Raw genomic sequence first — 57,671 nt, forward strand, 5'->3', positions numbered from 1 at the left:
GAAGCGAATTGTGCTCTTGATCTTGATCTACTGCCCCGTTAACCAGAAGGGCCGAGCGGAGGCGTTGCGAAGGGGTGAGTGCGCAGCACCTTCGGCGTAGCCGAAGTCGCGAAGCGTAGAGTTGCTTGCAACTCGTAGCTCGCGATACCCCGTAGCGACGCCGCAGCGAGGGGACCCGAAGCGCAGCGTAGGGCCCCTGGTGGGGCAAGCCCTTTGTGTTCCTTTGGGGCGTTTGCCAAAGGGACCCGCCGTAAGGGCGGAAAGGTGATTAAGCGCCGCCATCGCCAATGGATATGCCCCCAACCATCAAAGCCCAAAAAGCCTCAACGCTGCTGAACCCCATGCTGAACCCGCCAGGTAGCCGGCGGCACCCCGAACTGCGCAATGAACCAGCGAGTAAAAGAGCTAGGCATCGAATACCCCAACATATCCGCAATCCGCCCCAGCGAATAACTGGGATTCTCCAGATAGCGGATCACCAGATCCCGCCGCACCCCGTTGATCAAATCACTGAACGTCACCCCGCATTCCTCCAGCCGCCGCTGCAAGGTCCGCACATTCATCCCCTGGGTCTGCGCCACTTGCTCGATAGTGGCCCGCCCCATGGGCAGCAACAAATAAATGGTCTTGCGCATTTCCAGCTCCAGCGACAGCTTGCCCCCGGCCTGCAGCGTATCCAGATAACGCTGGGCCAGGCGCGCCATCGCCTCATTGGCCAGCGGATTGGCCGCATCCAGATCGGCCGCAGGGCAGACAATGCCGTTGAACTCACTGCCAAACACCAGCTTGCAACCAAATATCCGCCGGTGAATGGCAAGGTCAGCGGGAGGATTGTGGGTGAAGTTGGCACTGATCGGATGCCAGTGAGCCCCCAATACAGCCGCACACAGACGCCGCATGACCCCGATCGCAAGCTCCGTAGCCTGACGACTGCCGCGCGGCAGGTCGCTGACCACTTCTTCACGAATGATCACCGTTTTGCCCGCGTCTTCGATATGAATCGCCAGCGCATCATTGAGCAAATGCCGGTACTGCACGATCACCAGCAAGGCATCACGCAGCGTGCGCTGGTGACTGAGCAGCAAGCTGATCTCGCCAAAGTCCGACAACTGGCGCAATTCGGCCATCCGCAGGCCAAAGGTCTCACAACCACTGACCCGCGCCGACTCCTCCAGCAGGGTAATCACGCTTGAAACCGCAAGACGTTGGTTCGGATCATCGAGCAATGCGGCACTCAGGCCGACCTGGGCCAGCAAGGCGTGCGGGTTCAACCCCACGTGGCGCGACACTTCGAGGTAGTTGGTCAAGCTTGCAGCACGGACGAGGGCGGTCATTTTATTGTTTTCCACGCATTTCTCATTAGGCGTCCCGCTTCTGCGGCGGGTCGCTTTTTATAGCCTGAGTGTCATCAAATGAAAAGCCGTTTCCTGCCCCTCTCCCGGAGCAATCTGCCCACTGTTCAAGCGTAGCGGACGGCTGCCCGCATCGGTGTCATCAAATGAGAAGTCACTGACGTTCAATGTAAAGCACCCGGGGGTAGGGGTGATTACTGTGACTGTCAAGCGCTCCCCCAACGTGGTGAGCAGACTGACTTGAGCATAGGTGCTGACGTGGAAAGATTGCATACCGCCGCTACCGTCCTGATCGTCCCTGGCCTGCGTGACCATGTTGCCGAGCATTGGCAGACCCTGCTCCAGGCGCGCCTGGCCAATGTGCGCTCAGTACCGCCTTTGCAAGTCAATGGCCTGGACTGCAACGCCCGGGTCGAAGCGATCCAGCGCGAACTGGAGCAGATCGACGGCGAAGTCGTGCTGGTGGCGCACAGCGCCGGTGTGCTGATGGTCGCCCATTGGGCTGCCCGCTATGACCGGCCGATCAAAGGCGCGTTGCTGGCGGCACCACCGGACCTGAACGCTCAATGGCCTGCAGCCTACCCAAGCCCGGACACCCTGCGTGCCAACGGCTGGGCGCCGCTGCCGATTACACCGTTGCCGTTCCCAAGCATTGTTGCTGCCAGCAGCAACGATCACCTGGCCAGCCTCGAGGCGGTTACCGCCATGGCCGAAGGCTGGGGCAGCGACCTGGAATTGCTCGGCGCGGTCGGCCACTTGAACCCGGCTGCCGGGTTCGGTGCCTGGCCCCAGGCCGAAACCTTCATTCAAATGCTGGACTGTTAACCCTGCCGTCGCGCATGGACGCTTGACCAACGCCCGCACAAGTCGGGCGGCGATAACAAAAATAACAATTCGTGGAGTCATCGTAATGCCAAAACACCGCATTCAATGCGCTGTGCCGTCGCAGCGCCGTCTGCTGGCCTGTGCCATCAGTTTGCTCGCTTTGCCTGGCGCGCATGCGTTCGAAGTCGATACCGGTAACGAAGACTGGGCCGTACGCCTGGACAACACCGTCAAGTACAACTACGGCGTACGCACCGAAAGCGCCGACAAGCGCATGCTGGCAACGCCGAACAACAACGACGGCGATTACAACTTTCGCAAAGCCGGTACCAACATCACCAACCGCGTCGACCTGCTGACCGAGCTGGATGTGATCTACCAGGGCAGCATGGGCTTTCGCGTCAGCGCCGCCAGCTGGTATGACAAGGCTTACGACAACACCGGCTCCAATTCCAACCCGTTCGTCAACGGCAACGGCGACAGTTCCGGCATCGTTCCGAGCCTCAACGGTTTGCCGGGCACCGGCACGCCGTTGGGCAGCCCGCACCTGAGCAACTATGCCCAGCGCTATTACAGCGGCCCGTCGGGTGAAGTGCTCGATGCGTTCGTGTTCATGAGCACCGAAGTCGGCGAAAGCTCGCAACTGAGCGGCAAGCTGGGTCAGCACAACCTGTTCTGGGGCGAAACCCTGCTCAACCCGGTGCACTCGCTCAGCTATGGCCAGTCCGGCCTCGACCTGGCCAAGCTGGCAGCGTCGCCTGGAACTGAGGCCAAGGAACTGTTCGTACCGCGCAACCAGCTGTCCACCTCGTTTCTGGTGAACCCGGAACTGACCATCGGCGCGCAGTATTTCTTCGAATGGGATGCCGCCCGGTTGCCGGAAGCAGGCACCTATTATGGCGGCTCCGATGTGGTGGGTGAGGGCGCCCAGAGCTTCCTCCTCGGTCACACCGGCACGCCCGGGCTGATCCCGGTACGCGGTGCGCTGACCAGCATCCGCCGCGGCGAAGACCTGAACCCGGAAAAACGCGGTGACTGGGGCGTGATGGCCAAGTGGTCGCCCGAATGGCTGGGCGGCACGATGGGCTTCTACTACCGCAAGACTTCGGAAATCCTCCCGCAGGCCTGGCTCGATACCCGCGGCCTGACCGTGTCCCGTGGCCCGTTCGGCAACCCGCCTGCCGGTCGCCAGGGCGCCGTCGGCAACCTCTACAACTCGCTGCAAAGCGCCTCTTACCAGTTTGCCTACGCCGATAACATCGATGTCTATGGCCTGAGTCTGTCCAAAGACGTGGCCGGCATCAGTGTCGGCAGCGACCTGAACATCCGCCACAACATGCCGCTGGCGAGCATTCCGGCCATCGTCAGTGCCCCGGGCCAAGGCGGCCTGGCTGGCGGTTTCGGTCTGTTGCCGCCACGCCTGCCGAGCAGTGGCGTGATCACTGACGTGCCCAGCGACGGCGACGGCCTGAGTGCCACCGGCCAGACGCTGCACTGGACCCTCAACGGCCTGATGACCATCGCCGATACGCCGCTGTTCGATAGCGCGACCCTGTTGGGCGAGTTGTTCTACAGCAACCTGCTCAAGCTCGATGGCCACAACGAGGCTTTGTACAAGGGCAAGAGCAGCTACCGCGGGATCGACAAACCGACCCGTGACAACTGGGGCATCGCCGTCAACTTCACCCCGACCTGGTACCAGGTCATGCCCGGTGTCGACCTGAGCATGCCGCTGTCGGTCAACGTCGGTATCGATGGCGTCTCGCCGGTGCAGGGCGGGGGCGCCGAGGACACCGGCAACTACGCGGTAGGCGTCAGCGCCGCGGTTTACAACCAGTATTTCGTCGACCTCAAGTATGTCGACAGCTTTGGCAAGACGCAGTCGTGCAAGAACGGCCAGACCGATGGCACGACTCCCAATGCCCTGGACGGCGAGCAGGATTACACCTGCTACGGCGGAGGCTATGCCTCTTTCTCTGGCGGCGGGGCGACCACTGAGGACCGTGGCGCGCTGTACCTGACCGTAAAAACCACTTTTTGAGTCACGTCTTCCTTCAGACATCACGCAGGAAAACAATCATCATGAATTACATGCGTACACTTTTAGCCACCTGCCTGTCACTGGCAGCAATCCATTCCGCCCAGGCCGCAGTATCCAGCGACCAGGCAGCCCGCCTCGGCACCAGCCTGACCCGTATCGGCGCCGAAAGTGCCGCCAATGCCGACGGTTCCATTCCTGCTTATCAGGGCGGACTGGTCACCCCACCCGCCAGCTTCAAGAGCGGCGACAGCATGCGTCCCGACCCGTTTGCCGGCGAAAAGCCGCTGATGGTCATCAATGCCAAGAACGCTGATCAGTACAAAGGCCAGCTGACGGCCACCACCCAGGAGCTGCTCAAGCGCTTCCCGACGTTCTCGGTGGATGTCTACCCGACCCATCGCACCGTCGCGCTGCCCCAGCCTGTACTGGACAACACTGCAAAGAATGCTGTCGGTGCGCACAGCAAGGAAGGCGGTACCGCGGTTGAAAACGTGTTGCCAGGGATTCCGTTCCCGATCCCGCAGACCGGTGCCGAGGCCATGTGGAACTTCCTCCTGCGCTACCAGGGCGTGAGCATGGCGGCCAAGTACGACTCATGGAACGTCGATTCCGCTGGTGTGCCGACCCTGTCCACCACAGGTCAAGCCAACATCAGCTACCCGATCTACGAGGACATGAGCAAAACCATCGGCTCCAAAGACACCTACTACCAGATGAAACTGGTGTACACCGCGCCAGCCCGGCGTGCCGGTGAAGCAATGATGCTGCGTGACGCCGCCAACCCGCTGGTGCAACCACGCAGCGCCTGGCAGTACCTGCCGGGGCAGCGCCGGGTCAAGCTTGCACCGAACCTGGCTTACGACACCCCCAACCCCGGCACCTCGGGTTCGGGTACCTATGATGACGTGTTCGTCTTCAACGGCGCCCTCGACCGTTACGACTGGACCCTGGTGGGCAAACAGGAAATGTTTGTGCCCTACAACACCTACAAGCTCACCTACAACACCGACATCAAACAGCTGATCACCCCCAACCATCTGGCGCCGCAGTTCGTGCGTTGGGAGAAGCACCGCGTGTGGGTGGTCGAAGGCAAGCTCAAGGACGGCGCCCGCCACATCTACCACAAGCGCCGCTTCTACCTCGACGAGGACAGCTGGATCGCTCTGGCCTCCGACCAGTATGACGCCCGTGGTCAGCTGTACCGTGGCTCGTTCGCCTTTCTCAGCCAGAGCTATGACAAACAGACCCCGGACGCCACGCCTTTCATGATCTACGACCTGATCGGCGGCACCTACAACCTCAATGGCGTGGTCGGCGCTTACGGCGGCATTCGCTACATCGAGCCGCTGTCCAAGACCCAGTGGTCGCCTGAGTCCCTGGCTGGCGCCGGCATTCGCTGAGTTCGCAGGCAAGTTAGGTACGGTCCGGCATCGCCCCTCGATGCCGGATCGTTGGTTGAGCAGCCTGCTGCGTGCAGCGGCGATCCGGAGGACCCGGTATGTATTCTCTCAAGCGCTGTACCGCGTTGATGCTGACGTGGGCCGCCCTTCAAGGTGCGGCACAGGCCGCACCTTACATGGATGTGCTGGATCTGCCGGCCATGCCCAGCGCCCTGGCAGCGGTCAGCCCGTTGCGTGATGTAACCAGCGTTGGCGCGCGCCTGGTAGCTGTCGGGCCGCGTGGGCACATTCTGTATTCCGATGACAACGGCGGCCATTGGCAGCAGGCCAGCGTGCCGGCCAGTGCCGACCTCAATGCCGTGAGTTTCCCCAGCGCCGAGCAGGGCTGGGCGGTGGGTAATGACGGTGTGATCCTGCACAGCGGCGATGGCGGTGTGAGCTGGCAAAAGCAACTGGACGGCCGCGTGCTGGGCGAACAGGTGCTGGCCTACTACCGCGCCCAGGCCCAGGCCGCACCGCAGGACGAACGTTGGCCGACGCTGATCGCGGAAGCTGAACGGCTGGTGCAAGAGGGTGCCGACAAACCGTTTCTGGATGTCTGGTTCTCTGACGAACAGAACGGCTTTGCAGTCGGTGTTTTCAACCTGCTGCTGCACACCCGCGACGGTGGCCAGCACTGGACGCCATGGCTGGAGCGCAGCGACAACCCACAAGGCCTGCACCTGACCAGCCTGGCCAGCGTCGACGGCACGCTGTACATCACCGGCGAGCAAGGCCTGCTGCTCAAGCTCGACGCCGATGGCCAGCGCTTCACCCGCCTGACCACGCCTTACAGCGGTACGTTCTTTGGCGCCGTCGGCAAGCCGGGAGTGCTCCTGGTCTATGGCTTGCGTGGCCATGTGCTGCGCAGCACCGATGGCGGCCAGAACTGGCAGCCGGTGAACACCGGTCTTGCCAACAGTATCACCGCGGCAAGCCTGGACAGCAGCGGAAAGCTGTGGCTGCTGAGCCAGGCCGGGCATGTACTGCTCAGCCGCGACGACGGCGCCAGCTTCGCCCAGATCAGGCAAACGGCACGCACACCGATCAGCGCGGCGGCATTCGATGCCGCGACCGAGCTGGTGCTGGTGGGCGAACGTGGCGTACGCACGCTCGCCGTTGAATAACTGCCGTCCCCATAACAAGAGATAAACCTGATGGCCAATATCCAACAAGACACCTTGCCGGTGATCCGCACCCTCGGCGAATTCGACACCCGCTCCGGCAACTGGCTGGAACGTCTGGTGTTCAACCATCGACTGCCGTTCATGCTGATGATGCTGCTGGCGACCCTGGTGCTGGGGTTCATGGCCGTAACTCGCCTGGAGCTGCGGCCCAGCTTCGAGAAGATGATTCCGCAGAGTCACCCCTATATCCAGAACTACCTGGAAAACCGCCAGTCGTTGCGCGGCCTGGGCAACTCGTTGCGGGTGGTGGTGGAAAACACCGAGGGCGACATCTTCGATCCGGCTTACTTGCAGACCTTGCGGCAGATCAACGATGAGCTGTTCCTCAGCCAGGGCGTCGACCGCGCCTGGATGAAGTCACTGTGGAGCCCGGCGGTACGCTGGACCGAAGTCACCGAGGAAGGCTTCCAGGGCGGCCCGGTGATGCCCGACAGCTATCAGGGTTCGGCCGGCGACATCGAGCAACTGCGCCAGAACATCGAGCGCGCGAATATCGTCGGCAGCCTGGTCGCCCGCGACTTCAAGTCGAGCATGCTGATCGTGCCGCTGCTCGACCAGGACTCGGCCACCGGCCGTGGTATCGACTACCACGCGTTCTCGCAAAAGCTTGAGCAACTGCGCAGCCAGTACGAAGCGCAGGGCACCTACAAAATTCATGTGATCGGCTTTGCCAAACTGATGGGCGACCTGATCGACGGCCTGATCCAGGTCATGCTGTTCTTTGCCCTGGCGGTCCTGACCACGCTGGTGATCATCTACCTCTACACCCGCTGCGTGCGCAGTACCCTGCTGGTGGTGGTGTGCTCGTTGACGGCGGTGGTCTGGCAACTGGGCATTGTCGCCTGGCTGGGTTATGCCATCGACCCTTATTCGATTCTGGTGCCGTTCCTGATTTTCGCCATTGGCGTGTCGCACGCCGCGCAGAAAATGAACGGCATCATGCAGGACATCGGCCGCGGCACCCATCGCCAGGTCGCCGCCCGCTATACCTTCCGCCGCTTGTTCGTGGCCGGTGTCACCGCGCTGCTCGCCGATGCGGTGGGCTTTGCCGTGCTGATGCTGATCGACATTCCGGTGATCAAGGACCTGGCCATCACCGCCAGTATCGGCGTGGCGGTATTGATCTTCACCTCGTTGCTGCTGATGCCGGTGGCGCTGTCCTATGTCGGTGTCGGGCGCAAAGCCGCCGAGCGCGCCTTGCGCATTGACTCGCGGGCCGCCGAACACCGTGGCTTCGGCAAACTCTGGGACCTGCTCGACCGTTTTACCACGCGTAAATGGGCGACCGCGGCCTTGCTGGTGGCCTCAGTCCTGGGGGCAGGGGGCTTTGCCCTGAGCCTGCAATTGAAGATCGGCGATCTCGACAGCGGCGCCCCGGAGCTGCACGCCGATTCACGTTACAACCGCGACAATGCCTACATCACTGGTCATTACGCGCTGTCCAGCGACACCTTCGCGGTGATGATCAAGACCGCTCCCGAAGGTTGCCTGCGTTACCAGACCCTGGTGCTCGCCGACCGCCTGGCCTGGGAGCTGCAACAGCACGCCGGGGTGCAGACCACGCTGTCGTTGACCAACGCGGTGCGCCAGATCACTGCCGGTACCTACGAGGGCAACCCCAAGCTCAACAGCATCCAGCGCAACCAGGACGTGCTCAACTACGCGGCGCAACAGGCCTCGGTCAACGCCCCGGAGCTGTTCAACAACGATTGCTCGCTGATGCCGGTGATCGCCTACCTCAAGGACCACAAAGCCGACACCCTGGATGAAGTGGTTGCGGTGGCCGAGCGCTTTGCCCAGGCCAACAGCAGTGAAGACCGTCAGTTCCTCCTGGCCGCCGGCAGTGCCGGTATCGAAGCGGCGACCAACATCGTCGTGCGCGACGCCAACCGCACCATGCTGTTGCTGGTGTACCTGGCGGTCACGGTGTTCTGCCTGATTACCTTCCGCAGCTGGCGCGCAACCCTGGTGGCGGTGCTGCCGCTGATGCTCACTTCGGTGCTGTGCGAGGCGCTGATGGTGATGATGGGCATCGGGGTCAAGGTCGCCACCTTGCCGGTAATCGCCCTGGGCGTGGGGATCGGCGTCGACTATGCGCTGTACCTGCTCAGCGTCCAGTTGCACTACCAGCGCAAAGGCATGCCGCTGTCCGAGGCCTATGAGAACGCCGTGGCCTTCACCGGCCGGGTGGTCGGTCTGGTCGGCATCACCCTGGCTGCCGGCGTGGTGGGCTGGGCCTGGTCGCCGATCAAGTTCCAGGCCGACATGGGCATCCTGCTGACCTTCATGTTCCTGTGGAACATGCTTGGCGCGTTGATCCTGATTCCGGCCCTGTCGTATTTCCTCCTGCCTGGCAACAAGGCCGAGGTTACTGCTCCCGGCACCGTCGCTGACGACCGGTTAAAACACACCAGCCAAGAAGTAGAGTGTTCGCAAAATGTCTGATTACCTTCCACCTTTGCGCGATATGGATTTTCTGTTCAACGAGGTCTTCGACATTCCGGCCATCTGGTCACGGATACCCGCGTTGGCCGAGCAGGTCGATGCCGACACCGCCAAGGCGATTCTCGAACAGGCCGGCAAGCTCATTGCCCAGGTGGTGGCGCCGCTTAACCGCAGCGGCGACGAGCAGGGCTGCCGCTGGGAAGCGGGCCGGGTGATCACTCCGGATGGCTTCGCCGAAGCCTATCGCCGTTATGCCGAGGATGGCTGGGTGGGTGTGGCGGGCGCGGTGGAGTACGGTGGCATGGGCATGCCCAAAGTGATTGGCGCCCAGGTCGAGGAAATGCTCAACGCCGCCAACCTGTCCTTTGGCCTGTACCCGATGCTGACCGCAGGCGCCTGCCTGTCGCTGCTCAACCACGCTAGCGATGAGCTCAAGGCTCAGTACCTGCCGCCCATGTACGAAGGGCGCTGGACCGGCTCGATGTGCCTGACCGAACCGCATGCCGGCACCGACCTGGGCTTGATCCGCACCCGCGCCGAGCCTCAGGCCGATGGCAGCTACCGCATCAGCGGTACCAAGATCTTCATCACCGGTGGTGAGCAGGACCTGACGGAAAACATCATCCACCTGGTGCTGGCCAAGCTGCCGGATGCGCCGCATGGCGCCAAGGGTATCTCGCTGTTCCTGGTGCCGAAGGTAATGGTCGAGGCGGACGGTTCGCTGGGCCAGGCCAACGCGGTCAGTTGCGGTTCGATCGAACACAAGATGGGCATCAAGGCCTCGGCCACCTGTGTGATGAACTTCGATGGCGCCGTCGGTTACCTGGTCGGTGACCTGAACAAGGGCTTGAACGCCATGTTCACCATGATGAACTACGAACGCCTGGGCGTTGGTATCCAGGGCCTGGCCTTGGGAGAGCGCTCTTATCAGAACGCCATCGAGTACGCCCGTGAGCGTCTGCAAAGCCGCGCGCCAACTGGCCCGGTAGCGGCCGAACAGCCTGCCGACCCGATCATCGTGCACCCGGACGTACGGCGCATGCTGCTGAGCATGAAAGCCCTGAACGAAGGCGGGCGGGCGTTTTCCACGTATGTCGCGCTGCAACTGGACCTGGCCAAGTACAGCCAGGACCCTGCCGAGCGCAGCCGTGCCGAAGCACAAGTGGCGTTGTTGACGCCCGTGGCCAAGGCATTCCTGACCGACATGGGCCTGGAAACCACCGTTCATGGCCAGCAGGTGTTCGGTGGCCACGGATACATCCGCGAATGGGGCCAGGAGCAGTTGATTCGCGATTGCCGCATCACCCAGATCTACGAAGGTACCAATGGCATTCAGGCTATGGACCTGCTGGGCCGCAAACTGGTCGCCGACGGTGGCCGGGCTTATGCGGTGCTCTCTGCGCAGATCAAGGCATTCGCCGAATCGCTCGATGCCTCGCGTAGCGAATTCAGCGCACCGCTGCTGGCCGCAGTCGCCAACCTGGACGAACTGACCGCCTGGGTGCTCGACCGCGCACAAGGTAACCCACAGGAGATTGGTGCGGCGGCGGTGGAGTACCTGCATGTGTTCGGCTACACGCTGTATGCGTACATGTGGGCGCAGATGGCTGATGTCGCCCTGGAGCAAGCACAGCAATCAGGCTTCTACGCCAGCAAACTGGGCACTGCGCGGTTCTATTTCGCGCGCCTGTTGCCGCGCATCCAGTCGCTCAGCGCCACGGTCAAAGCCGGCAGCGCCAGCCTGTTCCTGCTCGACGCCGATCAACTGTGAAGGTCCCTGCGATGATCAATACCCGCGTCATTGCCCCGGCACCCGGGGCCTATAGCTATCCGCTGCTGATCAAGCGTCTGCTGCTTTCCGGCGTGCGCTATCAACCCGGCCAGGAAATCGTCTACGCCGACAAGCTGCGCTACACCTACACGACCTTGATGGAGCGTATCCAGCGCCTGGCCAATGTGCTGGTCGAGGCCGGAGTCAAGCCTGGCGACACCGTGGCCTTGCTCGACTGGGACAGTCACCGCGCACTGGAGTGCTTCTTTGCCGTGCCGATGATCGGCGCCGTGCTGCACACGGTCAACGTGCGTCTGTCCGCCGAGCAGATCCGCTACACCATGAACCATGCCGAGGACCGTCTGGTGCTGGTGCATGACGATTTCCTGCCGTTGATGGAACAGTTGCAGGGTGAGTTGCAGACGGTTGAAGGCTTCATCCGCTTCAGCGACGCCGAGCCGTGTGCCACAGAGTTGCCTGTGCTGGGTGAGTACGAGGCACTGCTGGCCGCGGCCGACAGTCAGTACGAATTCCCCGACTTCGATGAAAACTCGCTGGCGACCCTGTTCTACACCACCGGCACAACCGGCAACCCCAAGGGCGTCTACTTCACCCATCGCCAGCTGGTGCTGCATACGCTCAACGAGCTGGGCACGCTTGCTGCCTGTGGCGGCGAACCTTTGCTGCGTTCGGGCGATGTGTACATGCCGATTACGCCGATGTTCCATGTGCATGCCTGGGGCGTGCCGTATGTCGCCACGGCTCTGGGGATCAAGCAGGTCTATCCGGGCCGCTATGAGCCCAACCAGCTGGTGCGCCTGTTCCGTGAAGAGCAGGTGACCTTCTCGCACTGCGTACCGACCCTGCTGCAGATGATGCTCGATTGCGAAGAGGGCCGTAAAACCGAGCTGGACGGCTGGAAAATGGTCATCGGCGGCAGCGCCTTGACCCAGGGCCTGGCCACCCGGGCGAGTGCGCGCGGAATCCAGATCTATTGCGGCTACGGCATGTCCGAAACCTGTCCGCTGCTGTGCCTGACCAGCCTCAGCCGCGAAGACCTGGCACTGCCCCTGGAGCAGCAGGTGCCGCTGCGGATCAACGCCGGTGTGCCGATCCCGCTGGTGGACCTGCGCATTGTCGATGAGCAGGGCCATAATGTAGCCCACGACGGTGAAAGTCTGGGCGAGGTGGTGGTACGCGCCCCCTGGCTGACCCAAGGCTACCTCAAGGAGCCCGAACAAGGCGCCGCGCTGTGGGCTGGCGGCTGGATGCACACCGGCGATATGGGCTGTATCAACGACCGTGGCGTGCTGCAGATCCGTGACCGGATCAAGGACGTGATCAAGACCGGTGGCGAGTGGATCAGTTCGGTGGCACTGGAAAGCTTGATCAGCCAGCACCCCGGCGTTGATTCGGTGGCGGTGGTGGGGGTTGCCGATGCGCAGTGGGGCGAGCAACCGCTGGCCCTGGTGGTCTGCGTTGCCGGCGTGCAACTGGATCAAAAGTCCCTTGCGCAGCACCTGCAGCAGTTTGTCGACAATGGCAGTTTGAACAAATGGGCGGTGCCACGGCACGTGCACTTTGTTGACGAGATACCGAAAACCAGCGTCGGCAAGATCAACAAAAAGCTGATTCGCGAAACTCACGCCATGTAGGTACGGCGGTTTAATCCCCGTGGGAGCCGGCCTTGCCGGCGATGAGGCCAGTGTGGCGGCAATCGCCGGCAAGGCCGGCTCCCACAGGTTAACCAAGTGACAGCCAGTTGCTCCCACAAGGGGCGGTCAGACGGTACAATCGTCCTTCCACGCTCAAGGACGAAAGGACGCTTTTGATGACCGTTACGCTGTGCAAGTCGTGCAACCACCCCGTAGACAACGATGCCAACGTCTGCCCGAACTGCGGCGAGCACAACCCGACGGTAAACACGGCAAAACAGCTTAAAGTGATTGCTGGCGTCGTGGTCGTGATGGTCCTGTTTCTTGCGGTATTTTCGGGCTGGAACAACACTGCACTAGCCCCTATCCCCCCTATCTTCGCCGTCGACGAGTCGGTGGAGGTCCGTGCGCCTCGCGGCCCGGTGAAGGTACAGAACGGTCAATTGGTGTATTACGTGACGCTGGGGATGACACCCAAGCATTACGCCGATCGCGTGAACGCAACGTTCAAAGCGCTCGACAAGCCTTTTGCCATTGACCCGACAGACATAGAAACAGGGGAGGTCCTTGATTTTCTCGAAACAGCGATTGGTTCTTACGTTGGCCTGATCGGCTCTGTGGACAAAGAAACCGGTTACTTGACCAGTATCAACCTGTTTGCCTCCGGCGATGATACGCGGGCCTCAGGGGAAGAAATTCTGCTCGTGGCCAGCGTCGCGCTGGCGGGCGCATCGCCGGGTGCCGATCACCAGGAAATCTACAAGCGCTTCAACGACATGGTCCTCAAACAGGAACGCTACCGGCACGGCCATGTGGAGTTCCAGGCAGCGACCACTGAACTGATGGGTTCCTGGTTTTCCGCCGATCCGATCCAGCCTGACTGACTGAGCGCTTCGTAGCCTGCCAGTACTGCATGGCGCCCGAGTCAAGCCCGCAGCGCCCGCCTTCCGAGATCAGAAAGCGGGCCTGTCGATGATCACCAATCGACTGCGTAGCTCAGCGCCAGACGCCGGCCCTCGGCATGCGGGTAGGGCGCGGCAGCGTTGGCCTGCATGTAGAGCGTTTCGTAGTTGCGGTCGCTGAGGTTGTAGACACCCATCTCCAGCTTGCCCACCGGCAGTGCCACCCCGGCCAGCAGGTCGACGGTGGTGTAGCCTTCGATCTTGCGGCCGTTGCCATCCTTGAAGCCTTCGTCGTAGCTTTCCAGACGCAAGGCTTGCAGGCGCAGGTTGTAGCCCTGGTCATCGAACTCGACGAACGCCGTGGTCTTGGCCGGCGAGATGCGTGTGGCTGGCAGGTCACGCCATTCGCCGTTCTGGTCGGTCTCGCCCTTGGTCCAGGCATAGGTGCCGCCCAGCGACCAGGCGTTGCTCAGGTGGTAGGTCAAGGCGGTTTCGATGCCGCGCACCCGTTCCTTCTGGTCGATCAGGCGTTGCGCGCGGGTGACCGAGTCGTAGTACTGGGTGACGTCCGAGCGGTTCTCGAACACGGTGACGTTGGCCTGCAGCGATTCCCAGTCGCCACGCCAGCCCAGCTCATAGCTGTCGACCTTGATTGCCTGGGCGTTGAGGTCGTGAATGTCATAGCTGCCGCGCACATCGCGCAAAAAGCGCTGGATGTCCGGCAATGAAAAGCCCTGGCTGAAGTTGACGAACAGGTCCTGGGCACTGCTCAGGTGATACACCGCGCCAAGGTTGTAGAGGGTGTCTTCGTACTTCAACGTGCCGCCGGGCAGCACCTCGCTGACACCCGCCTGCCAGATACCGCCGAAGGCTACGCTGTCGTCGACGTCGCTGTGAATCCACTCATGCCGGGCGCCGCCACGCAAGGTCCAGTCACCGATGTCCCAGGTCGTCTGCGCGAACAACGCAGTGGTGTTGGTTTCGATGTCGGGGCCGAAGGCGTAGCGCTGGCCGGTGGGGGTGTAGACCAGGCCATCGACGCTGTAACGATCACCGTCCTGGCTGACCTGTTCGTTCTCCAAGTCGGCACCCCAGACCAGGCTGCCGGTGGCACTGCCGATACTTGGCAGGCTGCTTTCCACCGCGGCGCGCAGACCGTACACCCGGGCTTCGCTTTCGGACGCAACGACGCCGGCGTTGGCGCCCCAGTTGTACGGGAAGAAGCGGGCCTGCTGCTTGCGCCAGTAGCTTTCCACCAGCAGTTGCTGACCGAACAGGTCGCTGTCGCTGTAGTTGAAGTTCACCGCCTGATTGTGGGTGAAGGGCTGATCGCTCAGTTGCAGGCCTTTGACTGCCACCGACTCGCCATTCTGTGTGCCCGCCACATAACCGGTGTCCTGTTTGTCTTCATACTCTTGCAGAGCCAGAGTGACGCGCCGCTGTTCATTCAGGTCGTAGCCGAACTTGGCATGCAGGTCATGGCTTTCAGTGTCCATGTTGCTGCCCTGGAACGCTTCCTGGGGGATGCGCTTGCCGTTGCCGTCGAACTGGTCATTGCGCTGCACCAGGTCGGCGGACAGGTACCAGTCCAGTGCGTCCTGGCGTCCGGTCACGCTCTGGAAGCCTTCGTAGGCAAAACCCTTGTGATTGAAATTGTCCGCGCTGCTGATACCGACACGGCTGCTCATTGCCAGTGCCTGCCCGTCGTTGCGCTTGGTGATGATGTTGATGATGCCGCCCGAGGCCCCGGCGCCATACAGGCTGCTGGCCCCCGACACCACTTCGATGCGCTCGATGCTTGAAGGCGCCACGCTGTTGAGTTGACGGGAAACATCGCGGCTGGCGTTCTGCGAAACACCATCGATCAGCACCAACACATTGCGCCCGCGCAGGGTCTGGCCATAGTTGCTCATGGTGCCGGAGGAGGGCGCCAGACCCGGTACCAGAGTACCGAGAATATCGGCAACTTTGCGCCCGGCAGCCGACTGTTGGGCGATTTGCGGCGCCTGGATGACCTGCACGGTGCCGGGGATCGAGGCAATGCTCGCCTGGCTGCGCGAAGCGGTAACCAGCGTTTCCGAGAGCGACAGCGGGCCGCTGTCCAAATCAACGGGAGCGGGGGCCGGTTGGACGACGTAGCTGTTCTGACCGCTCAGACGCCATTGCAGGCCACTGCCTTGCAACAACGCATCGAGCGCTTGCTCGGCGCTGTAGTCACCCTGCAGTGCAGGCGCCGATTTGCCGCGCAGCAATGTTGCATCGACGCCGATGGCCAAGCCGGTGCGGGTCGCCAGTGCCGTCAAGGCGCTATCCAGCGCCTGGCTGGCCTGTTCGAAGTGATAAGTGCCCGAGGCGCTGTCGGCAAAGGCCGGTGCTGCGCAGCTCAAGGCCAGCGCCAGGGCGCTGCGGCGAAACAGTGAAGCGGTGGTGTTGGTCATGGGTATTGCCCGTGCAATCGACTGTATTACCTTCAATGACCGGGCTGAAAACAAATCGGGCAGTCACCTGGCACTTTTTTTTCAACGTGGCCGTACATTCACCAGGTAGTCGCTGTAGAAGTCGATACGGATCGGCAAGGTTGCCTGCAACAGCGCCAGAGCGGCATTGCTGTCTTGCACCGGCAATACGCCGGTGAAGCGCAGGTTTTGCAGTTGCGTTTTATCGCTCCAGATCAGCCCGGGGCGATGGCGGTCCAGTTCAGCCAGCACCTCTGCCAGCGGGCGGTCGTGGAAGATCAGCTGGGCGGGTGCTGAAGCGACGGCCGCAGCCTGGCCAGGCCAATACTCCACAGGCAACCACTGCACTGCGGCGATCGCCACCGGCAACGCCAGCGCCAGACCGATGGCGGCAAGCGGACGCGATTTGGCTTTGGGGGAGGGTGAAACAGCCTGCCACAGCTGCTGCAACTGCTGGTAAATCTGGCCATGGCGGTGGTCAACTTCGCACCAGCTACGAAACTGCGCGAGATCTTCAGGCGATGGATTGTCGTCCAGGCGCAGCAACCATTGCGCGGCCTGGTCGCGGATGCTGTCCAGGGGCACGGCCTCAGTCATCTTGCAGACCCTCGGGCATCGCATCGAACAACCGCGCATGACAGTGCGCCAGTGCCTTGGCCAGGTACTGCTTGACGCTGCTTTCGGACACTTGCAACTGCCGGGCAATCTCGCCGTACGAGCAGCCATCGACCCGTGCCAAAAGGAACGCCTTGCGGGGCTTTTCATCCAGCTCTTCGAGGAGCAACAACAGCACCTTGGCCAACAACTGGCGCACCGCAACGATCTGTTCCGGCCCTTGCTGGCTCGATTGCTCAAGCAGCACGGTCATGCTGTGCAAGGTTTCTGCTTCGACCCGACGGCGGTGGTACTGGTTGATCAGCAAGCGATTGGCCGCTACCAGCAGAAACGCCCGCGGCTCCTTGAACGCTGGCAGGTGCTCAAGGCCCAGCAGTTTGACGAAGGTGTCGTGGGTCAGGTCGGCGGCATTGTCGGGACAGCCAAGTTTCTTGCGTAGCCAGCCGAACAGCCAGCCGTGATGGCGCTGATAGAGCTCGGAAAAAGGAGAAACGGGCTGGCCCGGCACGACGAAACCTCGAGCGAAGACGAATCTAAATGGGAAGCTGATGCGGTTGCGAATGCTGTCATGTTGAGGCGCAGTCGGCAAGTGGAGGCGCAGCCCCATCACGACGGTAGCGCGGATCCGCGACAAGAACCGCATGCTGGCTGCTGAACTCAAGCGTTGGCATGAGCTGTTCGTGGGTGAGCATCGGGTTAGACGTATCACATTGTATCCGCACGCCGCGGCCCGCTGATTCGCATACAAATGTACCTGCCTGCGGATACGTCACGGACACATGGCCGTGGCGAAATGGCCACACCCAAACGAGGTCAGCCCTGGCGCCTCGTACCAGGGTTACAACGCCCTTGTGGCATGACCTTCGCGGCTTGGCCGCACTGTATCCGGAGAAACACCATGTCCCGTACCCAGCTCCCTGGCAAGACCCGTATTGGCCTGATCGCTGTCGCCCTGGCCGGCGGCTTGAACCTGGTATCGTCCGCCGCTTTCGCCGTTGAGGCTCTGCCTCAGGGCTACCAGTTGGCCGCTGCCGACAAGGCCGCTGAAGGTAAATGTGGCGAGGGCAAGTGTGGCGCTACAGCAACCAGCAACACCAAGGCCGCCGAAGGCAAGTGTGGTGAAGGCAAATGCGGCGATGCCTCCTTCGCCCGCACCGACACCGACGACGACGGCCGAGTCTCGCTCAAGGAACTGCTGACGGTGGCACCGCAGGGCGGCGCGGAGTTCACCGCGATGGACAGCAACAAGGACGGTTTCCTCTCCGAGGGCGAGGTCTACACGTTCCGCAGCAACCAGTACCTGTCCAACGGCAAGCCGGTACCGACCGAGCTGTTCACCAAGCTGAGCCAGGCCAAGAACTGATTCGCCTGTTTTTCACCCTCCCTGGGCTCCCCGCCGGGGAGGGTGACCTCTCTGGAGACGCTCCATGACCACTCCCTATTTCCCACAGGGTGCAGGCCTCGGCTTGCGCCGCGCTTTGCTGCCTGAGCTGCTGGCAATGGAGGCCAGCTCCGTGGATTTCCTCGAATGCACGCCGGACAACTGGATCAATGTCGGTGGCCGTCATGGCGATGCACTGGCGCGTCTAGCCGAGCGTTTTCCGCTGGCGTGCCACGGTCTTTCGCTGTCCCTTGGTGGCCCGGCGCCGCTGGATCTTGAGCTGCTGCGGCGTACCCGCCAATTCCTCGACCAGCACAATGTGGCGTTCTTCAGCGAGCACCTGAGCTATTGCTCGGACGATGGCCAGCTGTACGACCTGCTGCCGCTGCCCTTTACCGACGAAGCGGTTCGCCATGTCGCTGCGCGCATCCGCCAGACACAGGATGTTCTGGAGCGGCGTATCGCGGTGGAAAACATTTCCTACTACGCCGCGCCGTATCAGGCGCTGGACGAGATCGACTTCCTGTGCGCGGTACTGGAGGAGGCCGATTGCGACCTGCTGCTGGACGTCAACAACCTGTTCGTCAATTCGATCAACCACCGCTACGACGCCGGCGAGTACCTGGCTGCGCTGCCGGCCGAACGGGTTGTTTATATGCACGTGGCCGGCCATTACGATGAGGCGCCAGACCTGAAGATCGATACCCACGGCGCGCCGGTAAAGAAGAACGTCTGGACCTTGTTGGAACAGGCATACCAGCGCTTCGGTGCGCTGCCGACCCTGCTGGAGCGCGACTTCAATTTCCCGCCGCTGACGGAGCTGCTGACCGAGGTCGAGCAGATTCGCTTGCGCCAGCAAGCTGCCATTCGCTGGCCGGAGGTGCGTCATGTATGAGGTGCTGCATGAGCAATTGCTGAGCATGGCGCGCTATGTGCGCGACCCGCCGCACAATGCGCCGCCACCCGGTATCGAGGCGCGGCGCCTGGCGGTGTACCGGCAGTTGTTTTTCGGCAACGTGGAGTCGCTGTTGTCGGGTGGTTTCCCGGTGATGCGTGCCTGCCTCGGGGCAAAGAAATGGCAAGCGCTGGTTGAATCCTTCTACGCCGACTACCGCTGCCAGACACCGTTGTTCACTGAAATATCAGCGGAGTTTCTCGCCTTCCTCGAAGAGGGCGGTGGCGCTGCCCTGAAGCTGCCGCCCTGGGTATTGGAGCTAGCGCATTATGAATGGGTGGAGGCCGCGCTGCTCCTGAGCGACAAGTGCGACCCAGCGCATAACACGCAAAGTGACCTGCTCGATGGCGTACTGGTGCTGTCGCCACTGGCCTGGCCATTGGCTTACCAGTGGCCAGTCAACGAAATCAGCCCGGACTACCTACCGCAGCAGGCCCCGGATCAGCCGACCTTGCTGCTGGCGCGGCGCGGTGCTGACCTGCAGGTGCATTTCTCGCGCCTCGCGCCGCTGGCCCATGCGCTGCTTGCTTCGTTGCAGGCGCACAATTGCAGTGGGCGCGAGCATCTGCAATCCCTGGCTGAAGCCATTGGTGTCGACGTGGTGGCGATTCTGCCGCAAGGCTTGGCTTTGTTGGAAAACTTGCGCGAACAGGGTGTGGTGTATGGATAACTCCGGAGCGGGTTGCCCAGCGTCAATTGGGTTGGGTTGGGTTGGGTTGTTTGGGCTGTGGGTTTATCCATTTTCTGTGGCGACGCTGCCGGCCCCTTCCGCCTTTACGGCGGCCTACTTTTTTCTTGGAAAAAGTAGGCAAAACCGCTGGCTCCTACATACGGCCCTACGCTGCGCTCCGGGTCCCTTCGCTACGGTGCCCTCCAGGGGCATCGCGGCCTACGACTTGCTTCGCCAAGTCTACGGCTCGCGAACTTCGGCTAAGGCCGAAGGGTGCTGCGCACCAGCCCCCTCCAGACACCTCCGCTCAGCCTCCTGAAGTCGCTAAGTTACGGGTGGCGCCTGCGCTGGCGCATCTTCGAAATCTGATTCTGGCGGAGCCAAGCTGATGCCAACGCGGGACAAGCCCGCGTAAAGCCGGTATCGGCTTGCTCTCGCTCCTGATCTTGATCTTGATCTTGATACACGCAAGTTCAGGCGCCGCGGACTGCGACTTCAGGAGGCTGAGTGGAGGTGCCTGTAGGGGCCAGTGCGTAGCACCTTCGGCGCAGCCGAAGAACGCGAGCCGTAGACTTGGCGAAGCAAGTCGTAGGCCGCGTGGCCCCGGAAGGTGCCGGAGCGAAGGGACCCGGAGCGCAGCGTAGGGCCGGATGCAGGAGCGAGCGGTTTTGCCTACTTTTTCCAAGAAAAAAGTAGGCCGCCGTAAGGGCGGAAGGGGCCGGCAGCGTCGCCACAAAAAATGGATAAGCCCACAACCTCAACATCCCAACCCAACCCAACCCAGTCCAGTCCAGTCCCAAGACCATGCTCCTTTACGTGAGGCCGTCGTGTATCCCTGTGCCCGCAGCGCTAATGAGCGTCAGCGGACGGCTGCCTGGGCGGCTGGACTTTACGCATCAACGGCACCAGCGAAGTGGTCACCACGAAGCACGCCATGATCATCAGAAAAGCGTCGGCGTAGGTGAGAGTTTGCGCTTCCCGCCAGGTCAGCGCCCACAGGTGATGCAGTGCCGACTGACTGGCATCGAGGCTGCTTTGTCCGAGCAGTTGGGCGTTGACGGTCAATTGTTCGAGCCAGCTGTTCATGACTTCGTTGCGGCTGTTGAGGTGTTCGGCCAGCCGCAGGAAATGCAGGTTGGTGCGGTCGTTGAGCACGGTAGCGCAGGCAGCGATACCGATGGCACCGCCGAGGTTGCGCATCAGATTGAACAAACCCGATGCCAGCTTCAGACGCTCAGGGGCCAGGGCGCCGAGGGTGAGGGTAACGACCGGCGGAACCGCCATTTGCTGGGCAAAACCGCGGATTGCCTGCGGTAACAGAAGCTCTTTGGCGCCCCAGTCATGAGTAATGGCGGAGAAGTCCCACATCGACAGGGCAAACAGGCTCAGCCCCAGCATCAAGATCCAGCGCAGGTCGATGCGGTTGGCCAGCATGGCATACACCGGGATCGCCAGCAGCTGGAACACCCCGGTGGAGAACACCGCCAGGCCGATGTCCAGCGCGCCATAGCCACGCACGTGCCCTAGAAACAGGGGAGTCAGGTAAATGGTGGCAAAAATGCCGATACCGGTGACGAAGGAAAACAGGCAGCCCAGGGCAAAGTTACGATCGCCCAGGGCGCGCAGGTCGACGATGGGTTCGGCAATGTCCAGGCAACGCCAGATGAACAGCACGCCACTGATGCCGGCAATCCAGGCAGTAATGACGATGGTGCTGTCGCTGAACCAGTTCCAGCGCGGTCCTTCTTCCAGGGTGTACTGCAGGCAGCCCAGGAACAGCGCCATCAGCAGCATGCCGAGATAGTCAGCGCCCTTGAGCAACGCGAGGTTGGGCCGGTCAACCTTGACCAGCATCGGTACGACAACGGTGACCAACAGGCCGGGTACCAGGTTGATGTAGAACAGCCAGTGCCAGGAGGCGATGTCGGTGATCCAGCCGCCCACTGCCGGGCCCAGGGTCGGGGCCAGCGAGGCAATGGCGCCAATGGTCGAGGCGGCGATCACCCGCTGCTTGCCGGTGAAGTACATAAAGGCCGTGGTGAATACCAGCGGGATCATCGAACCGCCGAGAAAGCCTTGCAAGGCGCGAAAGGCGATCATGCTCTGGATATTCCATGCCAGTGCGCAGAGCAGGCTGGTCAGGGTAAAGCCTGCGGCCGATACGGCGAACAACCAGCGTGTGCTCATCACCCGCGAGAGCCAGCCGGACATGGGGATGACGATGATCTCCGCGATCAGGTAGGCGGTCTGCACCCAGGCCGTGTCGTCAGCACCGGCCGACAGGCCGCCGCCGATGTCCTTGAGCGACGCGGAAACGATCTGGATGTCGATCAGGGCGATGAACATGCCGACGCACATACTGGCGAAGGCGGCGACTTTCTGCGCCGTACTGAGTGTGGGCAGGGGGCTGTTCATGGCCGGCTTGCCAGCGCAACATCGCTCGGTTGCGGCGCGTCACGGGTATTGACCTGGGCAACCACCGACAGCCCCGGGCGCAGCGCACCGAAGTCGGCATCGACGCTGTCCAGGCGGACCCGTACCGGCACACGCTGGACAATCTTGGTGAAGTTGCCGGTGGCGTTTTCCGGCGGCAGTACGCTGAACTGTGCCCCGGTGGCGGGTGCCAGGCTTTCGATATGACCGTGAAACTCACGACCGGGCAAAATATCGGCGCGGATGCTCACCGCTTGACCCACCTGCATGTGCGCCAACTGGTCTTCCTTGAAGTTGGCATCGATCCACAGGCCCTTCGCCGGCACTACCGAGAGCAGTTGGCTGCCTGCGGCGGCGTAGGCGCCAACCCGGGCGCGACGGTTGCCCACATAACCATCCACCGGGGCGCGCAACTCGGTATAGCCGATATTCAGCAGGGCCTGTTCACGCTCGGCCTGGGCCTGTTGCAGGGCGGCCTGGGCTTGACCACGCTGGCTGTCGATCACGTCGAGTTGACGGCGTGCCGCCATGAGCCCGGCGTCTGCGCGGGCGCGATCGGCGCGGGCGGCTTTCCAGGTGGCTTCGACCTGCTGGGCGCTCTGTACCGACACGGCCTGGGTACGAACCAGAGTCTGGTAGCGGCTGTGGTCACTGCCAGCGCGCTGCGCTTCGGCATCCGCAGCGTCGATCTGGGCCTTGGCCTGGTTGATCACCGCCTGTTGCAGTTGCTCGATCGCATCAAGGTTGACCAGGCTGGCCTGCTGCGCCGCCACGGCGCCCTCGGCTTTTGCCAGGGCGGCGCGGTAGTCGCGTACATCGATGCGGGCAAGCACATCACCAGCCTTGACGAACTGGTTGTCCAGCACCGTCACCTCACTGATATAGCCCGGCACTTTGGCACTGATGATCGTGACATCGGCGCCCACGTAAGCGTCGTCGGTGCCTTCGATGAAGCGGCTGGCCAACCACCAGTGGCTGGCATAGCCGAGGGTACCCATCAAGGCGAATGCCAACAGCCCCAGGCGCACTGCTTTCCTGCTGCGGGCGGGTGAGGAGGCGGGGGCGTCTGTTTGTTCGGGTTCAATGCTGACTTTAGCGTTCATCGCGAAATGCCCCCTGTGAAAGGCTTATGGGCGACGGGACGAGCGTCGCCGGTAAATATTACAGTCATAATATTGCACGATGAATTTCATTATGAAAGTCACTTCAGCGAAGAATCGCTGCCGATTGTCGGTTTGCTTTCGGGGGTAAGGGGGAGGGGCTGTACACCTGCGCATGGGCAAAACGAATTCTTTTGCGTGGCAACTTTGAACTTGGCCCAAGGTTCGCCTAAACCCTCTAACGAGGGCGCGTGTTGTTCAACGATTCGTTGCTCCAGCGTTCGCGTGTCCATGGCGTAATACGACCAAAGGAAGACGAGCATGACAAACAAGCTGATCGGCAAAGCAGTTTTACTTGGGCTCCTCAGTGCTGCCGCAATTTCCGTGCAGGCAGCACAAGCAGGGGGAAATGGCTGCGGTTGGGGCAACATGCTGTTTGAAGGGAAAAGCGGCCTGGGGCCCCACCTGCTGGCGACAACCACCAACGGCACCTCGGGCAACGCCACTTTTGGCCTGACCTCCGGCACCAACGGCTGCGACTCGAAAACCAAGCTGGGCTATGGTGGCCGCTCGATGCTGGCGATGAACAACATGCTTGAGGGCATTTCCGAGGACATGGCCAGAGGCAATGGTGAAGCATTGAGCGCCTATGCCACGTTGCTGGGGGTTCCCAGCGATGATCGTCAACACTTTGCCAGTGTCACGCATCGGCATTTCGATGAGATCTTTGCCAATCAGGATGTCACCGCCGAACAGGTCTATAGCAACACCCTGGCGGTGATGAGCCGCGACCCACGTCTGGCGCGTTACGTGCAGCAACCCGGCTAGCAACCTGGCAATTGTCGATCGAGCCCTCCACGGAGGGCTTTCTCATGTGCCAGGCAGAAAGTGGACATTCAGCCCATGCACGGCGCTATGCTGAATATCTAATCCCTTCGGGCAGTTATCATGCGCAGGTTGATGTTGTTACTCGCAGCCAGTGTTGTTGCGGCTTGTCAGGCGCCGATGCCAGTGGCCAATCCGCAGATGGCATGGGTCGATTTCTCTACACCATTCCCCAACGACCGCTTGCTGTTGGCCGAGCGTCTGGATAAACAGCGCCTGAGCGACGGGCGCTTTTTCGAAGTCAGCCCCGGCCGTCATGAGCTGATCGTGCGCTTCGACTACGAAGTAACCGGTGGCGGGGGCATGGGCATGATGGGCGGCCCCACCGTACGCGTCTGTTACCTGACCATTCACTACGAGCATTTCGAAGCTGGCCAACGCTATGTTCTCGAAGGGCGCTCGATGGCCATGACCCCGGAGGCACGGTTGTACAACGCCAAGCGTGAGATCGTTGCACAAGCCAGCGATTACTACTGCCTCATGTGACGTAGGGCATGGCTTCAGATGCTCAGACGTTCGTGCTTGAGGACGTTGAGCGTGGTGGTTTCGTAATGCTCACTGAGCAATGCACAGGCTCGTTCGCAATCACGGGCCAGCGCCGCCTCCATCAGTGCGCGGTGTTCGCCTGGCACGTCGCGGTCGAGACTCTCTGCATAGAGCAGCGAAAGCTGGCGATAACGGGCGGTCTGGTCGCGGAGCATGCCGGAAAAGCGCATCAGCCACTGTGAGCCGCAGGCCGACAGCAGCGCTGTATGGAACACCTCATGGGCCTGCTCCCAGTCAGGTCGCAGCATTCTCTCGGGCCCCTCGACCACCGGTAGACGGTCGAGGCGATGATGAGCGGCAATCAGCCGGCTCTCCCAGTCCAGGTCGCCCTGGCTGATCGATAAGCGCAATGCCTGGCACTCGATCAGCAGACGGGTGTTGGTGATGTCGCGAATTTCCTTGGCCGAGATATGGCCGACACTGAAGCCTTTCTGCTCAGTGGCCACCACGAAGCCAGTGGCGGCCAGGCGCGACAAGGCTTCGCGCAGCGGGATCACCCCGGCGTCATAGGACTCGGCCAGCTCCTTGAGGCGCAGCTTGCTGCCTGGCAGCAAGCGACCATTGATGATGTCCTGGCGTACGCGCGTCTCAAGCTGGGAAGCCATGGTGCGTTTGTCGGCGCCATTGCCGCCGTCTACCCAGCGTTCTGGTTGATTCATGACAGTATCCCGAATGCATCCGCTATGAGTGAAATCATACACAGACCGGCGCTTTGTAGAAAATCCCAATAAAATATATATTTTGTTGACTATATATTTATTCGGGCTTAGCTTTGAGCCATACCGTCCTTGCCGACGGTGGCCAAACAACACAAGAAGAGGTCAGGATCCATGCGTTATGTGTCTTTCAATCATCAAGGCCGTGCTGTGCTCGGCGTGCGTACCCCTGAAGGCGTCAAGGTGCTGGGCGAGGAAACGCTGGAATCGCTGCTGGCGCGTGGCGTGGATCTCACCAGCCATGGAGCGGCGGCCCAAGGCGGCGTTGTCGAGATTGGTGAGCAGGACTACCTGCCGCTGATGCGCAAGCCGGGCAAGATCATCTGTGTCGGCCTCAACTATGCCGACCACACCAAGGAATCGCCCTACGCACAGCCGGACTACCCGACCTTGTTCCCACGCTTTGCCAGCAGCCTGACGGCACACAACAAACCACTGGTTCGTCCGCGGGTGTCCGACACCCTGGATTACGAAGGCGAGATGGCCGTGGTGCTCAAGAGCGGTGGCCGCCATATCCCGAAGGATAAAGCCCTCGATTGCGTGGCCGGCTATGCACTGTTCAACGAAGGTTCGGTGCGCGACTACCAGTTCAAATCGCCGCAGTGGACCGTCGGCAAGAACTTCGATGACACCGGCGCCTTCGGCCCCGATCTGGTTACCGCTGACGAACTGCCGCTTGGCGGCAAGGGCTTGCTGTTGCAGACGCGGGTCAACGGCAAGGTCGTGCAATCGGCCAATACCGAGGACATGCTGTTCGACGTCGCCACGATCATTTCCACGTTGAGCGAGGCGGTGACCCTGGAGGCTGGCGACGTCATTGTCAGCGGTACCCCGGCCGGCGTTGGTTTTGGCATGAACCCCAAGGTTTACCTCAAGGCTGGCGACGTGGTGGAGGTGTCCATCGAAGGCATTGGCCGCTTGGTCAACCCAGTGACCGATGAGGTCTGAGCCCCGGCAAAAAGCGCAGAAGCCTCGTCGCTGAGGCTTCGACAACAACAAGACGAGGGAAGCGATCATGAACATCACGTCTCGTGGCGTGCATTCGATCGATCATTACGCATTGTTCGTTCCGTCGCTGGCGCAGGGCCGGCACTTTTTCGAGCACTTCGGCCTGGATGTGTGCGAGCGCGATGGCCAGCTGGATATCCAGGCTGGCGATGGGCATCGTTGGGCCAGCTTGCTACCGGGGGCGAGCAAGTCACTGGCATGGATCAGTTTCAATTGTTTCGAAGCCGACCTCGATTCGTTGCGCGAGCAAGTGGTGCGTAGCGGGGCGACCCTTGAACAAGGTGACGGCACCGGCTTCTGGTTTCGTGATCCGGACGGCAACCTGCTGCAGATCAAGGCTGGGGCCAAGACGATGCCCGATAGCCGTCGCGAAACACCCGAAAGCGTGCGTACGCTGCGGGGCGTGGGCAGCAGGGACACGGTGAGCCAGGTCCGGCCGCAGCGCTTGTCCCATGTGCTGTTGTTTTCCCCCGATGTATCGCGCTCTGTTGCCTTTTATGAACAAGCGCTGGGTTTGAAACTCTCCGACCGCTCCCAGGACGTGATTGCCTTCACCCATGCTCGTCACGGTTGCGACCACCACCTGGTGGCCTTTGCCAAAAGTACGGGCAAAGGCTTCCATCACGCCGCCTGGGAAGTGACCAGCATCGACGAGGTTGGCAATGGCGCCGAGCAGATGGCTGCTGCGGGATACATTGAGGGCTGGGGCACCGGCAGGCATTGCCTGGGTTCCAACTACTTCCATTACGTGCGGGATCCTTGGGGATCGTTCAGCGAATACTCCACCGAGATGGATTTCATCGAGGCAGGGAGTGAGTGGCCGGCAGGTGATTTCCCGGCCGAGAGCTCGCTGTATCTCTGGGGGCCGGCCGTTCCTGACTACTTCATTCTGAACACTGAGGTCGGCAGCTGATAGGCGCGCCAATGACCGTTTAACGCCCATTTTTCGCTTTGGCCGGCTGCCTCTGGCATCCGGCACGGGATCGGCTTGTCTGCCAATCCCCAAGCGGGCCTTGGGTAGTGCGATTCCAAGAACAAGAGTGCGGAGTAATGTTATGAATCTGCAAAATACGTCTGAAGTCATCGAAGTCCCGGTGCTGATTGTCGGCGGCGGCCCTTCCGGCCTGACAGCCTCCCTGTTGCTGTCTCGCTATGGCATTGGCAACCTGCTGATCAACAAGTACCGCTGGACTGCCAATGGCCCGCGTGCGCACATCACCAATCAGCGCACCATGGAAGTTTTCCGCGATGCCGGGGTCGAGCCACAGGTGGTCGCCGCTGCAAGTCCCCACGAACTGATGGCCAATAACGTCTGGGCCACCAGTTTCAGTGGCCAGGAGCTGGGGCGCTTGCTGACCTGGGGTAACGCCATCGAGCGCAAGTCTGACTATGAACTGGCCAGCCCGTCGGCCATGTGCAACATCCCCCAGCATCTGGTGGAACCGATTCTGGCCAATGAAGCGCTGCGCGCCGGTAGCGAAATGCGCTTCAACAACGAACTGCTGGACTTCACCCAGGACGCTGACGGCGTAACCGCCCGCATACTCGATCGAGGCACCGGGCGCGAGTTCACTGTGCGGGCGCAGTACATGATTGGTGCGGACGGTGCGCGCAGCCGGGTGATGGAGCTGTTGGGCATCCCGCTGCAAGGCGAGGTTGGTCTGGGATGCGCGGTCAACGTCTGGTTGCGGGCCGATCTGCGTCAATACTGCGAAAGCCGTCCGGGTGTTCTCTACTGGATGGTGCAGCCCGGCAACGATTACTGGGTGGGCAGCGGCACCTTTATCTGTGTGCGGCCCTGGAACGAGTGGGTGATGCTGTTCATGTACGACCCGGCCCAGGGCGAGCCAGACCTGAGTGAGGCGGCGGTGATCGAGCGGGCCCGGCGGGTTATCGGCGATGCCGAGATACCGATTGAAGTGCTGACCACCAGCAAGTGGCAGATCAACCACGTGGTCGCTGAACGCTACTCCGAAGGCCGGGTATTCTGCTGCGGCGACGCCGTGCATCGGCATCCACCGGCCAACGGTCTGGGCACCAACACCTCGGTACAGGACGCCTACAACCTTGCCTGGAAACTGGCCATGGTCCTCAAACGCGAGGCCGGGCCAGGCTTGCTGGACAGCTATTCCCAGGAGCGCCAGCCAGTAGGTCGCCAGGTCGTCGATCGGGCCATGGCCAGCGTCCAGAACATGCTGCCGATTTCCAACGCCCTGGGGTTCGAGCCCGGCCAGAGCGAGGCCGAAGGCTGGGCGAGCCTTAACGAACTCAATGCCAGCAGCCCGCTGGGTCGTGAGCGTCGCGCAGCGCTGGAACAGGCCATCCAACTGCAGCACTACCAGTTCAACTGCCATGGTGTGGAACTGGGGCAGCGTTATGCCAGCTGCGCAGTGTTGAGCGATGGCAGTGAAGCTCCAGCCTACGTGCGCGATCCCGAACTTTATTACCACCCGACCACCTGGCCGGGCGCACGCTTGCCACACGCCTGGTTGCATGACGACGCCGGCCGCAAGCTTTCCACGCTGGATATCTGTGGTCACGGACATATGACCTTGCTTACCGGGCACGGCGGCGAGGCCTGGTGTCAGGCCGCCGAAGCGGTCGCCCGCGAGCTGGGTATCGAGCTTGAGGTGCGCCGCATTGGTCTGGGGCTGGAATACGCCGACAGCTATGGCGACTGGGCACGCTTGCGCTGGATCAATGAGGACGGCTGTATGCTGGTGCGTCCCGACCAGCATGTCGCCTGGCGCGCGCAGAGCGTATCGCCAACCGCCGATGCCGACCTGCTGCAGGCACTCAGGGCCGTCCTGGCCCGTCAGTAATCACTTCACTTCGCGCTACATGAGCCCCTCCCGCCAGGCTGGTAACAGCCTGGTTCGGGATCGTTTTCCCCCCACGAAGGTAATCCCGGGACGGGGCTCGCCCAATTCGCTGCACAACAACAATAAGAGGCAGGTATGTCGAAGAAGGTGCTGGCTTGTATAAGCGCAGGTGCGCTCGTCGCTGTGACGTTGAGCGCACAGGCTGAGGAAGAAGAAAAAGGCGAGGGGAGTCTGGCCCGTTGGCTGCTCGGCCCGGCACTGGAGCGTGACCATGGCATTCGGATATCCGGATTGCTGGACGTCGGCTATGCGCGCAACAACCGCTCAAGCGCTGACGAGCGCGAGGACGGTTTGAGCAATATGCCGTTGACCGGCTTTTCCGATGAGGGCTTCGAGTTGGCCTCCGTGCATCTGTTCGTTGACAAGGCGCTGGTGGCCAACGTCGTACCGCGGGTCACGCCGTTGCCTGGGCCCAAGCCTGAGGAGGTTTCGTTCGGCTTCAGCGTAGAGACCTTGTATGGGCGCAATGCCCAGTTCGCGCGCACCTTTGGCTGGGACATGCACTGGCCGGCCAATTCGCCGGGCGACGATGATGCTGAACGCGCCAAGCGTGACAAGGAAAAATTTGTCGCCACCCCCAACCTGTTCGCCTCCGTCTACCTGCCCTATGGCCCAGGCGTGAGCCTGATCGCCGGGATTTTCGGCCCGGCACTGGGCTACGAGATCCCGCCAAACATCCGCGAGGCACGCAACCCTTTCGCCAGCAAGACCTACGCCTTCGTTTCCGAGCCCAGCACTGTCGCAGGCGTGCTGGCCAGCACCCGCGTGTTCAGCGGCGAAAGCGGCATCCTCGGTGCAGAACTGGGCATGGTGCAGGGGCGCAATAATCTGCGCGACAACAACAGCGGTAAGTCGGTACTCGGTGCATTGCGCTGGCGTACGGCAGACATGCAAACCTGGGTCGACTACGAGTTCATGGTCGGCAACGAAGAAAATCATGACTTCGACGACGTCCAGGCACCCACTGCAAGGCTGGTATCCGAAGCTGGACAACTGCGTCAGCAGCACTCACTCAACGCCTGGCATGCCATCGATGAGCGCTGGTCCTTGGGCGGGGAGATGGTCTATGGCCGTCAGTCCGGGGATGGCAAGGCCGGTACTGTCGATATCGTCACCGGGCCTGGATTCGATGGGGCTTCGTGGTGGGGTATCAATAGTGTGGTCACCTACCAGTACCGCAAGGATCTGGCGTTCTCTGCCCGTGGTGAGCATTTCCGCGATCGGGATGCTTTCGTCCTGTTCCCGACCAGCAACGCGCGTGGCGACTTCAATGCCCTGACCGTCGGCTTTCGCTGGGATGCCACGCGTCATATCAGTATCCGCCCCGAGTTGCGTTACGACTGGTTCGAGCCGGTCGCACATGATCGTGTCTACGGCAATGGGCGTGATCGCACCCAACTGACTGGTTTGGTCGAAGCCCTGGTGTATTTCTGAAGCCATTACCCAAACAACCTTCTGGCAATTGACGTTCATTCCATCCATGCCCATGCGGGCTGAGGATCTTGCGTATGTTCGATAAAAAGTACGAATGGAAAGCTGTGGCCCTGTTGGCGATTGGTTTTGGCCTTGTAGGCCTGGATCGCTTCATCATCCTGCCGCTTTATCCGGTGATGATGCGTGATCTGGGCCTGGACTATCAGGACCTCGGCAACATCTCGGCCGTCCTGGCCCTGGCCTGGGGTATTTCCTCGATTTTCATGGGGCGCTTGTCAGATCGCATCGGCCGACGCAAGGTGATCATCCCCTCGGTGGTCATCTTCTCCTTGCTGGCTGGTTTCTCAGGGCTTGCCAGTGGTGTAGGAGGGCTGCTGTTGATTCGTGCGGTCATGGGCGTGGCGGAAGGGGCATTCACTCCGACCTCTATCGCCGCGACTGCGGAGGCCTCGCACCCTTCGAGGCTGGGTATGAACATCGGCATCCAGCAGGCGTTCTTTCCTCTGCTGGGGCTAGGGCTGGCCCCTATCATTGCCACCCAGTTGCTGCTGGTGGTCCCATCATGGCGCTGGGTGTTCGTGCTGGTGTCAGTGCCTGGCTTCCTCGTGGCCTGGGCGCTGTACAAGGTTCTGCGTGAACCTGTTGCTCAACGTCCGGTGAACAAGGCCGTCGACGGCATCGCGGGTGACTGGTTGGCGGCGTTACGCTTTCGCAACGTGCAGCTCAATCTGGCGGGTATGTTCTGCATGCTCACTTGCCTGTTCGTCAGTTCTGTCATGCTTCCCAGCTACCTGACCGACTTTTTGCATCTGGATATGCAGAAAATGGGCTTCGTGATGTCAGCTATCGGCTTCGGGGGCTTCTGCGGCATGGTGCTCATGCCGACGCTTTCGGATCGTCTTGGTCGTAAGCCGGTTGCGTTGATTTCCTGTGTTGCCACAGGGGTGTCGCTATGGCTGATGATCCATACCGGTGCCGAGCCGGTCAGGCTGTTCCTGCTGCTGTTCGCAACCACCTTCTTCAACTTCAGCATGATCTGCATGATCGTCGGGCCGCTCACCAGTGAGTCAGTTCCACCGGCATTGATTTCTACCGCGACCGGGCTGGTGGTGGATATCGGTGAAGTATTTGGTGGTGGTGTCGCACCTGCACTGGCCGGCTACATCGCTCAGCACTACGGCATTGAAAAGACCCTTTACCTGGCCCTGGCCGGGGCCGTGCTGGGTTTGCTGGTGGCGGTCTGCTTGCGGGAAACTGCACCGGCAAGCAGCCAGCTTAGGCAGCAGAAGTCGGCGGAGCCGCTCTGACCTTAGGCATTTATGTGAAGTCTGGATTTAATAGCTGTTGCCCAAGAATGTCGGGGGGGCTTGTGCACTCCCCGACACTCGCTTTGCAAGACGCTGCGCCGGGCTTAGAAATGCCACTCCATATGGAGTGTTGGGGCATGGCTATTGACGCCAGGTTTGTGCATTGCGCCGTACTTATGGTGCCACCACTCGTATCCAGGGCCGGCCCAGAACGTGTTCCTGGCGCCAAACACCAGCTTGCCGACATCGACCATCAATGCACCGCGTACCAGGCTTTCCTCTCCGGTGTCGTCATCGAAGTAGTCCTTGCCCTTCGCGGTTTTGTAACTGGCAAACCCGTGAAACTTGAGCGGTACCTCGCCAAGCTGGAAGGGATATCCCCAGGCCAGATGTACCACGTAATAGGGATCGAACTCGATGTTTTCGGTTTTACACGCGGGCAGGCCGCAGTGATTCCATTCCATGGAATACAACAGGCTCAGGTCCAGATAACCGGGTACATCGAATTTAAGCGTAGGGCCTACCAGTAGTTGACGTTTGCGGGTGGAGAAGTCGTTGTTCTTGTAGTTCAGTTCGACACCGCCGGTCAGCGCGATGTCCTTGATCGGGCCGTAGCGCAGGGAACGATCGAACACCTTGCTCAGGAACAGCTGGTGGCGATAGACCAGATACGCCTCGACGGCACCTGAGTCGCTGTCTTTCTTTGGATCATTGCTGTCGGACTTGAGCACGTCCAGATTGAAGAAATTCATGCCCCATTCGTTGCCACTGCTGTGACCGAGCTGGTAGATCTCCTTCTGGATCTTCTTGTCCACCGGTGGCTCGCTGTAATGCTCACCGTAGCGAAAGCCGACGAAGGTGTCGCTCCATTGCGCGGCATTGGCAGCAACGGCCGTGCTGCTCAGGGTAAGTGCGGTCAGTACCTTGCAAATGCGTTCTTGTAATTGTTTTGCGTTCATCTAGGTGCGTTTCCGGTTGTTTGCCACCTGCGCGGGGTGTGCGTGCAGGTGGCGTGGGGGAAGGGCGGTCGTGTACCGCCCGGGATTCACTTCATGGTCGGCATGACAAAGTCGGCGCCGGTGCGGATGCCACTCATCCAGCGCGAGGTGATGGTCTTGAGGCGGGTGTAAAAGCGCACACCTTCAGGGCCATGCATGTGGTGGTCGCCGAACAGCGAGTTTTTCCAGCCGCCGAAGCTGTGGAAGGCCATGGGCACCGGGATGGGCACGTTGATGCCGACCATGCCGACCTGGATCTCGTGACCGAACATGCGTGCCGAATCGCCATCGCGCGTGAAGATGGCGGTGCCGTTGGCGTACTGGTGGGCATTGATCAGGGCCACCGCCTCCTGGTAGCTCTGAACCCTGACCACACCAAGCACGGGGCCAAAAATCTCTTCTTGATAGATGCGCATGTGAGCGGCGACGTCGTCGAACAGACTGCCACCGAGGTAGAAGCCGTTCTCGTAGCCGGGTTGCTGCATGCGAAAGTCGCGGCCGTCTACCACCAGCGTTGCGCCTTCCTCGACACCAACATCGACATAGCCGCGTACGCGCTCCAGGTGCTCGCGGCTGATCAATGGGCCCATTTCGGCTTGCGGGTCGCTACCAGGGCCGATCTGCAGAGCACGCACTCGCGGTGCGAGGCGTTCGATCAACGCATCGGCGGTCGCATCGCCCACCGCGACAGCAACGGAAATCGCCATGCAGCGTTCACCCGCAGCGCCATAGGCTGCGCCCATCAAAGCGTCGACCGCTTTGTCGAGGTCGGCGTCAGGCATCACCACCATATGGTTTTTCGCGCCGCCCAGCGCCTGCACGCGCTTACCGTTGGCCGCGCCGGTGGCGTAGATATGGCGGGCGATGGGCGTGGAACCGACGAAGCTGACCGCTTGCACGTCCGGGTGCGCAAGGATGGCGTCGACCGCCTCCTTGTCACCATTGACTACGTTGAATACGCCGTCGGGCAAGCCGGCCTCGGACAGCAGTTCGGCAAGCAGCAACGCCGCTGACGGATCGCGCTCGGACGGTTTGAGGACAAAGGTATTGCCGCAGGCCAGGGCTACCGGGAACATCCACAGCGCGACCATCGCCGGGAAGTTGAACGGGGTAATCCCGGCTACCACGCCAAGCGCCTGGCGCATTGCGTGCGAGTCGATGTGACTACCGATATTTTCGGTAACTTCGCCCTTGAGCAGGTGCGGGGCGCCGCAGGCGAACTCCACCACCTCCAGGCCGCGCACAACCTCGCCCATGGCATCGGAATGCACTTTGCCGTGTTCAGCGCTGATAATCGTCGCGAGTCGCTCGGCATTCTGTTCCAGCAGTTCCTTGAAGCGGCTCAAGACCCTGGCGCGACGCAGTGGCGTGGTTGCCGACCATGCCGGGAAGGCGGCCTTGGCGGTGGCAACCGCTTCGTTCAGCTCCTCGGCGCTGGCCAGCGCAACCTGGGCGCTCAGCTGTCCTGTGGCCGGGTTGCGTACTTCGTTGAAGCGACCACTGCGGCTTTCGCGGCGCTGGCCATTGATGTAGTGCTGCAAGGTAATCATCGGTTTTCTCCAGGCGAGCAGTCCCGATCCGGCAGGTCAAATGCCGGGTGGCGAGGCTGCGATTCAGGGGCGGGAATTCAGGAAGTGGCGGATTGCGCCGGTTTCAACGGGTTTGCGGGGTGGTCCAGTGGTGCTTCGGCTTGGGGCATGAAGAACATGATCAGCATGCCGGCGGCGAAGAATCCGGCGCAGACCAGCAAGCCGAGCGCCAGGCTGTGGTGGATGGCAATACCGCTGAGCAGCAAGGGTGCGAAGGCGGCAAGGCCGCGGCCGAAGTTGAAGCAAAAGCCGGCACCGATGGTACGTACCCGCACCGGGTAGAGGGCACTGAAATAGGAGGCGAACAGGCTGGCAAAGGCATAGAAGAAGGCGTACACCGGGCCCAGCCAGAACAGCACCTGGTTGTCGGTGGTAAGTGCGTAGATCGCCAGCATCACTGAGCTGCCCAGGAGCGACAGCAATGTGGCGTTGCGCTTGCCGATGCGGTCAGCAAACAGCCCGAAGGCGTTGATGCCGATGAACGCACCAATGTTCAGGATGGTCATGAAGTGGGCCATCATGCCGATTGCCAGCCCGCGTTCGTGCACCAGATAGGTGGGCAGCCAGGTGCTGGCGCCCCAGAAGCCGATCACCGAACAGCTTGCCGCAGCTGTACCTAGCAGCGTCACGCGCAGCAGGCCCGGGGCGAAGATTTCGCGAACCGAGGCATTGATGGGGACATCCGTGCAGGTGGCAGCGATAGCTTTCTGGGCTTTCCATTCAGGTGACTCCGGTACGAACAGCCAAAGGTAGAGCACAGGAATGAGTGTCGAGATACCCGCTGCAAGGAACAGCAGCTGCCAGTCCGGCAGGAATGCCTTGCCAGCCATCGCCGCGATTGCCGCGCCCACCGGAAATGAGCTGAGTACGAAGCCGGTGGCCCGGGCGCGTTGGTGTGCAGGCCAGGTCTCGGCGATATAAGCCGAGACAATGCCCCACACGCCCCCCAGGCCCAGGCCCGAGAAAAAGCGCAACAACAGTAGCAAGTACCAGTCATGGGTGGATGCCACGGCCATGGTCAGTGCGCCAAAGCTCACCAGCGAGAGTAAAAGCGCCTTGCGCCGGCCAAAATTGTCCGAGTACCAGCCGGTGGTAATGCTGCTGAAACCGATGCCAAGCAATGTCGCCGAGGCGAGCATGCCGGCCTGGCCTATGGACAGCCCCAAGTCCTGCTGGATCACCGGCAAGGCGATGGTCAGCAGGATGATTTCCATCGCGTCGAACAGATAGGCGAGGAAACCGCCGACGAGCACATGCCATTTCGAGATGTTCTGCATGGTTGCGTCTCCGTCAGCGATTGAGCCGATATGTGGAAGGGAAGGTCGGGTGGTTGTGCCGCATGGTGTTCTCCTTGTTTTTGTTGTGTACGGCGTTGCGCGCTTGGCGTTCGGCAGTTCGGAGTCTCTACAGCAGGGCACAGCTCTCTTCGAAGCTCAGGCGCGGGCTGCGCGGGAACAGTTTCGAGGGGTCGCCATAACCGAGGTTGCAGAGAAAGTTGGTTTTCACTTGCTGGCCGGGGAAGTTGGTGCTGCTGGCGAAGAATTCGGCGTCGACGCGCTCGTGGTCGAAGCCGGACATTGGCCCGCAATCCAGGCCCAGCGCCCGCGCGGCGAGAATGAAGTAGCCGCCCTGCAGCGAGCTGTTGCGCAGTGCGGCTGCATCGATCAGCTGTGGCTGCGCGGCGTACCAATCGCGCATGCCTGGGTTGTGCGGAAACAGCCGCGGTAGCTGCTCATGAAAATCGGCGTCGTAACCGATGATCGCGGTCACCGGCGCCTGCAGGGTTTTCTCCACGTTGCCCGCCGCCAGCGCGGGCAGCAGGCGCGCCTTGGCCTCGGCGCTACGCAGGAAGACGATGCGCGCCGGGCAACCGTTGGTACTGGTCGGGCCCCAGCGCACCAGGTCGTAGATGGCGCGCAAGGTGTCGTCGTCGACGGCTTTGTCGAGCCATCCGTTCTGGCTGCGGGCATCGCGAAACAGCAGGTCGAGTCCTTGCTTGGACAGTGTTTCTTTCATTGTGCTGGGCTCCTGTAGCGGTCAGCGGGTGTGGCGCCGGCGCTCAGCCAGCGAACGCGGGGTGACGGTTTCATTTTCATTGCTGCCACCGAGGAAGTACTCCACCGACATGGGTGGGCCCCACTGGTAAAGGCTGGAGTCACAGGCCTGGGTGCAGTTCATCGGGGAGGTGTGATTGAACAGATCGCCGTCGGTGAAGTGTTCGATGAGGTTGCCCGACGGGTCGCGCCAGTAGTCGAATATCTGGCTGCCGAGTACATGGCGCCCGACCCCCCAGAATGGCGTCCAGCCCTGGTCGTCCATCCACTCGTGGCCCAGGCACTGGGCATCGAAATCCTGAACCTCGAATGAGGCATGATGGACCACGTCACGATTGGCCTGGAAAAGCGCAATGGTGTGGTGATCGGTCCAGTTGATGCCGCGGTTCAGGCGCAGGAACGCAGCGGACGGGCAATCCTGCTCGTCACCTTCGACGATCAGGTCGGAGGGCAGCATGCCCAGCACGTTGCGGTACCAGCCGATCATGCTGGGCATGTCGGCGACGCCGATGGCGACATGCCCCAGGCGCATGACCTTTGCCGGTCCCTTGCCGGGCCGTTGTACGTCGCCAAAGCGGCGCTTCTCAACCGCCGAATTGAGTACCAGCGCCGAGCGTTGCGCCAGTGCTTCGACCGGCTGGATACCGTGCACCAGCTCAATGCGTCGCCCGGATGGATCATGTAACACCACGCAATGGCCACCGCCGGGGTGCTTCAGCGCCTGGATTGCTGAAGCACCTGGCAAGCGTTCGGCAACGTGCAGGTCGGCAAAGGATTCAACGGCGAAAGCGATGGCGCCCAGAGACGGGGTGTCGGCGCGCTCGGCGATGTAGACATAAGGCAGCGTACCGGTGCCGCGCAGGTAAAGACGCTGTTCGGTCCGATGGCTTACGGTCAGGCCGAAATCGAGCAGGAAGCGTTCAAGCAGGTCGAGATCGGCATGCCGGTAGACCACGTGGTTGATGTCTTTGATGTGCAGCATGGCTGCGTCTCCTCAGCCCAGGGCCGACGATGGGTTTGGGTATTCGCTGGCGCGGGTGCGTTTTCCGGGCAGCCGCCTGCGCGAACCGTAAATCGGTCCGGGCGCAGGCAGCCGGGATCGCTCCCGCCTGTTAAAGGCGAACGGGTTTTCGACTAACGAGCAGGGCGCCGTCTCAGGCGGTCGGTGTCTCGGCGGCGATCGGATTGCTCAAGGTACCCAGGCCTTCGATCTCCACGGTGCAGACATCGCCAGGTTGCATGAACAGCATTGGGCGGCGAGCCCAGCCGATACCGGCCGGGGTTCCGGTGACGATGACATCGCCAGGTTCGAGGGTGACGGCTTCGCTGAGCACAGCGATGAGTTGCGCGACATCGAAGACCATGTCGGCGGTGTTGCCTTGCTGTTCGACCTTGCCGTTCAGGCGTGTGGTCAGCGCCAGGCCACGGGCGCCGGCTGGCAGTTCGTCAGCGCTGACGAAGGCCGGGCCGAAAGCGCCGGTGGCATCAAAGTTCTTGCCAATGGTCCATTGCGGCGACTTGAACTGGTAATCACGTACCGAGGCTTCGTTGAAGATCGAGTACCCGGCAACATGCGCCAAGGCATTCTCCCGGGATATGTGGCGGCCGCGCGTGCCGATGATCACTGCCAGTTCGCCTTCGTAATCCAGTTGCCCGGAAGCCAGCGGGCGCACAATGGCTTCGCCGTGGCCAATCAGGGTCGTGGAGAAGCGGGGGAAGAAGGTGGGGTAGTTCGGCTGCTCGTAGGGACTTTCTTTGGTGTGATCCGCGTAGTTCAGGCCGACACAGACGATTTTGCCCGGCCGCTCGATCGGCGCTAGATAGCGGATACGGGAAGCGTCGAGCAGAGGCGCTTCGCTTAGCTGGCGGTGCGCGTGTTGCAGGGCCTGGGCGCCGCGTTCCAGCAGCTCGAACAGTGAGCCCGGATAGCCAGGCAGATTTTCGCTGAGGCCACGCAGGCCATTTGGGGTCTCCACGGCCAGGCCCTTGATAGCACCCTCGGCAAAGCTGACAAAACGCATGATCCATACCTCGCTGTTATTATTTTTCAAGGCTTATGTAAACGGTACCGTACCGTACCGTTTTGCTGTTCGAAGATTCCCATTGTCATTTCCCCATGTCAATGGCGCCGATAAGACGTGTTTGGAATAAATGATCAGGTTTGATATGCGATTGTATTGCGAATGTGGAACGCCCCCCGCAGGGCAGGTAGGCTATGCGCGGAACGATGTCGAATCGAAAGGAAGAGGTGCTTCTTGAGCGAGCGGGTGGAAAGTAAGCGGCAAGCCGAAAAGAGGGAGGCGATTCTCGCGACGGCGACGGAAATGTTCCTGGAAGAGGGGTATGCCGGGGTAAGCGTGGATGCAATCATCGCCCGCATCGGTGGTTCCAAACGAACCGTGTATGCCTACTTCGGTGACAAGGACGGCTTGTTTGCAGCGATTATCGCCCGCCTGTGCGAGCAGATCGTCAACCCGCTCACGCATATGGACCTCAGTTGCAAACCGCTACCGGAAGCATTGCGCACAATTGCCGAAACCTTCCTTGAGGTCATTCTTGCGCCGCGAACGATCGCCATGCATCGGCTGATCGTGGCCGAGGCGTTGCGGGCACCGGAAGCTGCCCGAGCGTTTTTCGAAGCAGCGCCGGGCGCTGCTTATGGCTGCTTGCGCGAGTACTTCGGCTGGGCCGAGAAGGCCGGAATCGTGCAGGCGGGCGATGCGCAAACCCGGGCTGTGCTGTTTCTGGATGCCTTGACGGGCGACTTCCAGTTGCGCTGCCTTCTCGGCTTGATGGACATACCGTCCGAGCTGGATCGACAGCGCAGGATAGACGAAGCCATCAACATTTTTCTGAGTGGTTTGAAGCTATAGCTATCAGACAACGCCTTGAGCCGCCTACGGAACACGTCATATCGTAGGCGGCGTCAAGGGCTTGCGGCTTACCCGGCTTGCTGCTGGACGATCACCGTCTGCGCCGGCATCGGGGCCGGGAAGCCGGCCTCGCCGAGGGCATCTTTGATGGTGCGGTTGGTGTCGAAATAGACCTGCCAATAGTGCTCGTTGTGGCAGTACGGGCGCACCGCCAGTACCGGGCCGACCAGGTTGAACTCCAGAATCTCCACATCCACCCCAGGCTCGGCGAGCACATTGGGCAGCGCCGCGATGTGCTGCTTGAGCAACGCCGCAGCCGCTTTCCAGTCTGCCGCGCCAGACAACTGCGCCTGCAGCTCGACCCGGCGGTACGGGTTGTGGGTGAAGTTCTGGATGTTGTCGCTGAAGATCTTGTTGTTGCCGACCAGGGTCAGCACGTTGTCCGGGGTGTTGATCGCGGTAGCGAAGAGACCGATCTCAGTGACCGTACCGATCACGCCGCCGGCGCTGATGAAGTCACCGACCTTGAACGGGCGCAGGACGATAATGAAGGCACCGGCCGCCAAGTTGGCCAACAGCCCCGACCAGGCCATGCCGATGGCCAGACCGACCGCGGCAAGCAGCGCGGCGAAGGTAGTGGTCTGCATGCCGAGGTAACCGAGGATGCCGATCACCAGGATGATGTTCAGTGTCACGGTGATGACCGAGCCGACATAGCGCAGCACGGTCGGGTCGAGCTTCTGCTTGGTCAGCGCCCGTTGCACCATGCCGACGGCAAAACCGATCAACCAGCGTCCGATGATCCAGAAGGCAATGGCGGAGAGAAGCTTGACCGCGAAAGCGGCCCCGTACTGTTGCACCAGCGCGATCAGCGCGTTGAACTTCTCGGTGGTCACGTTAACGATGGTTTCGTCCATGGCTGGGGCTCGAAAATGAGGGATTGGCCTCAAAACGCTAGCACAAGCTGTGTGCCACGCCAGCCAATAGGCCAGGACATAGCCTGCGGGGACATTCTCAATTCATATGTTGCAAGTACTGCTACCAGCCAAGGTTCCCGGCCGCTGCCTGCCGGTACTCGTGTTCCAATCGCCGGACCAGTGTTTCTACGTTTGGGATATCGTCGATGTTGCCAACGCCGTGCCCGGCAGCCCAGATGTCTTTCCACAGTTTATGGCCATTGTGTCCGCCCGTTGCGCCTTGCGCTGGGTGTTCGGGCAGGTTGTCCGGGTCCAGGCCACAGCGGGTGATACTGTGCCTCAGATAATTGGCCGGCAGGCCGCTGAACAGCGCGGTATTGACGATCTGGTCGGCATCGGCGGCAAGCAGCATCTGTTTGTAGCCGGGATCGACTTCACATTCCCGGGTAGCGAGAAAACGCGTCCCGACATAGCCCAGATCAGCGCCCATGATGCGTGCAGCCAGCAGATCCTTGCCAGTAGTGATGCCACCAGCGAGCAGCAGGATGCCGTTGAAAAAGCGCCGTATTTCGTTGACGAACGCCAAGGGGTTGAGGGTGCCGCCATGCCCACCGGCACCGGCACAGACCGCGACCAGCCCATCGACACCAGCTTCGGCCGCCTTGTGCGCGTGGCGCACACTGACCACGTCGTGCAACACCAGCCCGCCATAACCATGCACGGCGTCGACCACCTCGCCGGGGGCGCCGACGCTGGTGATGACAATCGGCACCCGGTGTTTCACCAGCAGCGCCAGGTCTTGCTCCTGGCGCGTGTTGCTGCGCCTGACAATCTGATTGATGGCGAAGGGTGCAGGCGCTGCTACATTCACTGGCTGGGCGCAGGCAAGCTCCTCGGTCAACTGCGCCAGCCAGCCGTCCAGTTGCGCGGGGCTGCGTGCATTGAGCGCCGGCATGGCGCCGATGATTCCGGCACGACATTGCGCGGTCACCAGAGGTGGGGTTGAAGCCAGAAACATAGGTGCGCCGATCAATGGCAGGCGCAGGCGATTACTCAAAAAGTCAGGCAGCGGCATGGCTGGCGCTCCGCGTCAAAGGTGTTTGCAACGGGAGGTCGCGGGCTGTCAGGGCGGCCCAGAATCCTTGGCTGCCGGCGCTGATTGCCGACTGGCCAAGCACCTCGGCCCACTGCGCGTCGCTGCCGAACTCGTCGCGCCAGGACCACAGGCGCCGGGTGCTGTAATGCAGACTGTGTTCGTGGGTAAAGCCAATGGCGCCGTGAACCTGATGGACGATTGAGGTCACTAGTGTCGCGGCTTCGCCAGCACAGACCTTGGCCACGGCGACGTCGAAGGTCAGGCTGGTGGGCTGGCCGGCTTCGCTGCTCAGGGCCAGGCCAGCGCTGTGCAGGGCGATCTGGGTGCTGGCACTTGCCGCAGCAATGCTACCGGCAGCATGCGCAAGCTGTTGCTGAAGCGCCTGGAACGTGCCGATCGGCTTGCCGAACTGCACCCGTTGATTGGCGTAGGCCAACGCCTGATCGAGGCTCGATTCCAGGGCTCCGACCAGCATGCAGGCGCGCGCCAACGCACCGAACAGCCACACCGGCTCGCATACGTCAGCCACTTGCAAGGGCGCGATGGCCTGCACCGGTACGTTGGTGAACTCCAGGCTATCGCGTTCTTCACCGGCGAAATTGGTGCCAGCTGTCAGTTTTACCCCGATCTGTCGCAGGTCAACCAAGGCGATTCGTCCGCCACAGTCGGCCATAGCTGCCCACTGGCAACTGCGCGCCCAGGGTACGTTTAAGCAGCGACCGTCGAGCTGTCCGTCGGCGCTCAACTGCAAGTCGCCGAGGCGCCCGGTCTGGATAAGGCTGATCGGGCCTTCGGGTACCTGCAGCCCGGCACGTGACAGCAGCAGCCCCGCGAGCATGGTTTCGCTCAGGGGCAACGGCAGGTTCCAGTAGCCCAGGGCATGCAGGATCGGGCTGGCTTCCAGCCAGCTGGCAGCGCTGCCGCCAGCGGCTTCTGTCATCAACGCGGCTGTCAGACCATGGTCCACCAGTGGCTGCCAGAGTTCGCTGGGCGGCTGCCCGGTGTCGAAGCGGGCCATGACCTCAGGGCTGACCAGCTCGGCAAACAGACCCTGGACGCTGTGGGTGATCATCTGTTGCAGTTCCGACGGAGCCTGAGCATCGTTGTTGTAAGTATTGGGAGCCTGGTTCATCGCAGTCCTAATCCTCTGGCAATGATTGAACGAAGAATCTCGCGGGTGCCGCCACGCAGGGAAAACGATGGGGCGGTCTGGGTCAGATAGCGCATCACCTGGTCCAGTGGGCTACCGGGCTGACGGCGGCCACCGAACAGCTCGTGAGCAAGGTCGGGCAACGACTGTTCGAGCAGGGCGCCCTGGTCTTTGACCAAGGCTGCCGGCGTCGCCGGGTTTTCACCTCGGGCCAGCATGCCCGCCACACCCAGAGACATCTGGCGCAACGCGGCATAACGGGCGGCGACACGGCCCAGACTGACGCGATGGTGGCTATCGTGCGGGTCGGCGGCGTCGAGCATTTCCAGGTACAACTGCGTGCAGCTCAGGTAGCGCTCCGGGCCGCTGCGCTCCAGTGCCAGCTCCGCCCCCACTTGCCGCCAGCCATCACCGGGTTGGCCGATGAGGAAGTCGTCGGGCACGAACACGTTGTCGAGGAACACTTCATTGAAGTCGTGCTCGCCGAGCATGTTGTAGATCGGCCGTACCGTCACCCCTGGGCTGTGCATGTCGATCAACAGCTGCGACAGGCCGACGTGACGGTTGCCCGGATCTTTGGGCCCGGTACGTAGCAGGGTGACCATGTAATGGCTGCGGTGCGCGCCGGTGGTCCAGACTTTGCTGCCGTTGACCTGCCAGCCACCTTCGACCTTTTCTGCGCGGGTTCGCACCGAGGCCAGGTCGGAGCCGACGTCAGGCTCGCTCATGCCGATGCAAAACAGCAGCTCGCCACGGGCAATGGCCGGTAACAGACGGGGGGCAAGTACCTCGGGGGAGAATTTCATCAGCAACGGACCGGACTGACGCTCGGCAATCCAGTGCGCGTTCACCGGTGCCCCGGCGGCCAACAGTTCTTCCAGCACCACATAGCGCTCAAGGGCGCTGCGTTCATGACCGCCGTAACGTTTCGGCCAGGTCATGCCCAGCCAGCCGCGTTCGCCCAGCTTGCGGCTGAACGCGATGTCGGCGCCGTTCCAGTTTCTGGCGCGTTGTTCGGGGGGGCAGTCTTTCAACGCCTCGGCTAGAAATTCGCGCACTTGCGTGCGAAGGGCATCTGTCTTGGCATCCAGGTGACAGGGCCGGATATCGAGTGCCTGCATGGTTATAGCTCTTGTAAGTGAAGGGGCAGGATGCTGGATTGAACTTGCTGTACGACCAACAAGTAAATAAGCTATCAGCAACCCTCGCAGCGAAGCAAGCCGCTGTTTGCCAATTGCCTTGCGTTCATCCGGAGTCCGTATGTCTACTGATCGCGCGTTTGTCCCCGGCCGTGGCCTTACCCTGCAACTCGATGGTCATGTCGCCACCTTGAGCTTCAGCCGCCCACCGCTAAATTTTTTTGATGCCGAACTGATCCAGGACCTGGCTGACACCCTGGATTACCTCGACCAGTTGCCTGCTTGCCGGGTGACGGTGCTGGTGGCCGAAGGCACAGTGTTCTGCGCCGGTGCCGATTTTTCCGCGGCGGACCAATGTGATCCGCAGTACCCGCGGCGGGTGTACAAGTCGGCAGTGCGCTTGTTCCGTACGCGCAAACCGCTGATTGGCGTGGTTGAAGGGGCGGCGGTGGGCGGCGGCCTGGGCCTGGCCTTGGTCGCTGACTTTCGCGTGACCAGCGCAAAGGCGCGCTTCTCGGCCAACTTCAACCGCCTGGGCATTCATCAAGGCTTCGGAATTTCGGTTACCATGCCGCGCCTGGTCGGCCCGCAGATGGCCTCGCTGCTGATTGCCACCGGCCGACGTATCGATGGCACCGAGGCGGTGCGTATCGGTCTGGCCGATGTACTGGCCGAGCCCGGCCAGGAGCGTCAGGCCGCGCAGGCGCTGGCCGAGGAAATTGCCGCCAGTGCGCCAGGCGCGGTGATGTCCAGCCGCGCGACGTTGCGCATGGGCCTGGCCGATGCTGTCGACCAGATAATCGATCGTGAAGCCAGCGAGCAGGAATGGCAGATCGTCAGTGCCGACTTTGCCGAAGGCATCCGCGCCATGGCCGAGCGGCGCCAACCCGTGTTTACAGGTGAGTAAGGAAGCAACCCGATGGAACCCGCTGATAAAACTGTCCCGAGCGGATCGCGCCGTACCCAGGCCGAGCGCCGCGGCGAGGCTGAGCAACGGCTGTTGATGGCGGCGCGGCAGATTGTTGCGCGTAAAGGCTGGGTCGGCATGACCCTGTCGGAGGTGGGCGAGGAGGCCGGCTACAGCCGTGGCCTGGCCACTCACCATTTTGGTAGCAAGGCTGGACTGCTACGAGCCCTGGCGGCCTACGTGAATGCCAACTTCATGAGCCTGGTGCAGGTCGAGTCGCCCAAGTGGCGGCCGGGTCTGGATGCGCTCAAGGGCTTTGTCAGCGTTTACCTGGGTCGCAACGACACCGACTGGATCAACAGCCGCGCGCTGTTGTCATTGATGGCAGAAGCGGTCACCCAGGATTCGGAAACCGCGCAGATCCTTGCGCAATACAACCGTTCGGTGCAACAGCATCTGGCCGATTGCATCAGCGCAGGTATCGCCAACGGCGAGATTCGCGCGGATGTCCAGCCGCTGCCGAGTGCGGTACTGATCCTGGGTACCTTGCGCGGCTCGATGCTGCAGTTTCTGCTCGACCCCGCAGGTATCGATCTGGCGGTATTGCAGCGCCAATTGCAGGATTTCATCGAAACGGCGTTGGCTGCCTGACTGCAACGTCAGTCAAGCAGGCCGTTGCTTCTGGCAATCGATACCGCCTCGGTGCGGCCACTGGCGCCGAGCTTGGTGTTGATCTTGCGCAAGTGCGATTTTACCGTGAGCTCGGAGAGAAACATTTTTTCCGCGATCTCACGGTTTCGATAACCCAGGGCCAGCAGGCGCAGCACTTGCAGTTCACGGTTGGACAAACTGTTTGGTGGGGTGTCTTCAGCCTTGGCTTCAAGCACTGGGCTTGTATGGCTGCGTTGCAGCAAGTGCGCGACAAAACGCGCTTCGACGCCCAGTGCGCTCTCTTGTCCGTGAAAGGTCACCGCCCAGCGTTCGAGCAAGGCTGCCAGGGGCGTACCTTCATCGAGAAAGGTGCGGATAAAGCCGACCGGGCTGGCAATGCTCAATGCCAGGCTCAGTTGCTCCAGGGCTTGCTTGGGTTGTTTGCAGGCCTCCAGGGCCAGCGCCAGCAGCAGGCGCAGCTTCAGCGCACGGCGGTGCTGTTTGCGTGCCAGGGCTTGATCCATGGCTTGCAACAACTCATCCGGGTCAGCACTGCCCTGGGCGATGTTCAAGCGTTGACGGGCAATGTACGGGGTATCGACATCGTTGGCGGTCAACAGCACTCCCGGGCGGTCCCAGTCGTTGAGCTGCTCGGCCGAGCGCATCGCATGATCGGCGGCGTCCAGGCGTTTTTCCAGGGTTGCAACCCGCGCCCGTTCCAGCCAAGTCGAGCAGAGGATGCGTGTGGAACCGGCCACCCGGCCCATTTGATCCAGCTCGGCCAGATAGCGCATCCAGCCGGGGCGGTCGCCGTTCAGGTAGGTGATGCGCGCCAGCAGCACATGAGTGCTGATCAGTGAGTCGGGCGCGGCGTGGTCGCGGGCATAGGGCAGTAGTTCGAGGAGGCGGTGCTGTGCCTGCTCCAGTGCATCGGTTTCGTACATCACCAGGCACAGTGCGGTCTGCAATACCGGAAAGCCAACCGGCGGCGTGCCAGCGAGGGTTTCGCGGCTACGCCGACTGGCCGCAAGCAGGCGGCTCATGCCGGTGTCCAGCTGGCCCTGGGTGATGTCGAGCAGCGCCTCGAGGCTGTCGGCGACATCGCGCAGGTAAGGTGACTCGCTCTGTGCCTCACGCAGTTTATCGCTGCTCAGCAGTTGCCGGGCTTCGCCGTAACGACCGCTGTAGTACATGCAGCAGGCTAGTACGTAGGCGCTGATACGGTATGGCGATTTCGATTCGGCAGGGAGGCTTTGCAGGAGCGCCTGGCTACTGTGCTGCGCTTCGGCTACCCGGTCGTTGAGCAACAGCAGCAAGCAATGAATGTGATGCGGTTGACCGGCCAGTGCAGGGGTTTGCATCAGCTGCAGCGCCTCTTTGTAGCGGCGGCCATGCACCAGCGCCCAGGCATAGGCGATACCCAGGCGTGGGTGCATGTCGCGAACTTCATCGGGAATACGCGACAACCAGCGCATCAACAGGCTGGTATGACCGTTCTCGACCAGGTGGTCGACGTGAGCCACCAACTGCTCGGCCGCCTCATCGAGATTATCGGTGGCAAACAGGTGTTCGAGGGCTTCTTCACACTGGTCAGCGGCGAAAAACCACTGCGCGGCCGCATGGTGCAACTGCTCCGGCCATGCCGGGTGGCGCTTGGCCAGGGTGTGGCGCAGGAACTCGGCAAACAGCCGCTGATAGCGAAAATGCAGGCGCTGCTCATCCGTGGCGAGTACGAACAGGTTGGCCTGTTGCAGGGTCTGGATCATTGCTGCACTGCTATGGCCGCTGCTGACAGCGTCGCACAAGCTCGCAGTGAACTGCGGCAACACGCAGGTCTGCAGAAGAAAGCGCTGGCAGGGTTCGTCCAGCCGGGCCAGGACATCTTCGGTGAAATACTCGGCCAGGGCCGGGTGCGCGCCACTGAAGGCGTCGATGAAGGCAGCCGGGTCGTCATGCCGTTTGAGTGACAGGGTGGCCAGAAACAGTCCGGTTATCCAGCCTTCGGTGCACTGATGTAAGCGCGCGATGTCATCCGCGCCGAGCACCAGTTGATGGCTCTGGCGCAGGTAGTGAGTGGTGTCGTCGAGGCTCAGGCGCAGGCTTTCGCTATTCACTTCATGCAGCTGGCCGAGGGCGCGCAAACGACCGAGATTGAGCGCCGGCAGCGTGCGGCTCGCCAGCGCCAGGGTGCCGTGCGCGGGCAGCACTGCGAGCAACTGCTGGATGAACGCCAGCGCCGCCGGCGCGCAGATGACCTCGAATCCGTCCAGCAGCACGGCGAATGGCTGATTGCTGGCGGCGATCTGCTCGAGCAACGCCGGTTCCAGCGTCTCGGCAACGGGCAGGCTATCGCTGGCGGGGACCAGTCCCAGGTCACGCAACCCGGTGTGGAGCATGGCCGCCAGGCGCAACGGGTCGTTGTCGGCCGGGTCCAGATTGCACCACAGCACCCGTTGGCCTTCAGCCACACAGCGTGCCTGATACTGGCTCAGCAGCATGGTTTTACCGGCGCCGGCACAGGCACTGATCAGCAGCAGGCGCAGCCCCGGCTGTTGCTCGGTCAAGGGGAGCAGGGCGGCGCGGTCCAGTTGCCCAGGCAGGGATGCCGGTGCCAGGAATTTGCCCGGACGAGGCACGGGCACTACTCCCTGCACTGGTTCGTTGGAACTACGTCGAAAACCTTCCATGCATCCTACCTTTGGTTGTCGTCGGGGCGGCCCCGTCCTTTCTAGTATCGGCGCACTGGAACAACGCCCCAATTGCGGTACGAGCATGAGTGTAACGGCCCGGCCCCTGATTGGCAGCTCCCGAACCGCCCCTTTGTAAGGAAGACCAAACCACATGAGTGCCAATGAAAATCTGCGTGGTGCCGATGTTCGCGTCTTGCTGGAAAAGCAACGTGCCGCTTGCCTGAGCAATGAGCCCTGGACGGCTGAACAGCGCTGCGAACTCATTGATCGTGCCATCGGCCTGCTGGTTGATTATCAAGAAGAAATTGTTGCTGCCTTGGCGGCCGACTTCGGTCATCGCAGTGAAGACTTCTCGCGTCTGTTCGATGTCCTCAGCCCGCTGGCGGCCATGAAGTACACCCAGAGCCAGATTGCCCAATGGATGCGCGATGAGCCGCGCCATACCGACCGTGGCGAAGCCTGGGTGCAGTATCAACCACTGGGGGTGGTGGGGATCCTCACTGCCTGGAACTTCCCTGGCAACCTGATCTTCAATGGCCTGGCTGGCGCGCTGGCAGCAGGCAACCGGGTGATGATCAAACTCTCCGAGTTCAACCCGCACACCAGTGCGCTGATCGCGCGGATCTTCCCGACGGTGTATGCCGAGGATGAAGTGGTAATCGTGACCGGTGGCGCCGAGGTCGGTCAGGCGTTCTGCAGTCTGCCTTTCGACCACTTGCTGTTCACCGGCGCTACCAGCATCGGCAAGCAGGTGATGCGAGCGGCGGCCGACAATCTGGTACCTGTAACCCTGGAGCTGGGCGGCAAGTCGCCGACCATTATCTCGCGCTCTGCCGATTTGGCGGCGGCGGTCAACAAGATCCTCGCCGGCAAATTGCACAATGCCGGGCAAATCTGCCTGGCGCCGGACTATGTGTTCGTGCCCGAAGAGAAGATGGCCGAATTCGTCAGCCTGGCCAGGGCCGCCGTTGCCAAGCTGTTCCCGACCCTCAAGGACAATCGTGATTACACCTCGGTGATCAACGCCCGTCACTTCCAGCGTCTGCAGGGCTACCTCGACGAGGCGCGGGAGGCGGGGGTCGACGTCATCGAGCTCAACCCGGCCGAAGAAAGCTTTGCCGATCAGGCGCACCACAAGATCGTACCGACCTTGCTGATCAACCCCGACGACAGTCTTAAGGTCATGCAGGACGAAATCTTTGGTCCCTTGCTGCCGATCAAACCCTATAGCGACATCCAGCAAGTGGTCGCCTACATCAACAGCCACCCGCGGCCGCTGGGCCTGTACTACTTCGGCAACCACGCTGCCGAGCAGGCCTTTGTCCTTGCCCGCACCACCTCCGGCGGTGTCTGCCTGAACGATGTGTTGCGTCATGCCGGGGTCGAGACATTGCCTTTCGGCGGCGTTGGCGCCAGTGGCATGGGCGCCTACCACGGCTTTGACGGCTTCCGCACCTTCAGTCACGCCAAAGCGGTGCTGCGCGCTGCAGACGGCCCGGACCTGATGCGACCGCCATACACCGATCAGGTGCGCCAGTTCGTCGCGTCGCTGATCAAGCGCTGATCCCCGCCTTCTGTATTTGCCCGGCTTCCCAGACAAAGAGAACAAGAATATGAAAGCTGCCGTATTCCATACCCCAGGCTCACCCTTGACCATTGAAGAAGTGGGTATCAGCAAACCCGGTCCGCGCGAAGTACTGGTACGCACGGTCGCGGTTGGTGTCTGTCATTCGGACCTGCATTTTGTCGATGGTCATTATCCGCACCCGGCGCCGGTGGTCCTGGGCCATGAGGCCTCTGGCATCGTCGAACAGGTCGGCTCGCTGGTCCGTACGGTCAAGCCCGGCGACCATGTGGTGACCTGCCTTTCGGCCTACTGTGGGCACTGCGAGCACTGCGTCACCGGTCATCTGTCGCTGTGCGTGTCGCCAGACACCAAGCGAGGCAAAGACGAAGAACCACGCCTGACCTACGTGCAAAAACCAATGCCACAGTTCATTAACCTGTCGGCCTATGCCGAACAGATGCTGGTGCACGAAAACGCGCTGGTTGCCATTCGCCGCGACATGCCGCTGGACCGTGCCGCATTGCTCGGTTGCGCGGTCACCACTGGCACCGGCGCGGTGTTCAATACCGCCAAGGTACGTCCCGGCGAAACCGTGGCGGTGATCGGCTGTGGCGGTATTGGCCTGGCGACCATCAACGGCGCGGCACTGGCCGGGGCAGGGCGGATCATCGCCATCGACATGCAGGACTCCAAGCTGGAGCTGGCCCGGCAATTCGGCGCCACCGACGTGATTAACCCGAAGAACGGTGATCCGGTTCAGCAAGTGCAGGAACTGCTGCGCGGTGGTGTGCACCATGCCTTTGAGTGCATTGGCCTCAAGCAGACCGCCGAGCAGGCCTTCAACATGCTCGCGCGCGGAGGCTGTGCCACGGTCATCGGCATGATCAAGCCGGGGCTCAAACTCGAGATCGACCCGCTGATGCTGCTCCACGAGCGGCGTATCCAGGGTTCGTTCATGGGCTCGAACCGCTTTCCGGTGGACTTGCCACGGCTGACCGACTTCTACATGCAGGGGCGCCTGAAGCTCGACGAAATGATCTCCCAGCGTATCAGGCTCGATCAGATCAACTCGGCCTTCGATGAGCTGCGCCGTGGCGAACTGGCTCGCTCGGTAATCGTCTTCGACCAGTGATTGCCTACTACCGCCGCAGCGCTGTTGCCTGCGGCGGCCATCCCCTGGCTATAACGGCAGCGCGGTAGCGTGTGCCCCTGTAGAGGTCTCAGATGGATATCCATTTCAATGTCGAGGAGATCGCCTTCCGCCAGGAAGTGCGCGCATTTCTCGAGGACAAACTACCCAAAACGCTGGCCGAGCGTGTCCGCCACGGTAAAAGTATTTGCAAGGCCGATCACGTTGAGTGGATGCGCACCCTCAACGCCAGGGGATGGCTGGCAACAAGCTGGCCAAAGGAACATGGCGGCACCGGATGGAGTGTGGTGCACAAGCATATCTTTGACGAAGAATATGCCCGCGCCGGGGCTCCACGGATCGTGCCCTTTGGCGTCAACATGGTTGGCCCGGTGATCATCAAGTTCGGTACGCCTGAACAGAAAGCCCGTTTTCTGCCGCGAATCCTTGCTTGTGAAGACTGGTGGTGCCAAGGGTACTCGGAACCTGGCGCCGGGTCAGACCTGGCCAGTCTGAATACCCGTGCACAGCGCGACGGTGATCATTACGTCGTCAACGGCCAGAAAACCTGGACATCCACCGGCCATCTGGCGGACTGGATGTTCTGTCTGGTACGTACCGATGCCCAGGCCCAGGCCCAGCGCGGGATTTCTTTTCTGCTGATCGACATGAGAACGCCGGGTATCACCGTGCGGCCGATCATCACCCTGGACGGCGGCCACTATGTCAATGAGGTGTTCCTCGACAACGTGCGCGTGCCGGTCGGCAATCTGGTCGGTGCCGAACATCAAGGCTGGACCTGCGCCAAATACCTGCTGACCCATGAACGTACCTCGATTGCCGGTATCGGCATGGCCAAAGCCATGCTCGAACGCCTCAAGCAGGCTGCGGCGGTCGAGATGCGCAATGGCAAGCCGCTGATCGAAGACGCATATCTGCGCGCCCAGATCGCCGAGGTCGAGATGCAGCTTATGGCCGTCGAGATGAGCAACCTGCGCACCCTTGCCGCTGCACGTGAGGGTGGGGTGCCCGGTGCGGAAAGCTCAATGCTGAAAATCAAGGGCACCGAGATCCGCCAGGCCATCACCTACCTGCAAACCAAGGTGGTGGGCGCCTACGCCGTACCGCACCTGGTTGACGAGCTGGGCTACGAACACAGCGGCGAAACGCTGCACAACGACTTCAGCGCCACGGCAACCTGCCAGTACCTGGAGATGCGCAAAGCCTCGGTGTACGGCGGTTCCAATGAAATCCAGAAAAACATCATCGCCAAGATGATTCTCGAACTCTAAGGAGCAGGCCATGGACTTCAAATTGAGCGAAGAGCAGCAGATGCTGCAAGACACGGCTGCGCGGCTGGTGCGTGACACCTATACGTTCGAACAGCGCGAGAATTACCGCCAGAGTCCCCAAGGATACAGCCTGGCATTCTGGCAACAACTGGGTGAGCTGGGCCTGACCTCGGTGCCGTTCGACCCGGCGTATGGCGGCTTCGGTGGCAACGGCGTGGACCTGATGCTGGTGGCTCAGGAGCTGGGCCGTGGCTTGTGCCTGGAACCCTACCTGCAGTCGGTGATCCTTGGCGGTGGCCTGCTCAGCCAACTGGGCAGCGAAGCGCAGAAAAGCGAGTTGTTGCCGCAGGTCGCCGCCGGCACGCTGCAACTGGCGGTTGCCCTGGAAGAAGCGCAAAGCCATTACCAACTGCACGATGTCATGACCCGCGCCGAAGCACAGCAGGGCGCCTGGCGTCTGAATGGACGCAAAGCCATGGTTGTCGGCGGGCACAGCGCCGGGCTGATTATGGTATCGGCCCGCAACCAGGGTGACAGCCGCGACGAGACCGGCATCAGCCTGTTCCTAGTCGACCCGCAAAGCCCGGGTGTGACGCTGCGCGAGTACGCAAGCCTGGACGGACGCAAGGCCTGTGACCTGTTCTTGGACAATGTTGTGGTCAGCGGTGCCGCATTGCTCGGTGCACCGGGTCAAGCGCTGGCCGCTTTGCGCTATCAGCAGGGGCGCGCCATTGCCGCGCAATGCGCTGAAGCCGTCGGCAGCATGAGTGCCACCTGCGAGCTGACGCTCGACTACCTGAAAACCCGCAAACAGTTTGGTCAGCCGATCGGCAAGTTCCAGGTCCTGCAGCACCGCATGGTCGATATGTACATCGAACTGGACCAGGCCACCTCCATGGTCATGCTCGCTGCCTGCACCGCCGACCAGCCTGACAGCGACGAGCGTAGCCGCACACTGGCAGCGGCCAAGTTCATTGTCTGCCGTGCGGCACGCTACATCGCCGATCAAGGTCTGCAGTTACATGGTGGCATCGGATTGACCTGGGAGTACGTGTTGTCGCACCACGCCAAGCACTTGCTGATGGTTGCCCGCCAGTTTGGCGATGACGATCACCACTTGCAGGCCTACAGCGAGCTTATGGCTGTCGCGTAACCGCCTCAATAGCAAACAGCCTGCTGATCGGCTTGTGCAAGACCATGATGGCTGCCGGTGGCGCCCGCCCCAGGCGATGCAACCGGCAGCCGGGGAGATGTCCATGAACGACGCCGTTGTCCTGCCTGTCAGTTGCGAGAATGAAACCCGTCTGGTGTATCGCAAGGTCATCCTGCGGCTGCTGCCTTACCTGTTTCTGGCCTATGCGCTCAACACCATCGATCGCTTGAACGTGTCTTTCGCCAAGCTGCGCATGGCCGAAGATATTGCCCTCAGCGATGCCGCCTACGGCATTGGGGCCGGGATTTTCTACCTGGGCTACATCCTTTTTGAAGTGCCGAGCAATATGTACCTGCAGCGCATCGGCGCCCGCGCCACATTGGCGCGGATCATGGTGCTGTGGGGCCTGGTCACTGTGGGCACGGCGTTTGTCACCAGCGCCAATCAGTTGATCGTCGCGCGTTTTCTCCTCGGCATAGCCGAGGCCGGCTTCTTTCCGGGGGTGATTCTGTACCTGACCTACTGGTTCCCTGCGGCGTTGCGTGCACGCATCACCGCGGTGTTCCTTATGGCCGCGATGATTGCCGGGATTATCAGCGGGCCGCTGGCCGGCTGGATCATGACGCACCTGGATGGCTGGATGGGCCTGCGCGATTGGCAGGTGCTGTTCGTGGTCGAAGGTATTCCGGCGATGCTGCTCGGGGTGTTCGGCTGGTTCTGGCTGGTCGACAAGCCAGCTCAGGCCCGCTGGCTCAGCGAGCGGGAAAAGCAGCTGTTGGCCAGTGCCCTGGAGCAGGCCCGTGGCGCCGACACCGAGCATGCCAGCCTGGCCCAGGTGTTACGCAACCCGCGGGTGTACCTGGCCGGTCTGGTGTTTTTCTGCCTGTACAGTGGCTCAAACACCGTCTCGTACTGGATGCCGACGTTGATCCGCGGCTTTGGCATTCACGACCTCAAAACCATCGGCCTGGTGGCCAGTCTGCCTTACCTGCTGGCGTTGATTGGCATGTACTTGCTGGCGCGCAGCTCGGACAAACACCTGGAACGGCGTTGGCATGTGGCGGTGACGGTGTTGGTCAGTGCCGGCTGCTTTGCCTTGTTGGGGCCAGTGCAGGGCCATCTGCTGTTTTCATTGACGCTGATGACCCTTGGGGCTGCCGCAGCGCTGGCTGCCTTGTCGCTGTTCTGGACCATTCCGCCGGCATTGCTCAGCCCTTCGGCAGCAGCGGTAGGTATCGCCGTGATCAGTTGTATAGGCGGCATTGCCGGTGTGGTCAGCCAGATCGTGGTCGGTGCGATCAAGACCGCGACCGGCAGTTTGTACATGGCCTTTGATGTGATCGCGGTGGTGCTGGTGGTGGGGGCGCTGGTGTTGCTCCTGGCGATTCCTGCCCGGCAGTTGCTGGAGCGGCCACGATCATAAGCGCACAGATCGACCGGGCCGTTCAAGCTATCCAGCCCCGCGTCCGGGCAACCGCCAGGGTTTCGGTACGGCCCTTGGTATCGAGTTTGGCGTAGATTTTCTGCAGGTGGGACTTGACCGTGAATTCGGACAGAAACACCTTCTGTGCGATATCACGGTTCTTCAAGCCAACGGCAAGTAGCTGGAGAATCTGGTACTCGCGACCGGTCAGCACCTGCTGGGCGCCGTTGTCCTGGGCAGTGCTGTCGTTGTCATCGCTGCTTACGCCGACCTGTTGCAGCAGCTGATCGACGAATCCGGGCTCGATGCCCAGCGCCTTGCAATCGGGCCTGGTGCTGCCGGCCCAGCGTTGCAGCAGGCTGGCCAGCCGTTCGCCTTCTTCAATGAAGGTCGCGAAGAAGCCCTCGTGACTCGCCAGGCGCAACGCCTCGTTCAAGGCCTGGTAGGCGTCCTGGGGTTGTTGCTGGCTGTCCAGGGCCATGGCGAGCAGAATATGCAGCTTTAACTCACGGCGTACATGTTGCCAGTGGCGGGCTTGTTCGATCGCTGCACGCAGGCATTTGACCGCCGCGCCACCTTCGCCCTGGGCGATGCGCAGGCGCTGGCGGGCGATGCTCGGGGTGTCGACATCGTTGGCAAAACGAATGAAGTCTGGCCGGTCCCAGTCGCCGTTCAGCTCGGCGGCGTGCATGGCCTGGCTGGCTACATCCAGGCGCTGTTCCAGAATCGCCACCCGTGCCCGCTCCAGCCAGGCTGAACATTGCAGGCGGCGTGATCCGACTTGCTGGCCGATCTGTTCCAGTTCCACCAGGCAGCGCATCCAGGTATTGCGGTCGCCGTTGTTGTAAGCGATGCGTGCTGTAAGCACGTGGGTGACGATCTGGTTTTCCGGGGATATCACCTGTTTGGCGAAAAACAGGCAGCGCGACAGGACCTTCTGGGCTTCATCGAAGGCGGCACTTTCATACATCAGCAAGCCGTGGAAAATATCCAGCGACAGTTTGGCTTCGTGAGGTTTGCGTTGCGCACTGCCGTGCGGTGTCTCGACTGTACTCTGCATACGCACCAGGGCATGGCTCAAGCGCCCCTGGATCAGGTCAAGAATGCTTTCGTTGACGCTTAAGGTGTGACGCAGAAAGCTCAGGTTGATCCGCGGGTTGCGCTGCAGCGCCGCCGACAGCAGTTGGCGGGCTTCATCGTAGCGACCGTTGGCGACCAGGTTCATGGCCACGGCACTTGCCAGCACCATGTACAGGTACACTTCATTGGCAGGCATCTGCTCAAGCAACTCGAACCCCAGGCTGCAACAGGCCTCAGCATGATCCGTGGCGCTCAGTTGCAGGCAATGCAGCACGCGGGTCACGTAGGCGTATTCGGGGCCGGACACCCGCTCCAGGCGCTCGGCAACCTGCAAGGCATCTTTCATCCGTGGGGTACTTGCCAGTAACCAGGCGTAAGACTTGCTCAGGTAGGGATAAGCGTCGCGGGTTTCTTCGGCGATACGGTCAAGCCAGCGCAGCAACAACCGGGTACGGCCACTGTCAATCAGGGTGTCCAGGTGCTGGTTCAGGCGCTTGGCCGCTTCGTCGAGCAAACCGGCACTGAACAGATGCTCGATCGCCGGCGTCGGCTGGTCGGCGCTGAAAAACCACTGGGCGGCGATTTCATGCAGGTGTCTGGCCATACCCGGATGCTGGCGATCCAGGGCATGGCGCAGGAAGCTGGCAAACAGATGGTGGTAGCGGAACCACTGCTGCTGGCTGTCGACCGGTACCAGGAACAGGTTGCTACGGTCCAGATGATCGAGCATCGCCCCGGCGTCGCTGCGACCCGTCACCGCCTGGCACAGCGGCACACAGAACTGTTCGAGGATGCTGGTCTGCATCAGGAACAAACGACAGTCCTCGCTCTGGCGCATGAGGATGTCTTCGGTCAGGTATTCGGCCAGCTCCAGGTTGGAGCCGGAGAACGAAGCGATAAACGCCGGGTGATCCTGGCGGTCCTTGAGTGACAGGCTGGCCAGGTAGAGGCCGGCTATCCAGCCTTCGGTACTGCGGTACAAGGCTGTCAGCTCGTTGTCGCGCAGCGGGATCTGGCGTTTGTCGCGGATGAAGGCCATGGACTCTTCGGGGGTAAAACGCAGGTCGCCAGGCCGGATCTCCAGCAGCTGACCACGGGCCCGGATGCGGCCGAGTCCGATCGCCGGACAGGCCCGGGAAGCCATGGCCAGGACGCAGCCGGCCGGCAACTGTTCGACCAGTTGCTGGAGGAAATCGAGTACCTCGACGTTCTGGATCACCTCGACTTCGTCCAGCAGCAGGGCGAAAGGCACGCTACAGCCGGCAATCTGTTCCAGCAGATCGTCAGCGCTGGGTGACGAGACATTCTCCGGTGCAATGGGCAGGTAGTGCGTCAGGCCGGCAACCAGCACTCGCAAAAACCGTGGCAGGTCATTGTCGGCAGGATCCAGGTTGACCCATAGCACCTGTTTGCCTGCGGCCAGGCATGACTCGCGATATTGCTGCAGCAAGGTGGTCTTGCCAAACCCGGCGGCAGCGCGGATCAGGATCAGGCGAGTGGTGTCGAGGTTGACCATCTGCTCCAGCAGCCGCAGGCGCGGCAAGTGGCTTTCGGCGGGTTTGGGGCAGGCGTACTTGGTCGCGGTGGTTCTGGAGATAGCAACTTCGTCTCGCTGAACTGGCATGGAAAACCTCCGCTGCTGCCGCCTGCCGCGCAAGTGTTGGCGCAGGCGATCAAATTATTATTCTGCTTGGGCCGCATTCTGCCATGAGCGGTAGATAAGCGGGGGTAACAGTCGACCATCGACGACATCGCCGGTCGCTGGCTGTGGCCGATTATTGTGCGCAGTGCCGAGCCTTGGAAACCGGCCCACCCACTGAGGGTGGCTCTCGCCCCCCGGACGCCCATGCAACGATTGCATCGACACGCAGAATCGGCTTTGGCCGCTTTCGTACCGGCAATCCTGTTGCGGCAAAAGGTTCCCCGATGGATGCACCGCGCACACTTTACCGCGAAGA

The 57,671-nt window shown here is 61.6% G+C and carries 46 protein-coding genes (1 of these 46 running past the window's edge); 27 read left to right on the forward strand and 19 right to left on the reverse strand.

The genetic code is table 11. From position 1 onward, the window contains the following. Positions 1 to 323: 323 nt before the first annotated feature. Positions 324 to 1,334 carry an AraC family transcriptional regulator gene (locus AC07OF_RS15725; RefSeq protein WP_157192479.1) on the reverse strand — a complete coding sequence of 337 codons (1,011 nt, stop codon included), beginning with the start codon at positions 1,332 to 1,334 and terminating at the stop codon, positions 324 to 326. 276 nt (positions 1,335 to 1,610) lie between these two features. Here AC07OF_RS15725 and AC07OF_RS15730 point away from each other — a divergent pair, with 276 nt between their 5' ends. The 8 genes from AC07OF_RS15730 to AC07OF_RS15765 all read left to right on the forward strand — a co-directional run bounded on the left by AC07OF_RS15730 (position 1,611) and on the right by AC07OF_RS15765 (position 13,599). Next, positions 1,611 to 2,177: an RBBP9/YdeN family alpha/beta hydrolase gene (locus tag AC07OF_RS15730; protein ID WP_157192480.1), complete on the forward strand. Its 567-nt coding sequence runs from the start codon at positions 1,611 to 1,613 to the stop codon at positions 2,175 to 2,177. 85 nt (positions 2,178 to 2,262) lie between these two features. After that, a complete protein-coding gene (locus AC07OF_RS15735; RefSeq protein ID WP_157192481.1) occupies positions 2,263 to 4,218 on the forward strand; it encodes a DUF1302 domain-containing protein in 1,956 nt (651 codons plus the stop codon). 41 nt (positions 4,219 to 4,259) lie between these two features. After that, entirely contained in the window at positions 4,260 to 5,618 is a 1,359-nt protein-coding gene (locus AC07OF_RS15740; protein ID WP_157192482.1) for a DUF1329 domain-containing protein, read from the forward strand. A 98-nt stretch (positions 5,619 to 5,716) separates the two neighbouring features. Next, positions 5,717 to 6,784, forward strand: a complete 1,068-nt coding sequence (locus AC07OF_RS15745) for a WD40/YVTN/BNR-like repeat-containing protein (RefSeq protein ID WP_495073131.1) — start codon at positions 5,717 to 5,719, stop codon at positions 6,782 to 6,784. Between the two features lie 30 nt (positions 6,785 to 6,814). Then, positions 6,815 to 9,289, forward strand: a complete 2,475-nt coding sequence (locus AC07OF_RS15750) for an efflux RND transporter permease subunit (RefSeq protein WP_476447186.1) — start codon at positions 6,815 to 6,817, stop codon at positions 9,287 to 9,289. Continuing rightward, on the forward strand, positions 9,282 to 11,060 hold the full coding sequence (locus AC07OF_RS15755; RefSeq protein ID WP_157192484.1) for an acyl-CoA dehydrogenase C-terminal domain-containing protein: 1,779 nt from the start codon (positions 9,282 to 9,284) through the stop codon (positions 11,058 to 11,060). The genes AC07OF_RS15750 and AC07OF_RS15755 overlap by 8 nt, the downstream gene beginning before the upstream one ends. 11 nt (positions 11,061 to 11,071) lie before the next feature. Then, positions 11,072 to 12,715, forward strand: coding sequence for a fatty acid--CoA ligase (locus tag AC07OF_RS15760; RefSeq protein ID WP_495073132.1), 1,644 nt, complete (start codon positions 11,072 to 11,074; stop codon positions 12,713 to 12,715). Positions 12,716 to 12,891: 176 nt separating this feature from the next. Beyond that, positions 12,892 to 13,599 (forward strand): zinc ribbon domain-containing protein, encoded by a 708-nt coding sequence (locus AC07OF_RS15765; RefSeq protein WP_191833941.1) that lies wholly within the window; start codon positions 12,892 to 12,894, stop codon positions 13,597 to 13,599. Positions 13,600 to 13,691: 92 nt separating this feature from the next. Here AC07OF_RS15765 and AC07OF_RS15770 read toward each other — a convergent pair whose 3' ends face one another. The 3 genes from AC07OF_RS15770 to AC07OF_RS15780 all read right to left on the reverse strand — a co-directional run bounded on the left by AC07OF_RS15770 (position 13,692) and on the right by AC07OF_RS15780 (position 17,196). Beyond that, positions 13,692 to 16,055: a TonB-dependent receptor gene (locus AC07OF_RS15770; protein ID WP_269769805.1), complete on the reverse strand. Its 2,364-nt coding sequence runs from the start codon at positions 16,053 to 16,055 to the stop codon at positions 13,692 to 13,694. 81 nt (positions 16,056 to 16,136) lie between these two features. Further along, positions 16,137 to 16,670, reverse strand: coding sequence for a DUF4880 domain-containing protein (locus tag AC07OF_RS15775; RefSeq protein WP_157192487.1), 534 nt, complete (start codon positions 16,668 to 16,670; stop codon positions 16,137 to 16,139). Further along, complete coding sequence (locus AC07OF_RS15780; RefSeq protein ID WP_232478160.1) at positions 16,663 to 17,196, reverse strand: sigma-70 family RNA polymerase sigma factor; 534 nt, start codon at positions 17,194 to 17,196, stop codon at positions 16,663 to 16,665. The genes AC07OF_RS15775 and AC07OF_RS15780 overlap by 8 nt, the downstream gene beginning before the upstream one ends. A 390-nt stretch (positions 17,197 to 17,586) precedes the next feature. Between AC07OF_RS15780 and AC07OF_RS15785 the strand changes: the two genes are divergently transcribed. From AC07OF_RS15785 to AC07OF_RS15795, 3 genes are all read left to right on the forward strand, one after another. Next, entirely contained in the window at positions 17,587 to 18,051 is a 465-nt protein-coding gene (locus AC07OF_RS15785) for an HvfA family oxazolone/thioamide-modified RiPP metallophore (protein ID WP_191833938.1), read from the forward strand. Between the two features lie 64 nt (positions 18,052 to 18,115). Then, the gene (locus tag AC07OF_RS15790) at positions 18,116 to 18,964 is read left to right on the forward strand and encodes an HvfB family MNIO-type RiPP peptide maturase (RefSeq protein ID WP_157192489.1); all 849 of its coding nucleotides are present in this window, start codon (positions 18,116 to 18,118) and stop codon (positions 18,962 to 18,964) included. Beyond that, a complete protein-coding gene (locus AC07OF_RS15795) occupies positions 18,957 to 19,694 on the forward strand; it encodes an HvfC family RiPP maturation protein (protein WP_157192490.1) in 738 nt (245 codons plus the stop codon). Before AC07OF_RS15790 ends, AC07OF_RS15795 begins: the two co-directional genes overlap by 8 nt. Before the next feature lie 849 nt (positions 19,695 to 20,543). Here the strand turns inward: AC07OF_RS15795 and AC07OF_RS15800 are convergent. Together AC07OF_RS15800 and AC07OF_RS15805 are read right to left on the reverse strand one after the other, a co-directional pair. Then, a complete protein-coding gene (locus AC07OF_RS15800; RefSeq protein WP_495073133.1) occupies positions 20,544 to 22,109 on the reverse strand; it encodes a DHA2 family efflux MFS transporter permease subunit in 1,566 nt (521 codons plus the stop codon). Beyond that, positions 22,106 to 23,230 (reverse strand): HlyD family secretion protein, encoded by a 1,125-nt coding sequence (locus tag AC07OF_RS15805; protein WP_495073134.1) that lies wholly within the window; start codon positions 23,228 to 23,230, stop codon positions 22,106 to 22,108. Before AC07OF_RS15805 ends, AC07OF_RS15800 begins: the two co-directional genes overlap by 4 nt. Positions 23,231 to 23,548: 318 nt before the next feature. Here AC07OF_RS15805 and AC07OF_RS15810 point away from each other — a divergent pair, with 318 nt between their 5' ends. After that, positions 23,549 to 24,055: a DUF3015 domain-containing protein gene (locus tag AC07OF_RS15810; protein WP_038610995.1), complete on the forward strand. Its 507-nt coding sequence runs from the start codon at positions 23,549 to 23,551 to the stop codon at positions 24,053 to 24,055. A gap of 120 nt (positions 24,056 to 24,175) precedes the next feature. Next, a complete protein-coding gene (locus tag AC07OF_RS15815) occupies positions 24,176 to 24,598 on the forward strand; it encodes a PA0061/PA0062 family lipoprotein (protein WP_476447174.1) in 423 nt (140 codons plus the stop codon). A gap of 14 nt (positions 24,599 to 24,612) precedes the next feature. On the opposite strand, the gene AC07OF_RS15820 is transcribed toward AC07OF_RS15815, so the two are convergent. Further along, on the reverse strand, positions 24,613 to 25,317 hold the full coding sequence (locus tag AC07OF_RS15820) for an FCD domain-containing protein (protein ID WP_232478161.1): 705 nt from the start codon (positions 25,315 to 25,317) through the stop codon (positions 24,613 to 24,615). Between the two features lie 171 nt (positions 25,318 to 25,488). Between AC07OF_RS15820 and AC07OF_RS15825 the strand changes: the two genes are divergently transcribed. The 5 genes from AC07OF_RS15825 to AC07OF_RS15845 all read left to right on the forward strand — a co-directional run bounded on the left by AC07OF_RS15825 (position 25,489) and on the right by AC07OF_RS15845 (position 32,005). After that, positions 25,489 to 26,322: a fumarylacetoacetate hydrolase family protein gene (locus AC07OF_RS15825; protein ID WP_495073135.1), complete on the forward strand. Its 834-nt coding sequence runs from the start codon at positions 25,489 to 25,491 to the stop codon at positions 26,320 to 26,322. Positions 26,323 to 26,389: 67 nt separating this feature from the next. After that, a complete protein-coding gene (locus AC07OF_RS15830) occupies positions 26,390 to 27,295 on the forward strand; it encodes a VOC family protein (protein ID WP_157192495.1) in 906 nt (301 codons plus the stop codon). A gap of 142 nt (positions 27,296 to 27,437) precedes the next feature. Then, on the forward strand, positions 27,438 to 29,204 hold the full coding sequence (locus AC07OF_RS15835) for an FAD-dependent monooxygenase (protein WP_342625513.1): 1,767 nt from the start codon (positions 27,438 to 27,440) through the stop codon (positions 29,202 to 29,204). Positions 29,205 to 29,339: 135 nt separating this feature from the next. Continuing rightward, a complete protein-coding gene (locus AC07OF_RS15840; protein ID WP_495073136.1) occupies positions 29,340 to 30,698 on the forward strand; it encodes an outer membrane beta-barrel protein in 1,359 nt (452 codons plus the stop codon). A gap of 74 nt (positions 30,699 to 30,772) precedes the next feature. Beyond that, positions 30,773 to 32,005: an MFS transporter gene (locus tag AC07OF_RS15845; protein ID WP_495073137.1), complete on the forward strand. Its 1,233-nt coding sequence runs from the start codon at positions 30,773 to 30,775 to the stop codon at positions 32,003 to 32,005. A 104-nt stretch (positions 32,006 to 32,109) separates the two neighbouring features. Here the strand turns inward: AC07OF_RS15845 and AC07OF_RS15850 are convergent, their stop codons facing one another. From AC07OF_RS15850 to AC07OF_RS15875, 6 genes are all read right to left on the reverse strand, one after another. Beyond that, complete coding sequence (locus AC07OF_RS15850; RefSeq protein WP_476447168.1) at positions 32,110 to 32,964, reverse strand: hypothetical protein; 855 nt, start codon at positions 32,962 to 32,964, stop codon at positions 32,110 to 32,112. Positions 32,965 to 33,050: 86 nt separating this feature from the next. Beyond that, positions 33,051 to 34,553, reverse strand: a complete 1,503-nt coding sequence (locus AC07OF_RS15855; RefSeq protein ID WP_495073138.1) for a CoA-acylating methylmalonate-semialdehyde dehydrogenase — start codon at positions 34,551 to 34,553, stop codon at positions 33,051 to 33,053. A 77-nt stretch (positions 34,554 to 34,630) separates the two neighbouring features. Further along, the gene (locus AC07OF_RS15860) at positions 34,631 to 35,869 is read right to left on the reverse strand and encodes an MFS transporter (RefSeq protein WP_157192501.1); all 1,239 of its coding nucleotides are present in this window, start codon (positions 35,867 to 35,869) and stop codon (positions 34,631 to 34,633) included. 127 nt (positions 35,870 to 35,996) lie between these two features. Further along, a complete protein-coding gene (locus tag AC07OF_RS15865) occupies positions 35,997 to 36,608 on the reverse strand; it encodes a malonic semialdehyde reductase (RefSeq protein WP_476447166.1) in 612 nt (203 codons plus the stop codon). A 21-nt stretch (positions 36,609 to 36,629) separates the two neighbouring features. Then, positions 36,630 to 37,628: a 2,4,5-trihydroxytoluene oxygenase gene (locus AC07OF_RS15870; RefSeq protein WP_495073139.1), complete on the reverse strand. Its 999-nt coding sequence runs from the start codon at positions 37,626 to 37,628 to the stop codon at positions 36,630 to 36,632. Between the two features lie 172 nt (positions 37,629 to 37,800). After that, entirely contained in the window at positions 37,801 to 38,667 is an 867-nt protein-coding gene (locus AC07OF_RS15875; RefSeq protein ID WP_495073140.1) for a fumarylacetoacetate hydrolase family protein, read from the reverse strand. A 234-nt stretch (positions 38,668 to 38,901) separates the two neighbouring features. Between AC07OF_RS15875 and AC07OF_RS15880 the strand changes: the two genes are divergently transcribed. Beyond that, complete coding sequence (locus tag AC07OF_RS15880) at positions 38,902 to 39,519, forward strand: TetR/AcrR family transcriptional regulator (protein ID WP_232478162.1); 618 nt, start codon at positions 38,902 to 38,904, stop codon at positions 39,517 to 39,519. A gap of 68 nt (positions 39,520 to 39,587) precedes the next feature. On the opposite strand, the gene AC07OF_RS15885 is transcribed toward AC07OF_RS15880, so the two are convergent. The 4 genes from AC07OF_RS15885 to AC07OF_RS15900 form a co-directional block, all read right to left on the reverse strand. Further along, positions 39,588 to 40,436 (reverse strand): mechanosensitive ion channel family protein, encoded by an 849-nt coding sequence (locus AC07OF_RS15885; RefSeq protein WP_157192506.1) that lies wholly within the window; start codon positions 40,434 to 40,436, stop codon positions 39,588 to 39,590. Positions 40,437 to 40,557: 121 nt separating this feature from the next. Then, entirely contained in the window at positions 40,558 to 41,511 is a 954-nt protein-coding gene (locus tag AC07OF_RS15890; protein ID WP_495073141.1) for an NAD(P)H-dependent flavin oxidoreductase, read from the reverse strand. Next, the gene (locus AC07OF_RS15895) at positions 41,498 to 42,664 is read right to left on the reverse strand and encodes an acyl-CoA dehydrogenase family protein (RefSeq protein ID WP_476447164.1); all 1,167 of its coding nucleotides are present in this window, start codon (positions 42,662 to 42,664) and stop codon (positions 41,498 to 41,500) included. The genes AC07OF_RS15890 and AC07OF_RS15895 overlap by 14 nt, the downstream gene beginning before the upstream one ends. Continuing rightward, entirely contained in the window at positions 42,661 to 43,803 is a 1,143-nt protein-coding gene (locus tag AC07OF_RS15900; protein WP_495073142.1) for an acyl-CoA dehydrogenase family protein, read from the reverse strand. The genes AC07OF_RS15895 and AC07OF_RS15900 overlap by 4 nt, the downstream gene beginning before the upstream one ends. Positions 43,804 to 43,942: 139 nt before the next feature. Between AC07OF_RS15900 and AC07OF_RS15905 the strand changes: the two genes are divergently transcribed. Then, positions 43,943 to 44,728: an enoyl-CoA hydratase/isomerase family protein gene (locus AC07OF_RS15905; protein ID WP_157192510.1), complete on the forward strand. Its 786-nt coding sequence runs from the start codon at positions 43,943 to 43,945 to the stop codon at positions 44,726 to 44,728. Between the two features lie 12 nt (positions 44,729 to 44,740). Beyond that, the gene (locus tag AC07OF_RS15910) at positions 44,741 to 45,379 is read left to right on the forward strand and encodes a TetR/AcrR family transcriptional regulator (protein WP_157192511.1); all 639 of its coding nucleotides are present in this window, start codon (positions 44,741 to 44,743) and stop codon (positions 45,377 to 45,379) included. An 8-nt stretch (positions 45,380 to 45,387) separates the two neighbouring features. On the opposite strand, the gene AC07OF_RS15915 is transcribed toward AC07OF_RS15910, so the two are convergent. Next, positions 45,388 to 48,066: a winged helix-turn-helix domain-containing protein gene (locus AC07OF_RS15915; protein ID WP_157192512.1), complete on the reverse strand. Its 2,679-nt coding sequence runs from the start codon at positions 48,064 to 48,066 to the stop codon at positions 45,388 to 45,390. A gap of 154 nt (positions 48,067 to 48,220) precedes the next feature. Between AC07OF_RS15915 and AC07OF_RS15920 the strand changes: the two genes are divergently transcribed. The 5 genes from AC07OF_RS15920 to AC07OF_RS15940 all read left to right on the forward strand — a co-directional run bounded on the left by AC07OF_RS15920 (position 48,221) and on the right by AC07OF_RS15940 (position 54,633). Next, the gene (locus tag AC07OF_RS15920; protein ID WP_157192513.1) at positions 48,221 to 49,633 is read left to right on the forward strand and encodes a coniferyl aldehyde dehydrogenase; all 1,413 of its coding nucleotides are present in this window, start codon (positions 48,221 to 48,223) and stop codon (positions 49,631 to 49,633) included. A gap of 49 nt (positions 49,634 to 49,682) precedes the next feature. Continuing rightward, positions 49,683 to 50,768: a Zn-dependent alcohol dehydrogenase gene (locus AC07OF_RS15925; RefSeq protein WP_157192514.1), complete on the forward strand. Its 1,086-nt coding sequence runs from the start codon at positions 49,683 to 49,685 to the stop codon at positions 50,766 to 50,768. Between the two features lie 92 nt (positions 50,769 to 50,860). Beyond that, the gene (locus AC07OF_RS15930; RefSeq protein ID WP_495073143.1) at positions 50,861 to 52,057 is read left to right on the forward strand and encodes an acyl-CoA dehydrogenase family protein; all 1,197 of its coding nucleotides are present in this window, start codon (positions 50,861 to 50,863) and stop codon (positions 52,055 to 52,057) included. Positions 52,058 to 52,067: 10 nt separating this feature from the next. Continuing rightward, complete coding sequence (locus AC07OF_RS15935) at positions 52,068 to 53,210, forward strand: acyl-CoA dehydrogenase family protein (protein ID WP_157192516.1); 1,143 nt, start codon at positions 52,068 to 52,070, stop codon at positions 53,208 to 53,210. A gap of 103 nt (positions 53,211 to 53,313) precedes the next feature. Then, positions 53,314 to 54,633, forward strand: coding sequence for an MFS transporter (locus AC07OF_RS15940; RefSeq protein WP_157192517.1), 1,320 nt, complete (start codon positions 53,314 to 53,316; stop codon positions 54,631 to 54,633). A 22-nt stretch (positions 54,634 to 54,655) separates the two neighbouring features. On the opposite strand, the gene AC07OF_RS15945 is transcribed toward AC07OF_RS15940, so the two are convergent. Continuing rightward, on the reverse strand, positions 54,656 to 57,337 hold the full coding sequence (locus AC07OF_RS15945; protein ID WP_157192518.1) for a winged helix-turn-helix domain-containing protein: 2,682 nt from the start codon (positions 57,335 to 57,337) through the stop codon (positions 54,656 to 54,658). Between the two features lie 302 nt (positions 57,338 to 57,639). Between AC07OF_RS15945 and AC07OF_RS15950 the strand changes: the two genes are divergently transcribed. Further along, positions 57,640 to 57,671, forward strand: partial view of an acyl-CoA dehydrogenase family protein gene (locus tag AC07OF_RS15950; RefSeq protein WP_495073144.1) — the 5' portion only. It continues 868 nt past the right edge of the window; the window shows 32 of its 900 coding nt (coding positions 1–32); its start codon is at positions 57,640 to 57,642; its stop codon lies off the right edge, out of view.

The organism is Pseudomonas sp. GW821-FHT10B02 (genome assembly GCF_059415665.1).

Coding starts and splice junctions, on each gene's coding strand:
- AC07OF_RS15830 (WP_157192495.1), top strand. CDS start 26,390: ATGAACATCACGTCTCGTGGCGTGCATTCGATCGATCATTACGCATTG.
- AC07OF_RS15725 (WP_157192479.1), bottom strand. CDS start 1,334: ATGACCGCCCTCGTCCGTGCTGCAAGCTTGACCAACTACCTCGAAGTG.
- AC07OF_RS15810 (WP_038610995.1), top strand. CDS start 23,549: ATGACAAACAAGCTGATCGGCAAAGCAGTTTTACTTGGGCTCCTCAGT.
- AC07OF_RS15885 (WP_157192506.1), bottom strand. CDS start 40,436: ATGGACGAAACCATCGTTAACGTGACCACCGAGAAGTTCAACGCGCTG.
- AC07OF_RS15945 (WP_157192518.1), bottom strand. CDS start 57,337: ATGCCAGTTCAGCGAGACGAAGTTGCTATCTCCAGAACCACCGCGACC.
- AC07OF_RS15855 (WP_495073138.1), bottom strand. CDS start 34,553: ATGATTACCTTGCAGCACTACATCAATGGCCAGCGCCGCGAAAGCCGC.
- AC07OF_RS15805 (WP_495073134.1), bottom strand. CDS start 23,230: ATGAACGCTAAAGTCAGCATTGAACCCGAACAAACAGACGCCCCCGCC.
- AC07OF_RS15900 (WP_495073142.1), bottom strand. CDS start 43,803: ATGCAGGCACTCGATATCCGGCCCTGTCACCTGGATGCCAAGACAGAT.
- AC07OF_RS15775 (WP_157192487.1), bottom strand. CDS start 16,670: ATGACTGAGGCCGTGCCCCTGGACAGCATCCGCGACCAGGCCGCGCAA.
- AC07OF_RS15840 (WP_495073136.1), top strand. CDS start 29,340: ATGTCGAAGAAGGTGCTGGCTTGTATAAGCGCAGGTGCGCTCGTCGCT.
- AC07OF_RS15765 (WP_191833941.1), top strand. CDS start 12,892: ATGACCGTTACGCTGTGCAAGTCGTGCAACCACCCCGTAGACAACGAT.
- AC07OF_RS15735 (WP_157192481.1), top strand. CDS start 2,263: ATGCCAAAACACCGCATTCAATGCGCTGTGCCGTCGCAGCGCCGTCTG.
- AC07OF_RS15875 (WP_495073140.1), bottom strand. CDS start 38,667: ATGCGTTTTGTCAGCTTTGCCGAGGGTGCTATCAAGGGCCTGGCCGTG.
- AC07OF_RS15815 (WP_476447174.1), top strand. CDS start 24,176: ATGCGCAGGTTGATGTTGTTACTCGCAGCCAGTGTTGTTGCGGCTTGT.
- AC07OF_RS15760 (WP_495073132.1), top strand. CDS start 11,072: ATGATCAATACCCGCGTCATTGCCCCGGCACCCGGGGCCTATAGCTAT.
- AC07OF_RS15915 (WP_157192512.1), bottom strand. CDS start 48,066: ATGGAAGGTTTTCGACGTAGTTCCAACGAACCAGTGCAGGGAGTAGTG.
- AC07OF_RS15860 (WP_157192501.1), bottom strand. CDS start 35,869: ATGCAGAACATCTCGAAATGGCATGTGCTCGTCGGCGGTTTCCTCGCC.
- AC07OF_RS15770 (WP_269769805.1), bottom strand. CDS start 16,055: ATGACCAACACCACCGCTTCACTGTTTCGCCGCAGCGCCCTGGCGCTG.
- AC07OF_RS15790 (WP_157192489.1), top strand. CDS start 18,116: ATGACCACTCCCTATTTCCCACAGGGTGCAGGCCTCGGCTTGCGCCGC.
- AC07OF_RS15905 (WP_157192510.1), top strand. CDS start 43,943: ATGTCTACTGATCGCGCGTTTGTCCCCGGCCGTGGCCTTACCCTGCAA.
- AC07OF_RS15820 (WP_232478161.1), bottom strand. CDS start 25,317: ATGAATCAACCAGAACGCTGGGTAGACGGCGGCAATGGCGCCGACAAA.
- AC07OF_RS15800 (WP_495073133.1), bottom strand. CDS start 22,109: ATGAACAGCCCCCTGCCCACACTCAGTACGGCGCAGAAAGTCGCCGCC.
- AC07OF_RS15845 (WP_495073137.1), top strand. CDS start 30,773: ATGTTCGATAAAAAGTACGAATGGAAAGCTGTGGCCCTGTTGGCGATT.
- AC07OF_RS15930 (WP_495073143.1), top strand. CDS start 50,861: ATGGATATCCATTTCAATGTCGAGGAGATCGCCTTCCGCCAGGAAGTG.
- AC07OF_RS15745 (WP_495073131.1), top strand. CDS start 5,717: ATGTATTCTCTCAAGCGCTGTACCGCGTTGATGCTGACGTGGGCCGCC.
- AC07OF_RS15835 (WP_342625513.1), top strand. CDS start 27,438: ATGAATCTGCAAAATACGTCTGAAGTCATCGAAGTCCCGGTGCTGATT.
- AC07OF_RS15925 (WP_157192514.1), top strand. CDS start 49,683: ATGAAAGCTGCCGTATTCCATACCCCAGGCTCACCCTTGACCATTGAA.
- AC07OF_RS15890 (WP_495073141.1), bottom strand. CDS start 41,511: ATGCCGCTGCCTGACTTTTTGAGTAATCGCCTGCGCCTGCCATTGATC.
- AC07OF_RS15795 (WP_157192490.1), top strand. CDS start 18,957: ATGTATGAGGTGCTGCATGAGCAATTGCTGAGCATGGCGCGCTATGTG.
- AC07OF_RS15935 (WP_157192516.1), top strand. CDS start 52,068: ATGGACTTCAAATTGAGCGAAGAGCAGCAGATGCTGCAAGACACGGCT.
- AC07OF_RS15895 (WP_476447164.1), bottom strand. CDS start 42,664: ATGAACCAGGCTCCCAATACTTACAACAACGATGCTCAGGCTCCGTCG.
- AC07OF_RS15755 (WP_157192484.1), top strand. CDS start 9,282: ATGTCTGATTACCTTCCACCTTTGCGCGATATGGATTTTCTGTTCAAC.
- AC07OF_RS15740 (WP_157192482.1), top strand. CDS start 4,260: ATGAATTACATGCGTACACTTTTAGCCACCTGCCTGTCACTGGCAGCA.
- AC07OF_RS15910 (WP_157192511.1), top strand. CDS start 44,741: ATGGAACCCGCTGATAAAACTGTCCCGAGCGGATCGCGCCGTACCCAG.
- AC07OF_RS15750 (WP_476447186.1), top strand. CDS start 6,815: ATGGCCAATATCCAACAAGACACCTTGCCGGTGATCCGCACCCTCGGC.
- AC07OF_RS15785 (WP_191833938.1), top strand. CDS start 17,587: ATGTCCCGTACCCAGCTCCCTGGCAAGACCCGTATTGGCCTGATCGCT.
- AC07OF_RS15850 (WP_476447168.1), bottom strand. CDS start 32,964: ATGAACGCAAAACAATTACAAGAACGCATTTGCAAGGTACTGACCGCA.
- AC07OF_RS15870 (WP_495073139.1), bottom strand. CDS start 37,628: ATGCTGCACATCAAAGACATCAACCACGTGGTCTACCGGCATGCCGAT.
- AC07OF_RS15920 (WP_157192513.1), top strand. CDS start 48,221: ATGAGTGCCAATGAAAATCTGCGTGGTGCCGATGTTCGCGTCTTGCTG.
- AC07OF_RS15825 (WP_495073135.1), top strand. CDS start 25,489: ATGCGTTATGTGTCTTTCAATCATCAAGGCCGTGCTGTGCTCGGCGTG.
- AC07OF_RS15865 (WP_476447166.1), bottom strand. CDS start 36,608: ATGAAAGAAACACTGTCCAAGCAAGGACTCGACCTGCTGTTTCGCGAT.
- AC07OF_RS15940 (WP_157192517.1), top strand. CDS start 53,314: ATGAACGACGCCGTTGTCCTGCCTGTCAGTTGCGAGAATGAAACCCGT.